Origin of the sequence: Arthrobacter sp. MP_M4, from assembly GCF_035984855.1 — a bacterium.
Taxonomy (GTDB): domain Bacteria; phylum Actinomycetota; class Actinomycetes; order Actinomycetales; family Micrococcaceae; genus Arthrobacter.
This window is the reverse complement of sequence record NZ_JAXCHX010000028.1, coordinates 1-49,591: the sequence shown is the minus strand read 5'-3', so window position 1 is coordinate 49,591 and position 49,591 is coordinate 1. Positions and strand designations below refer to the sequence as shown.

The window sequence follows — 49,591 nt, the reverse complement described above, 5'->3', positions numbered from 1 at the left end:
GGAGGCGGCCAATGCGCGTTCGCTCCTCACCGCCTCGGCTGAGCCCTACACCGCGGCCAAACGCGCGCTGGCCCGGATCTACGGGCAATGGTAATCAACACCTCCAGCCAACTCGCCTCGGTGCCCAAGCTTGAGAACGTCACTATTGGTCCCGAGTCCGATCTGAAAGAAGCACACCTCCCATGACTCCACACAGCACCCTCGTCATCGTTGCACACCCCGTCTAAAAAACTCGCGGATCACCGCCCAGCTTTCCGCCGCCGTCAAGGACTTGGAACACGTCACGGTCCATGAACTCTCCGCCGCCTACCCGGACCGGCGTGTCGACGCAATCCGGGAGCAGGAGCTATTGCGTCGGCATGACACGATCGTGTTGCAGTTCCCCTAGCATTGGTACTCCGTCCCCGGCATGCTGAAGGAATGGATGGACCAGGTCCTCACATATGGTTTCGCTTACGGTGCCGGCGGCGATGCTTTGCAGGGCAAGCGGCTGCATCTGGTCATCTCTACCGGCGTCCCCTGAGCCGTCGTACACGCCCTCGGGGCACAACCGCTTCACCATGGCCGAGCTGCTGCGCCCGCTGGAAGTCACCGCACACCTCTGCGGCCTCGACCTGGCGGAGCCTCTGGTCCTGCACTCGGCGTACCGGGTAACGCCAGATGAACTAGCGGCCCACGCAGCGCGCTACCGCGAGCTACTCTCCGACGTGCCCGCCAACGCCGGACCCTGATCTGCTCGTGGATCAGACGAAAATGCCGCCCAGGACTAGTGGAATGATGTGAGCACCAACGCCTGACCGCCCCGGACATCCGACTTTCCTGCGCCTGGCGGAGGCAGATCGGCCGGTTCCGGGCGGAGGAGTATTGGGCACGGGTCGAGGCGGTGGGCCGGAATCCGGTCGACTACCAACTGGCCGCCGGCGTTGTGTGGGCGCTGCCTGCACGTCGCGCGCACTTGCTCGACGGGACGCTGGAGGAACTTCGCAACACGTGACCACACGGCGCTCTGGCCACATGACAGGAGGCGTGCTGGTGAGGGGAAAATCCCGGTTCGAAGCGCCGTTTCTCCGGGCGGGTCTTAGTACCGGATATCCTTCAGGTCAAAGAACTCTCTGCGGTATTCAGTGGGTGTGATGCCGATCGTCCGCATGAAGTGATGCCGTAGCAGCGGAGCCGCGCCGAAACCAGACTCAGAGGCGACATCTTCCACCGACATGCGAGTCTCCTCGAGCAGTTCCTGGGCCCGTGCAACTCGCTGACGGATAAGCCACAAATGTGGTGCGCAGCCCATCTCCGCCGCGAATCGGCGGCCGAAGGTCCTTTCGGGCATGCCGGCGACGCGCGCCATTTCAGAGACTGTCATGCTGTGCTTGATATTCTCGGTGATCCAGTCAAGCGTGGGCTGCAGGCTTCTTTCGGAACGGGCAATGGCTGGCCTTTCGATGAACTGCTTCTGTCCGCCGTCCCGATGCGGTGATACGACCATGCGTCTGGCGATCCGGTTGGCGACGGCGGTGCCAAGCTCTTTTCGCACCAAGTGCAGGCAGGCATCGATTCCTGCGGCCGTGCCGGCACTGCTGAGTATTGTGCCGTCGTGGGAGTAGAGAATATCGGGATCAACTCGCACATCGGGGTAATCGCTGGCTAGCCGATCGGCGTAACGCCAATGCGTGGCCACAGTGCGGCCGTCAAGAAGACCCGCCGCCGCCAGGGCGAAGGCCCCGGAACAAAGTGACATCACATAGGCGCCGCGACCGGCCGCGTCCCGCAGCACGTTCAGGATGGCCTCACTTGGCGGCGCTATCAGCGAGGACGAGGGAACTGCGACCAGGTCAGCGTCCGCGGCATCGGCCAGCGCGCCGGTCGCGGTGACGAAGGCACCTGCCCCCGCCGACAGAGGCTCCTCCGGTGTTTCGGCACACACCAAGTATTCGAATCTTGGTACGCCATCGGCAGAACGGTCGACGCCAAATACCTCCGCCACAACGCCCAACTCAAACAAAGACACCGGTGGTTGCAGGATGACCGCTATCTTCTTCAGCACCTCACCATCATATGGCCGGATTTTGTCCATAAACAGCGTTTACGCCACTGTCGCTGAAGAGCTTGACGCTGGAGTATTGCTAGCATGACTACTCAACCAGCCGCCAGCCCGACCATGATGTACGGGCACGCCGGCCCCATGACTGCCTGGACCACCCAAGGTGACGGGATCGACAAGATCTCACCACGCCAACTGCCGATACCGACACCCGGCCCTGGGGAAGTGCTCGTGAAGATCGCGGCGCTGTCCCTTAACTATCGGGACCTGTTGGTCATTGGCGGTAAGGGTGGTTGGAAGCCGGCCCACCGTGTGGTGCCAGTTTCCGACGCGGTGGGCACGGTTGTCGAAGTCGGCGAGGGCACAGACCGATTCGCCGTCGGGGACCGAGTCTCGGCGATATTCCTACCCAAGTGGCAGTCCGGACCGCTCACGCGTGAGACGTACGTGACCCCTATAGGCGGCCCGGCTAACCGCGGCATGCTTGCCGAATACGTCACGATCGATCAGGACGAGGCCGTGAGCGCACCACGCACCCTCGACGACGAGCACGCCGCAACGCTGCCGGTCGCTGCCCTTACCGCCTGGCACGCCGTCGTGCGCCGCGGACGCATCCAGCCAGGCCAAACGGTTCTCATTCACGGCACCGGCGGCGTTTCGTTGTTCGCGCTGCAGTTCGCTCTTGCACTTGGAGCGGTCCCCATCATCACCTCCAGCAGCGACGAAAAAATCCGCAAATTGCACGCGCTGGGTTCCCTCAAAGCGATCAACTACCGGAAGACTCCCGATGTGGCCTCGGAAGTCCTCAGACTTACTGGCGGGGAGGGCGTTGACCACGTCATCGAGACGATTGGCGGCGAGAACTTGAACCACTCCCTGGGGGCCGTGAAAATCGGGGGAGCCATCGCCTTCATCGGGCTCATCGCCGGTTTGGCGGCGCTTATCAACACCTACGAGTTCGTCAGCAAAAACGTGACAATTCATGGCGTCGAAACCGGATCGCGTGAAATGTACGAGGAAATGGGTGCGTTCATCGACGAACACTCCATCCGCCCCTTGGTCGACTCGACATACACAGCCGACAAGATCCACGAGGCACTCCAGCACCTGGAAGATGGCCGGCACTTCGGCAAGATCGTGATCTCAATGCCGCCTTCCCCGCTGCCCGGGTGACTCCTGGCCGACGCTCACGCCACGCTCACGCCGCGCTCACCTTCGAGGCAGGGAAACGCCCGGAGGGGTCGCATCGCGGACAGCGACCACAGGCCCGGGAAGAGTCGCGCCCCACGAGGAAGCCGAGGTCGTCACGTGCAAAACGTTCTGCCTCGATCAGATCTGTCCCGTCAGTCGTCAACAGTCTGTGGGCGCCGGTTTCCGGCTCTAATAAGGAGGCTGCGAGTTCACGAGAGCTCTCAGCTGTGACTTTCGGCCCACTGGACCCCCCTGTGGGCGGCACATCCGGTTCTTCAAACGTCTTCGACGAATACACGCGCACGCCGCTGGCGCACATCCCGTGCCGGTCGTTCAAGGCCTCCGACGTCGTCGCAGTGCGGGAGCGCATCATCGCCGAAACCGGCTGCCACATCGGCCTACGTCCGCAGCGACAACGCGCCCGAGTTCACCGCTGAGGGTCTGGTCAGCTGATGCAACACGCCGGCGTGTCCACCACATTCATCGACCCGGAATCGCCCAGGCAGGACGGCGCCGTCAAATCATTCAACGCCCACTTCAGAAGGGATACTCCGGAGAAACCATCGTCCCCATGGTCGAAGCCAAACGGTAGTGGGAAGCCTGGACCCGAGAAAACCAATTAGCTATCGCGTAGACGCCGGATTGGAACGGGGCCCGGCAAGTCCGGGTGAGGGCATCGGCTGATTTTGGCGAGAGGAGGCCGACGGATCGGCTGCTTCTGTGGGGGCGTGCGTCCATCATGGAGTCACGCTGTTGGTTTCTGGATCTTGCCGAGGACTCGCGACAGTAGCAGGAGGTCCTCGTTGGTGAGGTTGGACGCGAACTTACTCTCGATCGCGCTGATGTAAACCGGGGCCGAGGCGCGGAATTCGGCCAATCCGGCCGTCGTGATGACAGCGTACGCCGAGCGGCGGTCGTCAGGGTGGCCCTCTTTGGTGATCAGGCCTCGGGCGACCAAGTCGTCTACGAGCCGGCTGACCCGGGTTCGGCTAAGGACCACTCGTTCTGCGAGGTCGCTCATCCTCAGTCGGCCCTCTGGTTCGGTTGCCAGTTCGAGCAGAACATCGTACCACGACAACGGTAGTCCGGTCTGACTTTGGACTTCCTTGTCCAGGATTGGGACAAGGGCAGCGTGTACTTGGAGCAGTGCGCCCCAAGCATCGGAGGCGAGCTTCTTGCGGGAGGGCATGAGTTAATCCTATTCGATGTTGCGTGCACACGCACACTCCTTTATAGTTGTGTGCACACGCACATAAATATGGAAAGAAGGCATCATGGTCGAACTCATCAGCCGCGACGAACTCCAGTTGGCAATCGACTCGGGAACTGTCACTGTAATCGACGCGCTAGGGGGTATGTACTACGAGCAGCAGCACCTGCCCAAGGCGCTGCCACTCGTGGAAGCCGACGTGGCGGCACGGGCATCGAGCCTGCTCCCGGACAAGAACGCTGCGATCGTTACCTACTGCTCCAATGAGTCCTGCCCGAATAGTCAGAGCGTAGCGAACCGATTGGCGGCAGCTGGGTACACCAATGTGCGCAAGTACCGCGAAGGTATTCAGGACTGGGTAGAAGCGGGCCTGCCGATCGAGTCTGGCGCGTTCGTCAACGCCTAACGATGTCCCCAATCATGCCGGCCTTCGCCGTGACCCCGGCATCTTCCTGACTTCCGTGGAGGCCACCGATGCAACGGGCCTAAGTGGCGGAGCCTGCAGAGACGCCATTTCCTGGAATGGCGAGACAATAAGCAAACCCGGGGCGACTGAGACCAGGAGATGCCGCCCCAAGAAATGATGATCAGCGTCCTGTCGTGGACGTGCCCAGATGCGGGTTCTAGCGGTCGTTGCAACACCCAGACTTTTGGGCGTTGCAACGACCGTGGTCCGTCTGAGCAGGGATCCGTCCGGGCGGGTGCGGTATGGGCAGGATCGGTAGCAGGCGTTTTTCGAGGCCGCTAGGGAGCTCGGATTCGACGCCGCGACATGTGCCGGCTGGGTCCGTAGTGCCGGGTTGAAGAGCCGCGGGAAAACGGGGACCGGGCCGAGACGCCAGCCCAGCCAGGGATCCCTCTGAGGTTTCGGCGACAAGCCGGAGGCAGGGCAGTCTCGAGGTGTTGATCTGTTTTCAGTCTGCCGCTTCTGATTTCGAAGGTGGCGCGGCCGATGGCGGTTCCTTCAGGTAGATTCGTTGGACGGCCGGCCAGTCGTCGTCGCTCATGGGGCGGATCGTGACCGCGGACTGTTTCGGCGCGGTCATAGGATAGCCAGGAGTCCGGCCGTTAGCTCCAGAGCCCCGGGAACCAGGGAGTAATAGGCCCAGGTTCCGCGCTTTTCGCGGTGCAGCAGACCCGCGTCGACCAGGATCTTCAGGTGGTGGGAGACGGTGGGCTGGCCCAGGTCCAGCGGTTCGGTCAGGTCGCACACGCAGGATTCACCGGAGGCTTGTGCCTTGACGATGGAGAGCAGCCGCAGTCGGTTCGGATCGGCCAGCGCCTTGAAGACCATGGCCGCAACATTGACATTCTTCAATATATTGCCGAAGGCCTCGGGTCAGGAGTGGCACCGGCGCTGGCCCGGTTTATGTGTTGGCGACGACCTCGCCGAAGAGATGCCCGGTGGTTGCCCGGTCATCAACGCCGGGATCGCGCTGGCCAACGCCGTCATCATCGTCCGCCGGCGTCGTCGGACCTTGGGCGGGGAGCGCGGTGCCGCCAACAGGCTGGCACCCCGTGCTGGAGGCCTGATCCATCACGCCGACGCTTTATAGCAGTCCGAGGGGCTGCGTCCGTCCGCGCGTCTGCTCGTGACTTAGCGAATTGGGCTGGCAGCCTTCAAGAGCGGACGAGCCGGGCGATGGCGTCGGAGGCTTCCTTGATCTTGATGTCTGCCTGCTCCCCGCCGAGCTTGGCGGCGTCGACGACGCAGTGTTTGAGGTGGTCATCGAGGAGTCCGAGTGCGACGCCTTCCAGTGCCTTGGTGAGGGCCGATATCTGGGTGAGGATGTCGATGCAGTACGTTTCCTCGTCGACCATGCGGTGGATGCCGCGGGCCTGGCCTTCGATGCGTTTGAGGCGGGCGAGGTATTTGCTTTTGTCACCGATGTAGCCGTGCATGGTGTGGCACGACTCTGGGGTGGCCTCGGCGGGAGTGATTGTTTCCATGGCGTTGTCCTTTGTTCTCCGTTCCTTGCTACATGGTTGCAGAGTTAGCGCTTCAGCGCCGCATTTATGCTGGTTTCGGGCCGCAGGTCCAGCCGGCGCAGTAGCTGGGCGTTGAGAGCGACGACGATCGTGGACAGCGACATCAGGATCGCGCCGACCGACATCGGCAGGATGAAGCCGGCCGGGGCGAGGACGCCCGCGGCGAGGGGTACGGAGACGAGGTTGTAGCCGGCCGCCCACCAGAGGTTCTGTTTCATCTTGCGGTACGAGGCGCGGGACAGTTCGATCACGGACAGTACCGAGCGGGGGTCATCGCTGGCGAGGATTACGCCTGCCGAGGCGATGGCGACATCCGTGCCGGCGCCGATGGCGATGCCGACGTCGGCCTGGGCGAGGGCGGGGGCGTCGTTGACGCCGTCGCCGACCATCGCGACCTTCCGTCCCTCGTGTTGGAGTTCTTTGACCTTCTCTGACTTGTCTTCGGGGCGGACCCCGGCGAAGACGCGGTCGATGCCCAGCTCGGCGGCGACCGATTGGGCGACAGCCTCGGCGTCGCCGGTGATCATGACGACCTGCACGTCCAGTGCGTGCAGCGCCTGGACGGCCTGGCGGGACTCCTCGCGGACCTCGTCGGCGAGTCTCAGGGCGCCGATCACCGCACGCTCGGCCAGGACGTGCAGGATGATCGCGCCCTCCCCGCGCCAGGAACGGGCGATGGCCAGCTCGCTGCCGCTTTGCTGCTCCAGCAGGTTGGGTCCGCCGACCTGGATGCGGGTTCCGTCCACTGTGGCGGTGACGCCGACCGCTGGTGACGATACGAAACCGGACGCCTTCGGGATGGCAAGTCCGCGGCTCTTTGCCGCATTGACGATCGCCCGGGCCAGCGGGTGCTCGGAGTCGGCCTCGGCGGCCGCGGCCAGCGCCAGGATCCGGTCCTCGCTGTGGTCGCGGGTAGTTTCGACGGCGGTGACGGTGGGCTCGCCCTTGGTGAGGGTGCCGGTCTTGTCGAACAGGACCGTGTCCACGGTGCGCATGCTCTCCAGCGCGAGCCGGTCCTTGATCAGCACACCGCCGCGGGCGGCGCGTTCGGTGGCGATGGAGACGACGAGCGGGATTGCCAGGCCGAGCGCGTGGGGGCAGGCGATCACCAGGACGGTGATGGTCCGCACGACACCGAGGTCGGGCAGGCCGACCATGGTCCATACGATGGCGGTCATGACGCTGGCACCGAGCGCGAACCAGAACAGCCAGGCCGCGGCAGTGTCGGCCAGACGCTGGGCGCGGGAGCTGGAGTTCTGCGCGTCGGTGACCAGGCGCTGAACTCCAGCCAGGGCGGTGTCCTCGCCGACGGCGGTGATCTCGATCCGGAGCCCGGAGTCGGTGGCGACGGTTCCGGCGACGACGTGGCCCCCTGCACTGCGGCGCACGGTGCGGGACTCGCCGGTGATCATTGACTCGTCCATGCTTGCCGAGCCGGAGACGATCCTGCCGTCCGCGGGCACCCGGCCTCCCGGACGAACGACGACGGTGTCACCGAGCTCCAAATCCGACGGCGGTACCGGCACGGTCGTATCGCCGTCGACGCGTTCGGCAACGTCCGGCAGGAGCGCGGCCAGGGAATCCAGAGCCGAGGTGGTCTGGGCCAAGGAGCGCATCTCGATCCAGTGGCCCAGCAGCATGATCACGACCAGCAGCGAAAGCTCCCACCAGAAGTCGAGCTCGTGGTGCAGCAGGCCAATGCTTGCACCCCAGGAGGAGAGAAAAGCGACGGTGATCGCGAGGGCGATCAGCAGCATCATCCCGGGTTTGCGGGAGCGCAGTTCATCCACGGCGCCGGTGAGGAACGGTTTGCCGCCCCACACATACAGGACCGTGCCCAGGATCGGGGAGATCCACGGTATCCAGGGCACATCGGGAAGCGTGTATCCGAGGATCGTCGAGAACATTCCGGAGAAACCCACCACCGGGACCGCCAGGACCAGCATGATCCAGAACAGCCGCCGGAACTGCCCGACGTGGTCACTATGCCCACCGTGGCCGGCAATGTCATGTCCGGCGTGACCGGAGTCGGCCTCTGCGGAGGGGTGTTCAGGCACGGTTGAGACGGTACCGTCGTGGTGAAGGGCGGGCGCGTCCGGACCTGCAGGGCCGGGGTGCATTCCGTGGCCGCCGTGTTCCTGGTGCTCGTTCATGGTCTTTACCCTCTGGCTGGTCTGGATGGGTCTCTGACAAGAGTGGTCGGGTGGTGCCGGCTCCGCCCGGCACCACCCCGAGACGCTCAGGCGGCCGTGGCGTACTTTGCCGGGTCGCCGTCGAACAGGGGTCCGCAGCCTGCGCAGCAGAACCAGTAGCGGTTGCCCTCGTAGTCGCGGAAGAGGCCTGCGGATTCGGCGTCTGCCTTCACGACCTGGCTTCCGGTCATGACGGGGCACTCGGCGAGGTCGTCGCTGCTGACCCCGAGGAGGTTCTCGGCAGAAGGAGGCATGGCGGCGGCGGGGGCCTTGCCGTTGTCGGTGGCGCTGGTGCTGCAACAGCTGTTGCTCATGGAAGGGTTTCCTTTCGGTGGAACGGGAGTGCTCGGATGAGCTGAGGCGAATAACAATTACAATATACCCCTAGGGGGTATGTTTCAGGCGGGCCTGAAGAGCCCCGTTGGATTGAGCGCCAGGTGGCGCTGTCCGGGTGGGGGCGGCTGCCGGTTAGCCCGCGTTTGTTGTACTTTGCGGGGCCGGTGTCGAGGGGGTCCGGAAGAGGCGCAGCAGAGCTAGTAGTGATTGCTCTCGTAGTCCCGGACGAGGCCGGCTGCCTCGGCTTGGTCTTGACGGCCGTGCTCCCTGGCATACCTGGACACTCGGCGCGGTCCCCCTGTCAGTGACGGGCAGGCTGTGATGCGGGTGCGTGATTTTGGCACATAATTGATCTTTCTTTGGGTGGGGATGGTCAGACGCCCTGCAGTTGCCGCACGGGAGTGTGCGGTGCTGACGTGGCCGCCGTGGTGTTCGCCTTGGACTTGAAGGACCGCAGGCGAAGGCTGTTGCTGACTACGAATACGCTGGAGAACGCCATGGCGGCTCCGGCGAGCATCGGGTTCAGCAGTCCGAACGCGGCCAGCGGAATGGCTGCGACGTTGTAGGCGAAGGCCCAGAACAGGTTTGTCTTGATGGTGCCGAGGGTCCTGCGGGACAGGCGGATGGCATCGACGGCGGAGCGGAGGTCCCCGCGCACCAGTGTGATGTCTGCAGCTTCGATCGCGACGTCCGTCCCGGTTCCCATCGCCAGGCCCAGGTCGGCCTGGGCGAGGGCCGCGGCGTCGTTGACGCCGTCGCCGACCATCGCCACGACCTTCCCTTCGGACTGCAAGCGGGTGACTACGTCGACCTTGTCTTTGGGCATCACTTCGGCAATGACCTCGGTGATTCCGACCTCGGCCGCGACCTGCTCGGCGACCGCCCGGTTGTCTCCGGTCAGGAGCACCGGAGTCAGCCCGAGCGCTTTGAGCTGGGCAATCGCCTCGGCGCTGGTGGCCTTGACCGCGTCGGCGACGACCAGCACTGCGCGGGCCTCACCATCCCAGGCGACCGTGACTGCGGTCTTGCCTTGGGATTCCGCGGTGGCCTTCGCGAGGGCGAGCTTGCCGGGAAGGTGCAGGGACCAGTCCGCCAGCAGGCTCTCGCGCCCGACGAGCACGGCATGGCCCTCGACGGTGCCTTGCACGCCTTTGCCTTCGACGTTCGTAAACGACTCCGGTACCGGAAGTGATCCGATCTGCTGCGTTGCGCCCTTGGCGATGGCTTGGGCGATCGGGTGTTCGGAGGCGTCCTCCAGTGCGCCGGCCAGCCTCAGGACGTCCTCGCGGGTGGTTCCGTCGGCGGTGAACACGTCAAGCAGCGTCATCTTGCCCGTAGTGACCGTTCCAGTCTTGTCGAGCACGATCGTGTCGATCTTGCGGGTGGACTCGAGTACTTCCGGGCCTTTGATCAGGATGCCCAGCTGGGCCCCCCGTCCTGTGCCGACCAGCAGCGCGGTCGGCGTGGCGAGTCCGAGTGCGCAGGGGCAGGCGATGATGAGGACCGCGACGGCGGCCGTGAACGCGGCGCTGAGCGGGAAGCCGGCACCGATCCAGGCTCCGAGCACCACGACGGCCACGGCGATGACGATCGGCACGAAAATCCCGGAGATTTTGTCGGCAAGGCGCTGGACCTCGGCCTTGCCCGACTGGGCGTCTTCAACGAGCCTGGCCATCTGTGCCAGCTGGGTGTCCGAGCCGACCCGGGTGGCGCGCACGACCAGGCGGCCGCCGGCGTTGACGGTCGCGCCGGTCACTGCGTCGCCCTCGCCGACTTCGACAGGGATTGACTCGCCAGTGAGCATGCTCGCATCCACCGCCGAGGTGCCCGCGACAATCACCCCGTCCGTGGCGATCTTTTCACCCGGGCGGATGACGAACTCGTCGCCCACCGACAGTTGCTCGACGGGGATCCGGGTTTCGACCCCGTCCCGGAGCAGCGCGACCTCCTTGGCCCCCAGCCCCAGCAGGGCGCGCAGGGCGGCCCCCGCCTGGCGCTTGGACCGCTTCTCGAAGTAACGCCCGGCCAGGATGAACATGGTCACTCCGGCGGCGACTTCCAGGTAGATGTTCCCGGCACCATCCGAGGGGCTGATGGTGAACGAGAACCCGTGGGTCATGCCCGGCTGTCCGGCGGTTCCGAAGAACAGTGCGAAGAGTGACCACAGCAACGCAGCGGACGTGCCGACCGAGACCAGCGTGTCCATCGTGGCCGCGCCGTGGCGCAGGTTGGTCCACGCGGCCTTGTGGAACGGCCATGCCGCCCACACGATCACGGGAGCGGCGAGCGTCAGGGACGCCCACTGCCAGTAGTTGAACTGCAGCGCCGGGATCATGGCCATCAGGATGACCGGCACCGACAGCACGATTGAAGTGATCAGCCTGTTCCGCAGCGATGTCAGCTCCGTGTCGGGCTGCTCCGCATCGGCGTTCGCCTCCTGGGTCCGTTTCGGCGTGGGGAGTGCCGCCGTGTAACCGGTCTTTTCGACCTCGGCAATCAGCGCCAGCGGGTCCAGGCCGGCGGGCGCGGTGACCTTCGCCTTTTCAGTGGCGTAGTTCACGGTCGCGATCACGCCGTCGAGCTTGTTCAGTTTCTTCTCGATCCGCATCGCGCACGAGGCGCAGGTCATCCCTCCGATCTCAAGCTCGATGATGTTGCCCAGCTTTTGCGCCTGGGCCGATGTTGCAGACATGGGTCCTCCTCGGTGGTGCGCTTCCTGATCACGGGATGGACCAGGCTCGTGGCGTCTATGGTGGTCAGTGGCCGGAATGTCCGGCAGACTCGCCCGGATCCGCCGACTCGGTGGGCCCGGCGGACTTGCCCGGAGCTGCGGGCTGAGCGGCCGCGGTTCCGGTGGCGTTGAGGACAAATTCGGCCGTGTGGACCTGTCCGTCGACCTGAAAGTCCAGGTAGAGCAGGTAGCGTCCCGGGGTCGGGGCCTCGGTCATGAATTTCACGTCCGGGCCGGAGATGGCGCCGGGGCGGGGTTCCTCGCCCTCGGGGTGGACGTGCAGGTAGGCCAGGTCCCCTTCGCGCAGGGCGACAAGGTGTCCGTAGGAACCCAGGTACGGCTGCAGTGTAATGACCGGTTTCCCGTCACGGGAAACCGAGACAGTGAGCATGGCATGTTCACTGGCGCTCAGCGTGCCGGTGAGGTCCACGTTGTAGCCGTCGACCGTTTCCGCGGCGGACGCCGGAGCCGGCGTGGCGGGGGTGAATTCGCCGGCCGCCTGGACCGTGCGGGTCAGAGTGATGTTCTGTCCCGTTGCTGCCGGGACGATGTCCGCATAGACCCGGTAGCTGCCGGCGGCGTTCCACTTCCAGGGCAGTGACCATACGCCATGGGCGTCCATGGTGGGATGCACATGGCGGAACTGGGTTCCGTCCGTGCGCACCACGATCAGGTGGAGTTTCTTGTCGTGGGAGGCCTCGAAGTCGGTGACCGGCTTTCCTTTGGCGTCGGAGATCGTGAACGAGAGGGTTCCCTCCTGACCTGCCGTGCCGGGGGAGGAGACATTCCCCAAGAGGAACCCGTCCTGCTCCATCGACAGGCCTTTCACTGAGGCGGCCGGCTGTGTGTCGTTGCTGTCCATGACATGTCCTTCCGTCGACTGTGTCCAGGCCGCCGCGGTCTGGGCGGGGACCACTGCGCCTGCGGTAGCAAATGAAGCTGTGAATAGGGCCGCCAGTCCCACTCCAAAGAGTCCGAGCTTTACGGGGACCTTCACGGGACACGCACCGCCCCGTAGCCGGCTTCCCTGACCGCTGCGAGGACTGCTGCGTCGTCCAGTTCGGCCTGGCTGGTCACGACAAGCTTGCCGGTCTTGGCGCTCACATCAATCGACTGGATGCCTGCTATCTGGCCGATCTCTTCCCGGATCGACGTCTCGCAATGACCGCAGGTCATTCCGGTCACCTGATATTCGCTCGTTGTCATCCGAATTCTCCTCTGCTGGTTCGAAATATACCCCTAGGGGGTACTGGTATGCTCAACCATATACCCATGAGGGGTATTCTAGATACCATACCCCCGTAGGGTATTAATTAGAGTTGTGAAATCGCCAACAACGGCGCAATCGAAGGGAATCTGGAATGTCTCAATCAACACCGGGGCCGGGGAAGAAGAGGCTAGCGCTCTTCCTCATCGCACTCGCGCAGTTCGTCGTGATCATGGACACCTCAATCGTGGGCGTAGCGTTGCCGCGAATCCAGGAGGAACTGGGCTTCAGCCCCGAGAACCTGTCCTGGGTTTTCAACGCCTACGTCATCACATTCGGTGGGCTCCTACTGCTCGGCGGGCGTCTAGGGGATGCCTTCGGCGCCCGACGGATGTTCACCACTGGCTGGATCGTACTGCTCGCCGGTTCCGCCGTCGCGGGGCTTGCCGGGAACGTCGCGTTCGAGTTGATCGGACGCGGCGTACAGGGAGCCGGTGCGGCACTCATCGCACCCGCGGCACTCACGCTGCTGATGAAGACGTTCGGGTCGAGCCCGAAGGAGCTCGGTGGTGCATTGGCCCTCTATGGTGCGGCCGCACCGGCAGGGGGAACAGCGGGTGTGTTCCTCGGCGGGGTCATCACCGAGTACATGTCGTGGCCGTGGGTCTTCTTCATTAACATCCCGCTCGCCCTCGTGGTTGTGGCCCTCGTCGCCAAGGCACTCCCGGCAGACGGACCGCGCATTCGCGGCTCCATCGACATCGCCGGCGCCCTTCTCGTCACCACCGGACTCGCCCTCGGTGTCTTCGCGATTGTCCGAGCGCCCGAGGCCGGATGGGCCAGTGTAGAAACGTGGGGAACTCTCGCCGGAGCCGCAGCCTTGCTCGCACTGTTCGTGCTCGTTCAGGCCCGCCGGAAGGAGCCACTGATGCGACTGTCGATCTTCCGTATCCCAAATCTGGCAGCGGCCAACCTAGCCCAGCTGCTGCTCGCCGCCGCCTGGATCCCGATGTGGTTCTTCCTGAATCTCTACCTGCAACAAGTCCTGGGCTACTCGGCGTTCCCCAGCGGTGCCGCGCTCCTGCCAATGACCGCATTCATCATGATCACCATGATCGTGCTTGCACCGCGACTCACCGCGCGATTCGGGCCGAAAGCGATGAGCGTGAGCGGTCTCATCGCCCTCGCAGGCGCCCTGATGTGGTTGTCCTTCGCCCGCGTGGACGGGAACTTCTGGGTGGATGTCCTCCCGGCGTCGCTCCTGGCCGCACTCGGGATGTCCCTGGCGTTCATCCCTACCCTCGGCACGGCGATCTCCAGCGCCCCGCCGCAGGAGGGCGGTCTCGCTTCCGGCCTCGTCAGCACAAGCTATCAGGTCGGATCCGCACTCGGCCTGGCGGCGATGACAGCAATTGCAGCCGCGAACGGTGCGACGGAAAGTGGGAACCTTCCGGCGCTGACCACTGGATTCTCTTCAGCATTCATCGGCGCAGCCGTGATTGCCCTCGCCGGCGCCCTGCTGGCTGCGATTACGCTGCATGCGCCCACCCGCGCGCCGGTGATCGAAAAAGAAACCATCGCCACTCGCCAATGAAAGCGGTCGGGTGCGGTCACCCTGTCGGTGACCGCACCCGACAGCCCCCATGGATACCACTGTGGCGATTGACGAACTCGAGGCCGGACGCATGCACGCTCTCGCGGCCGGCCTCGCAAACGCTCACAATCGGCTGGTCTAGAGGCCAGGTTCCGCTCGTTCAAACCGCCGTCGTGGCGAAATCCGTAAGCAGTTCGTCGCAAGCCGCGAACGGACGCAAACTGTGAGCACCGGTATCCTCGAGTCGGTGACCCACCGAGCTAGACGATCAAACCCGGCGCATAAAGGCCACTACGGCGCACAGCAAGACCCTAGAGATGATTCACTTTTTCACAATCCACCCCTATATTGACGGGGTCGAAGGGCCTCCAGCAATGCCCGCACCAGACTATGCCGCTGCCCTCACGACCCTGAAAGGGCTCGTACGCGAAGCTCAACAGCGCGCGCAGCGCGTGGTGAATCAGCCATGATCGAGCTTTACTGGAGCATTGGGCGGACGATCCTGGACAGGCAGATGAGCGAGCCATGGGGGAGTAAGGTTCTGGACCGGCTGGTACGCGACCTTAGGACGGAGTTTTCCCACCTGAAAGGATTCTCCAGAAGCAATCTCTACAACGTGCGTGCGCTCGCTGCGGCAGGGAACGGCCCGGGACTCAATTGTCCAGACACCGTCTGGACAATTGAGCTGGAGCCACAACGTCGCGCTCCTGAGCTAGCTGGACGACCATGAGCTGCGCCGGTGGTACGCGGCCAGAGCTGCCGGGCATGGCTGTTCGGTGGCCGCGCTGGAACATCAGATCCTCACCCGCCTCCACACGCGGAGCGGTGCGGCCCCGAACAACCTCGAGGCAGGACTGGCCCGGGCAAGGTAACGACCTGGCGCGGGAGGTTGCCAAGGACCGCCTGGTACTCGACTTCCTTGGTCTCACCGAGGACGCCCAGGAACATGCCATCGAGGAGGCCATGACGCTGCGCATGGCGCAGACGCTGGCCGAGTTCGGGCCCGGCTTCGCTTTCATCGGCCGGCAATACCACCTCGACGTCGATGGAGATGACTTCTTCATCGACCTCCTGCTTTACCACGTCCCTTCTGACCGTTACGTGTCGTAGAACTGAAAGCTGGCAAGTTCAAACCCGAGCAAGGTGTCCGTTGCAATCCCACCAGCTAAGAACGCCAGAAAAGAGAATGACCTAAGTGGCAACCGATTACGACGAAGTACGTTCCGACGTCAAGGAATCCCAGGACCGCTCCCTTGAGGCGCTGCAGTCCGCCAACGCACCGAACGCCCAGAGCATCGTCCGGGAGCTGGACGAATCCGACGCACTGGATGAGGCCCAACTCCCGGCGGGGAGTTTGTCTCCGAGGAACTCATTGTTCAGGTCATTCCCCAGGCCGAGGACGAGTTCACCTGCTATTCCTGTTTCCTGGTCCGGCACCGGTCCCAGCTCGCGCGCGAAAAGGACGGCCCCTCGTACTGCATCGAGTCCGAGGGTTAGGACTACCCCGCTCGGGAGGCCCAGCTATGGGGCGAACCATCAGCCAAGGCAATGACTGGTCGCTGAAGTCGCTTAGAAGCTCGTGACGCGCCGTCATGCCCTTCACGAATTCACGGCCACAACTATGCCACGGCGTTCCATCGGGCTAGCCAGGTTGAGAATGAGGTCCTGCGACTCCAGCTTGAGCGCTGTTGGAATCTGGGTCGCAATGGTTTCGATATAGTCGCCATCAATGTCGTCCTCCGCTTGAGGTAAGGGCGGAAACCGGTACCCAATGGGTTCGCACAACTCTGCGGCCACGCGTTCAAGGTCTTCAAAGCGAGCGATGGCTGAGTCTCGATTTACAGCGGATGATCCGGCTAATTTCGTAAAGACAGAGTCCCCGAACTCGGCGGTACCGACTTCCGAGGGTTGGGTGCTATCAACGGGCCGGTTCCGAGTCTGAACGAGGCCGACTGGCCAGGACTCTGCAATCTTCCCTGTTCTTCCCAAGACCAAGGAAGCCGCAGGCGAAGTTTACGGCCCCTTACCGGCCCCCGCCCCGGCGCGATCTCGTAGATCAGCTCAGATTTCGCAGCAACAAAGCTTCCGTCAGCAACCCTGAACCCCCTCTCCAAGAACTCGTTGTCAAAAAGATCAACAGTCCGGGTGACTCTGACGACAAAGCTTCTGCCGTGAGATATATGTGCGCTGGCACGCAAATTTGATCGATCACGGGTAGTGTGTTGGCCATGACTTCATCCATCGCGGGGAACCCGCAGACCACCACCATCGATGCCGTAGCGGTCCGTCAGGCCGTCGCCGAATCGTTCGATCAAACGATCAGCCAGCTGAAGGACCTTGTGGCCATCCCGGGCATCGCCGGGCCAGGCTTCGACCCGGCCCCGCTGAACCGCAGCGCCGATGCAGTCGCGGCCCTGGTGCGGGCCAGCGGATTCGACGACGTCCGGATTCTCCGCTGCGACAAGGAGGACGGTACGCCAGGCGGGCCAGCCGTCATCGCCCGTCGCCCGGCCGCCGAGGGAAAACCCACCGTGCTGCTGTACGCCCACCACGACGTCCAGCCCACGGGCAGCCTCGCACTCTGGGAAACTGAACCCTTCACCGCAGTCGAACGCGACGGGCGGCTCTTCGGCCGCGGTGCCGCGGACGACAAGGCCGGCATCCTCGCTCATATTGCTGCCTACTCGGCCCTGACACGTTTGCTCGGGGATGAACTGGGCCTGGGCGTGACATTCTTCTTTGAGGGCGAAGAGGAGGCGGGATCGCCTACGTTCCGGTCGTTCCTCGAGGCGCACCGCGAGTTGCTGCGCGCGGAGGTGATCGTCGTGGCCGACTCCAGTAACTGGAAGGTGGGCATTCCTGCCCTGACCACCAGCTTGCGCGGCATGGTGGACGGCACCATCGAAGTCCAAGTCCTGGACCACGCGGTGCATTCGGGCATGTTCGGCGGCCCGGTACTCGACGCTCCGACCCTGCTGGCCCGCCTGATCGCGACCCTCCACGACGACCACGGCAGCGTCGCGATCGAGGGCCTGGTGAGCCGGGACGACGTCGCCGTGGACCTCTCTGAGGAGGAGTACCGCGCCGACGCCTCCGTGCTCGAGGGCGTGAAGCTCGCCGGGACCGGGAGCATTGCCTCACGCATGTGGACCAAACCGGCACTGTCCATCATCGGCTTTGACGCCCCGGCCGTGGACGTCGCCTCTAACACCCTACTGCCGCGCGCACGGGCCAAGTTCAGCCTCCGCCTTGCCCCCGGACAGGATCCGGCGGCAGCAATGGAGATGGTCCGCAGGCACGTAGAAGACAACGCGCCGTTCGGCGCGCAGGTCGTGTTCACACCGGGGGGGAGCGGCAACTCCTTCCTGACGGACACCAGCTCGAAGGCCGCGTCCGTTGCCATGTGGGCTCTGGGGGAGGCTTGGGGCGTACCCGCGGTGGAAATGGGGATCGGCGGATCCATCCCGTTCATCGCGGACCTGACCGAGGTCTACCCGGATGCGCAGATCCTGGTTACTGGCGTCGAGGATCCCGATTCCCGCGCCCACAGCGCTAATGAATCGCTGCACCTGGGCGATTTCCGGAACGCGATCGTCGCCGAGGCCCTGCTGCTGGCCCGTCTGAACGAGGAAGGCGCGGGCTAGCCGTTCTAACCCGGCTAGTTGGTGAAACGGCTGGCGGATGATGCAACTCGTAACAGGTCTGGCGTTCGGGTTTTGAGCTGAAGGTCTCGCGTAAGGCCGTTCGTCCGGAAGGATGGGTTTGAGAGCAGACCTGCATGTTGGCGGCGACGGGAGTCCCGTGCGCCGTCGATGTCCTAGGCGCGGCTGGGTTTGTAGTCGAAGTGCCGCGGACAGTCGAAGGCGGGGCCGGCTGTCGGGTCCGCCGTTTTCACGCAGGTCCACCAGGGAGAATGCGTTCTGCAGGTCGCAGTGGTCGAACACCAGGTCCTGGTCTAAATTGATGCTGCGCTGGCCGTTGAGTTCGGTGTGGAAAAGCTTGCCCTGATAGAGCGCCTGGGCCATCCCGTGGCTAAAAGTTTCAGACTTGCCATCTGCTCGTGCCCGGTTCCGGATTGATGCCGACCGCTTCCGGGCGTTCGAGCGTTTGGATGATCGCCAGAGCGTGGCGCGACTTCAGGTTCTGAACTTCAGACATTTACCGTGGATGCGGGCTTTGCGCGTGCCGCAGCCGGGTCTGCCTGTTGGTAGCCGCGGACCCAGTCAACCAGAAACTTCTTTGGATACGGAGAGGGGGGTGCGCCCTCGAACTCGTAGACATTGAGCATGAGCTGCATCGGGTAGTTCGGCGACTGCTCGACTTTGGCAACGAACTGGTCGTCGAAGTAGAAGTTGACGCAGTCCGGGGTCCAATCAGCACTGTAAGTGTGAAAATCGGTTACGTCAGCATCCAACTGGATTTTCAGGAACTCATCGTGCAGGAGGGGGTCGCCGAACGGATGTATTCCGAGTCCTGCTATTGCGGTGTCAGAGCCAATGTCGGAGCCGAAGATCTCGAAGATACATATTTCTGCCGATTGTTCCGAGACGTCTTCAAAGCCGATCATCCACAACGCCACCATGCAGGCGGGATCGGCGATGGCAGCAACGCGGGCTTCAATGAGTCCGTAGTGAGGGGTGTACAGCCGCTGCTCAGTCTGGGCCTCGCAGACTATTAGCCCCTCTGTGAACTTGTGCTGGCCTGCGGTGCTTCCCAGTGGCCCTGAGAACACCCCGGTTTGAAGGTTGGAAACGCGGAGGCCGCCATTGTGTTCCGGGGACCAAGGGGGCTGGTCCTCTTCAATCATTAAGGCCAGCACCCCGGAATCGAGGCGGTACCTGGCCCGTGCTCGTTCGGTATTGCTCCATTGCGGGAGGTAGCTCGGAATCCATTTGGTGCTCTGCAGATCGGGTCCCTCAAAAGTGTCACAGAACTCCAGAATATATTGACTGCGGTCGAGGCGCCGGCCTGTGGTGCTTTCATTGTCGGCCATGTGGTCAATGTCGTTGCTCATCTGTGGTCTTCCTCTTTTAGACGTTTGCGTGGACCCGCCCCTCCAACTGGCGCATCGGCCAAAAGCCGGGCGCAGAAACCGGCCCTCCTGATGTCGCAACTCAGATTGACGATCTCACCCCATCCTAAAGGCGTGGGTTCCTCGCCAATAGAGGGCAGCTGATGCGTACTGGACTCGCGGTCAGGCATGGAAGCCTGTTCCCGTAACGAGGAGCACAGCAAGAATCGTTGCGGCGACGAAGTCGACAGTGGCGCAGAAAGGTGGCCACCACCGGGTGTTGCGTACGAACTTCGTACGATGCTGCCACAGGTCCTTCAGCCCGTGTGTTGCCAACCACGCGAACAAAATCCAGGCAGGGCCCGTGACCGCCGATGCAGCGCCCACAATAAAGACGGCGGCAACGCCGGTTTCCACCACGAGCACTTTGGTACGCCCGTCCGCTACAGCAAAACCGATGTAAACCGAGGCGATAACCGCAAGACCGAAGGCATAGACAGTGGACGGTGTGAGCCACCATACCGCCAGCGGTGAAGCGACCTGCCCTGTTCCGATGATCACCCCCCACACCACGGCGGCCGTCGGCACGTGTGCCGACGAGCGGGCCGTTCGCGGGATTGCTCCAGCTTCACGGGGTGACATTTGGCTCCTACCTGGGTGGTGGTGTTGCGGTGTGGGAATCAGTAGCCACTCCGGCCAGGGTCCTAGCGTGCTGAAGTCCCTCATGAGCCAATGTTTGCCACGGCTAAACACCGCAGTCAGTAGCGGCTTGCCGTCGCACGTGGGAGATCAGATTTCTGCATAGGCTCGGACTGGGAACGTTCCGAAATTCTCGATTTTTGGAGGTGCGGCCGTGAAGCGTGCCCCTTGCTCGGGTACGTTTCCGAGGTTGGTGAGGTGCTCGACTATGTGAATACCAGCAGCCAGCAAAAGTGTATGGGCCGGTCTTTCGCCGCTGGAATCCTTGTCGTCGATGTTCAGTGAATCGATCCCGACGAGTGCAGCCCCCGCCTGGACCAGATGCCTGGCACCGTCTTCTGTCAGAAAAGGCGCGCCAACTCCATACTCCGGTGTGCCGAAATAGCGATCCCAGCCGGTGTAGAAGAGGACTGCCGCGCCCTTCAGGTCCCTGTTCTGAAGCAAGGCAGGAGTTATGCCCCTTCCGGACTTGATTGGAACATGGATTACCTCAGCTCGAAGGCCTACCAGGGTCTCCAAGTTCAAGGAGGCCAAGTCTGCTCCAGTTGCGAAGCAATGGAACGGGCTATCCAAATAGGTGCCCGTGTTGCCGATCAGAGAGATCGTATCCAACGTGAATTCCGTTCCAGGGGCGAAACGGGAGGGTGAATCGGCTCGGGAAAGGTAGGACTCAAACGTTGGGGCAGGGAGGCCAGGATAGGTGATGACGCCTTCTGCAATGGTGTGGCTCAGGTCAACGACGCGTCGGGTGTTACTCGGAGCTGTAAGAGGGAAAATTTCCATACGTACGACCCTGTCAGCCGGGTTCTGGAAAAAGAATGGGCAGAATTGCCGCGTATCGAAACTATTCTGCCGACCGCCTCTTTCACCTGTACAGTGATGGCCATGCACAACGTCGTGGCTCTGGCATTGCCGGGCGTAGTGGCATTCGATCTCGCTATACCCGCCCAGGTATTCGGCCACCTAGACGAGCGAGAGCGGTATTCATTCAAGGTGTGCGCCGCAGAGCCTGGTCTCGTTTCCACGACGACGGGCTACGCCATCCAAGTAACCCATGGACTCAACCTACTTCGCGCTGCTGACACTGTGGTTGTTCCGGGTTTCAGTCCGTTGGACGACCCTCCGGAGAAGGTGAGTAATGCGCTGCGCCAGGCCAGTCGTCGTGGAGCGCGAATCATTTCCGTTTGCACGGGTGCGTTCGCTCTGGCAGCCGCGGGACTCCTGGATGGGAAGCGGGCCACAACTCACTGGCGGAATGCTGAACGGCTCGCCGCGATGTATCCGTCGACGACCGTCGAGGCCGGCGTGCTCTACGTAGATGAGGGAGGAGTTAGTACCAGTGCCGGTGTTGCCGCTGGCATAGATCTTTGCCTCCATCTGGTCAGAAACGATTTCGGAACCGAGGCTGCCAACAGAATTGCCCGCCGCATGGTAGTTGCGCCCCACAGGGAAGGCGGACAGGCTCAGTTCATCGAGAATCCTGTCGCTGCCCCGATTGGACTATTCGGAGCGACTTGTGTGTGGGCTCGGAAGAACCTCTCCGAGCCTTTATCGGTTCGAGATTTGGCTGGCCATGCCGGATGGGCACCCAGCACGTTTGCCCGCCGGTTTGTGGCGGAAGTGGGCGTGACACCGCTGAGGTGGCTAACGGGGCAACGGATGGCCGAGGCCCGAAGGCTCCTAGAACATAGTGATCTGACCGTGGAAGCCATTGCCCACCGCTGTGGCCTCGGGACTTCGACAAACATGCGGCTGCATTTCATGCGCGAGCTTTCAATGACGCCCACCAGCTACCGGCGACTGTACCGTCCGAATCCGGACCGCGGCAGTCCTTAGTCCCGCCGGTGCCGTCCCTACAATGTTGCCGTAGTCGGTTCGTGGCCATCACCGACTCTTCCTCGGCCTCGAGAAAACTTCGACTGTCCTCGGCCCTGATCGCCGAAAGGACTGCCCCGGGTGAGTCCGGCCCGATTGCCTAAGCTGATGCCTTTGAGCACCGCCACTGTCGATTTCGTTGCTGGTGCAACGTTGGCATACGTCGCTTTTAGTTGCCTGTCCTAACGGGATGCCGGTGGTGACATCGCATCCACGCCGTGCAACAACCTGGCGGCCACCGGCATTCGTAAGCCGGCGGAGCCGAAATGGCACACGGGTAGTACCCCGGTACCACATGCACTTGCTGGGAAGTATCCCTTGGACCGATGTTTGGGAAACGGGCAATCCGTAGCGTGATGAGCAACGCAGGGCGCACGCACGGTGGCAGCTCGCGTCTACAGAATCGAGACCCCGCTCATGGCCTCCCGCTCACGACGCCTTTTCTACACCGCTCTCTCGGTGGCATTATCCCTGGCCGCTGTGGCTGCGCTGGCCTTCGCCGGCGTAGCGGTGGCTGATGCGCAAAGCCATGTGGCGCCGCCACAGCAGAGCCTGCAGGGATTCCCGGTGAACCTGCCGTCCTCCTCGGGCGCGATCGTTGTCGCCGTTGTCCTGGGCTCGTCGGGCACCGTGGGGAGCGACGTTCTTGCGCCCTACGAGGTGTTTGCCAGCTCCCCCGAATTCTCCGTCTACACAATTGCGGCGCAGTCGGCTCCTGCAGCGATTGACGGAGGCCCCGCGATAGTGCCCACGTACACGTTCGAGGACGTTCGATCGGGCAAGGCCCGGAAGCCGGACGTCGTCGTTGTCCCCGCCGTCGGCGCTCCGGAGGGGCCGGAGGAAACCGCGATGCGGGAGTGGATCGTGGAGCAGTCAGGCCGCGGGGCCCGCATCCTGGGCGTCTGCAACGGATCGAACGTTCTGGCAGGGAGCGGTGTCCTCGACGGCCATAAGGCGACAGGCCACTGGTCACGTCTGGGTTCTCTGAAGAAGAGCCATCCCCAGGTTCATTGGTCGGAAGGCCTGCGATACGTTCAGGACGGCATGATCACCACCACAGCCGGTGTCACGTCCGGAATTCCGGGCGCGCTGAAAGTCATGGAGGACCTGGCCGGCCCTGACGAAGCCGAACGCGTAGGCCGCCTGATGAATTACCCGGGCTGGTCGCTCATGGCATCTGCATCAATATCCGTCCAGTCCTTCACCACCGCTGACCTCCCCGTCGGACTCAACGCCCTCGTCCCGTGGTTCCGGCCGACGATCGCAGTCGGGCTCTTCAACGGAGTAGGAGAAGCCGACGTCGCCAGCGCGTTCGAGGTCTATAACATGTCCTTCGCAGCCCGCGCCGTGCCGGTTGCCGCCACGGAGGCCGTCACCACCAGACACGGTATGGTCCTCCTCACCGTACCGGAAACCCAGGCACCCCAGGTGGACAGGGTCATCGCCCCCGGCGCGGCGCGGGACCAGGACATCGACCCCCAGTTGAGGGACTGGGCCGCGTCCCGCAATGTTCCCGCCGACGCCTTTGCCGGCGCCGACGGAGCTCTCGGATTCGACGGCGCCCTCGAATATCTGGCGCAACATACCGACCGCGCCACCGCCGTGTCGGCGGCCAAGATGATCGACTATCCCACTGCCCATCTGAACCTGCCGGCCGGTGAAACCTATGTACGCGTTCCGGTCCTGATCGTGCTCGGCCTGCTGCTTGCCACCCTCATCGGCGCCCTGCCGGTGGTTACTCGCACCGCCATCCGCCGTCGCGCAGAGGGACAGATGAAATGACCCGGTACATCCACGAACTCGATCAGCGTCCGGCCGCCTCCCTGGACGGGGCCCAGCAGGCCGTCCCGAAGAACCGGACGGGATACGTCTACTTCGCCAAGCACCTCGGTGTGATGGTTGCGTTGATGTACGGGGGAATGTTCGTGCTTGACCCCGTCTACGAGATGACGGTGGCCCTTGCCGGAGTCGACGACCCGTGGGTCCGGCTGCCCGTCCTCTCGAATATCATCATGGCGTTCAACATGAGCGTGCCGATGGTCCTGTACATGCGCCATCGGCGCCACACCTGGCAGGCTATCGCTGAAATGTCGGCAGCGATGCTTCTTCCCGCAGCCCTGACCACGGTCCCCTACCTCCTGGGGGTTATGACAGCCGGGACAATGATCTCTCTCAGCCATGCGACAATGATCCCGCTGATGGCGGTCGCCATGATGCTCCGCTTTCGCGAATATGCCGGACACAAGCCGGGGTATCGATTGCCCGCCACTGCACAAGAGAGTGGTTTGTAATGCCGTTGGATCAGCTTTCCGCAATACTCGCCTGCGCGCTTCTGGCAGGCCTGACCGTCTTCCAGGGAGCTCTAATTAACGGGGCCCCGCTCGGGAGGATGGCATGGGGCGGACAACACCGTGTCCTCCCGGCCAACCTCAGAATCGGAAGTGCGGTCTCCATAGGCTTGTACGTCCTCTTCGCATATGCCGCGCTGGCCAAGGCCAACCTGGCCCCGCCGTTGATAGGCGAATCCTTTACGTCCGTGACCATATGGGTGATGACGGCATACTTCGCGCTCGGCGTCCTGATGAACGCCATCTCGCGCAGCAAGCCCGAACGCTTGGTCATGACCCCCGTTTCAGCTGCCCTCGCAGCCCTGTACCTGGTCCTTGCACTCCAATGATTTTCCACGCTGGAACTACCCGTACCCACCGACTGAGGACAGGAGGCCATTTATGCACGTCACGACGGGTAGAGTCCGGGGCATGACCGGGACGGGTGACAGGGAGCGCAAGGAGGAACTGGCTCTGCCGACGGCGGGTCCCCCGGACGAACCGATCCGGCAACGCGGATGGCGCTCCCGCCCGCGAATCACAGACCTTCTGATCGCTGCCTTGTATGCAGGGCCGGCCCTGGCCGTGACCGCTATCGTTCACGAGACGAATGGCCTGGGGTTCATTCTTCAGTTGCTCGCGGTGGTGGTTTCCGGAGCTGCCCTGCTTTTCCGCCGGCGGGCTCCGATGTTTTCGTTGGCCGCCGCCGCGGGCATCATGCTCATCACGTTCCCGGCGCCGACAAGCTTCGCAGCGGTGGCGACAGCCATGGCACTGTACGCCGTCGCCGTTTACAGGTCGACCCGGCACGCAGCCTGTGCTCTGCTGGGGACCAGCGGCGTCCTCCTTCTGGCCGCGGTCCTGCCCGGGTCAATAGTTGACCCGGGCCAGGCCGGCCAGGCAATCGCAGTGCTCGTGATCGCGGCATTGGTCGGCTTCAACGTCCGCTCGCGCCGCAGCTACGTGGCCGCTCTCGTGGACCGCGCGGACCGGCTGGTGCGGGAACGGCAGCACCTGGCCAGTATCGCCGCGGCCGCGGAGCGGAACGCGATCGCCCGCGAGATGCACGATATCGTCTCGCACGGGTTGGCGGTGATGATTTCCCTCGCCCATGGTTCTGCAGAGATTGCCCCCTCTGATCCTGCCCGCGCCGCCGCGGCCATGCGTCAAGTGGCCGAGACGGGCCGCACCGCGGTGTCGGACATGCGCCGGATGCTCGGAGTGCTGAACGTAGGCACCACCGGGGAACCCCCCGGCACGGTGGTGCCAGCGCCCGGGGTCGGGGACGTGCCGGCCCTGGTGGAGCCTTTCCGTTCCACGGGCCTTCCAGTGGTCCTGCGATCAGCCGGTGTTCCTCCGGCCGACCCCGGGATCCAGCTGGCAATCTACCGCGTCGTCCAGGAGGGGCTCACCAATGCGCTTAAGTACGCGAGGGAAGCATCGGCGGTGGTTGTTGGCTTGCAGTTCAGCGCCGACGAGATTACGGTCTCGGTGACCGATGACGGCCAACACGAGGTCATTCCCGCAGGCCACCTCGGACGTGGCCTCGTGGGAATGCGTGAGCGCGTCGCACTGTATGGCGGCACGATGGAGGCAGGCCCAATGGTAGGCCGTGGATGGTCCGTGACCGCGCGGTTCGTGCCGCAGGAGGGAGCCTCATGGAACCGGTAACTGCCTCACCCCGGCGACCGATCCGGGTGCTGCTTGTCGATGACCAGATTCTCATCCGCATGGGATTCCGCATGGTCCTCGACGCCCAGGACGGAATCGAGGTCGTTGGTGAAGCCGCCGACGGCAGGATGGGAATCGAAATGTGTCGCACCTTTGCGCCGGATGTGGTGCTGATGGATGTGCGGATGCCTGGCATGGATGGCATCGGGGCCACCAGCACGATTGTTGAGGAGTGTCCGCGGTCCAGGGTTATTGTCTTCACGACGTTCGATCTCGACGAATATGCCTTCGCGGCACTCCGGGCCGGTGCCAGCGGCTTTCTGCTCAAGGATGTGGGACCAGCCGAGTTGCTTGCGTCCATCAGGGCTGTCGCCGGAGGAGACGCCGCCATTTCCTCCAGGGTCAGCCGCCGGATGCTGGACCTCTTCAGCCAACGGCTTCCCGCCGGTCCACCCGCCGGAGGCGATGAAGCTGTCGCGTCCCTGACCCCGAGGGAACGCGAAATCCTCTCGGCCATCGCCGGAGGACTGACAAACACGGAGATCGGGGAACGCATGTTCGTGGCCGAATCCACGGTGAAGACCCATGTGGGCCGTATCCTGATGAAACTCGGGCTGCGCGACCGCGTGCACGCCGTCATCTTCGCCTACGAACACGGCCTGAACGGCCGGCGCCCGCATCACGACTGGGGTAAGCGGGCGGGAGCCTAGTTTCGCAATTGAAACGCCCTGCGATATCCAAGCGGCGCCACACCCGTGACCGCCCGGAATCGCTGGCGAAAAAGTCACTGGTGTCGCGAACCCGACGGTCAAGGCAATCTCCGCTACGGATGCGTCATTTTCTTCCAGCAGCTGGCTGGCGTCGTCGATTCGCCAGGCGAAAGCCACCCCACGGATCGAGGTCGCCCAGGCCCGAAGGGATGCACCCCGGGAACATAAAGCCTCCGCCAGCTAACCGCGAAACTTTGACAGTTATGGCTGGAGGCCTGTGTGTGCGCGAAATCGCCAGTCGGTTGGCTACACGGGAGGACGTTCGGTCTTTCGCGCCAAGACAGCCGAAATTAGGGCCCGGATCTCTCAAATCACCGCAGCTTCGATCCCAGGGAAATGATCCAGTGGGACCTATTGTCTCCCACCGAGCGAATCATTCCCACCGGGGCACGGTGCCATGCATTCACCTCGTGTGCTCACCGTGACCTCCGGCTATTCGCGCTGGCTCATGGCCCATGTGCTGCCTTCCCGCACCACGGGAGACCTGGTGGCGGACATGTCCCTGCTGCTGGAAACAAAGGAGGAATCGTGCTGCGGTGAATTGCCTCTAGCCTGTAGCTGTCATCGTGAACCTCGCTGTCACGTTGGTATGTTGAGTGCGGGCGTTAGAGTGGTCCGATTTGCCAGGCAACAGCCCGTTTTTGTTGTGGCCCGAGTCAAGCAAACCCGGGGCGATTCAAAAGTTCATGTATCTGGTCACCCGGTCACTCGATCCGGCCGGTGCCGGCAGAACGCGATGGGCCGTGCGTTGGAAGCCCGCTTTGAACGCCTTCGCCATCACCTTCGGCGACCGATTCCCGGCAGCTGAGAACAACTAAAGGAAACTGCCGGATACACCGTTATTGAGAAGGTCTCCCCAGCTCATGGGCATTTCGCCAAAGTCCAGTTCTTCGGCAAGTAGACGTAGTGCGCCGGCCAGCCAGGAGTATTCGATGTGGTTCTAGAGGTTGATCATGTGCCCCGTGAGTCCGTGGAATCCTTCTTGGAGTGCTTCGCCCAGCGTGGGGTGAGCGTGGACATTCCGTGCGAGTTCGGTTGCGGTGAGATCCCATTTCTGGGCGAGGGTGAGTTCAGGGAGGAGTTCCGCGACGTCGGCGCCAATGAGGTGGGCTCCGAGGAGTTCTCCGTGCCTTGTGTCAGCGATGAGTTTGATGAACCCGGTCGGGTCTCCGATACCTTGCGCTTTGCCATTGGCGGTAAAGGGGAACTTGGCGATGATGACGTCATAGCCTTCGTCGCGAGCCTGCTGTTCGGTAAGGCCGAAGGAAGCGACCTGCGGTTGGCTGAAGGTAGTTCGGGGCATCATGCGGTAGTCGCCAATGGGAAAGGTTTCGGCGCCGGCGATTGTTTCGGCGGCTATGACACCCTGAGCTTCGGCCACGTGTGCGAGCTGGAGCTTTTCAGTGACGTCCCCGATGGCGTAGAGGTGGGGGACAGACGTGCGCATGTAGTCGTCGATTGCGATAGCACCGCGCTGAGTGAGTTCTACGCCGGTGTTCTCTAGCCCATATCCGGTGGTGCGGGGTGCGAAGCCCACCGATATGAGGACCTTATCCGTGCGAATGCGCGACCGTTCGCCGGTTGGCGCCGAGAAGGTCACGGTGACCGAGGTTTCATCGTCGGTGACCGACTCGACTCTGGTTGATGTGAGGAGGCTGATGCCGAGTTTCTTGTACTGTCGGGCGATCTCCTTCGACACTTCGATGTCCTCGTTGGGGAGGGCTCGGTCTAAGTATTCGATGATGGTGACCTGCACACCGTAATTTGCCAGGACATAGGCGAATTCCATACCGATGGCGCCGGCACCGATGATCACGATGGAATTTGGTAGTTTTCGGGTGAGGATTTGTGTCTCGTAGTTGACGACGTTCTCGCTGAGCTCGACGCCTGGCACGAGACGGGCAGTGGATCCCGTGGCGATGATGGCGTCGTCGAAGGTGACCTTGCGGGTGCCGCCGGTGGTGAGGGCTACTTCGATGGTGTGGGGATCGGTGAAGGTGCCGTGGCCGTCAATCTCGCTGATCGCGTTCTTCTTCATTAGGAAGTGAACGCCTTTGACCCGGCCGTCTGCAACTTGCCGGCTGCGATCGTAGGCAGCGCCGTAGTCGAAGAAGGCTTGGCCGGAGATGCCGAACTGTCGGGCTTGATGGGTGAAGATGTGCGCCAGTTCCGCGTTACGTAGTAGTGCTTTAGACGGGATGCAGCCGACGTTCAGGCAGACGCCTCCCCAGTACCGCTTTTCGATCACGGCAACACTCTTACCCAGTTGTGCGGCGCGGATTGCAGCGACGTAGCCTCCAGGGCCGGCGCCGAGGACTACAACGTCATAGTGGGTGTTCATGGGGTCTTCTTTCAATGTATCGCTTCCTAGGTATTTGCCGGATTGGGCTGAGTGACTGTGTCAAGTATTTCTGGCCCAAGGAGGGCATGGTGGAAGTGCGTCCTTATTGCAGAAATCGGAAAACGCTCGCCGTAGACGCCACTGCAGGGCAGGTCGGATCATGTTCAGCACAAAACCTGGCAGGCCCGATATTGCGTCCTCGCTGGAGCTCCACAGTTGCTCCGCAACCGAGGCAGACAAGTCCTGCACGCAGCGCACGCCTCGTCGATGAAGGAATCGCACCGAGCTCTACAGCCGTCCATACTTTCGCGTCAACTAAACAACGTGCTACTTTCACAGCCTCGGTTTCCTCCCAGTGTCAGCACGCCGGACAGCACCGCCTATGTACGCGCCGTCGACGCCGGGCTTCTCCGTGATCCGGGGCGGGCTGTTCGAGACTCCATTTTCCTGTTGTACAGGGTTTTGGACTCGCGACTCGACTTGCGTTGAAACGAATTCGGTGACGGCGTCCACAACACATCGATCGGCCAGCAGGCGGTTGTGACCGAGTCCTTCGGTGTACATCACCGAAGCGGAATAAGCGTGGCCGTCGGCAATGAGACCAGCCTGATCGATGCCGACTACAGCATCTGAGGAATCGTGCACCACGAGAAGAGGCATCAAGCTGCTGTCATTTTCCGAAGGCGAGTGCACGAATGTCCGAAGTCCTGCTTACCGAGTGTTTTTGTCAACAGTGGTCAGCACGGAAATTCAGGAGACCTCAGCACAATCCGCCGGTCCGTACCCGATAATCCTTGATTTCCTGCCGGTACGGAGAGGATCGTTGGACCTGGCCCGGTGCGTGAGGTCGCGGCGTCGCCCGTAATTAAGTCCGCTGCACGAGTAGGGACTGGCATGGAACCGGAATCAACACCGATCAGTGGGCACGGTTTGCTGACCATGCCGGATGCGGTCTGGGAACTGGCACGCCGGCGGGCTGAAGTCATCGCGCCGTTGGCAGGGTTGAGCATCATCGGTAAACAGGCGGTCGACGAAGCTTCCAGGGAGCTGGGTATCTCCAGGCGGCATGTTTATCTGCTCATCAAACGCTACCGTGAGGGCAGCGGTGTGGTGACGGATGTTGCCCCCGGACACTCCAGCGGAGGCCAGGGCAAAGGCCGGTTGCCTGAACGCGTCGAGGCCGTGATTGACGAGCTGGTCCGTAAGCACTACCTGACGCGGCAAAAGCTTTCCCGGGCGGCGTTCTATCGCGAGGTCGTTCAGGCGTGCCGGACCCGGGAGCTTCCTGTGCCGGCGCTGAATACTGTCACTCGCAGGATCGCCCGGCTGCATCCGGTGGAGGTCAGGCGCAGGCGTGAGGGTAGGGACGCCGTCCGGCCGTTGCAGTCGGCCGGCGGGAACGTGCCGGCCGTCGTGGCGCCGTTGGACCAGGTGCAGATTGACCACACTGTGATTGATCTGATTGTCGTCGATGACCGGGACCGGCAGCCCATCGGCAGGCCCTACCTGACGGTTGCCATCGATGTTTATAGCCGGTGCCTGCTGGGAATGGTCGTGACCCTGGAGGCGCCGTCGTCGGTGTCGGTGGGCTTGTGCATCGCGCATATGGCCTGCGAGAAACGGCCATTGCTGGAAACACTGGGCGTGGACGCGGCCTGGCCGATGAGCGGCAAACCCAGGGCATTGTTCCTGGACAACGCCGCGGAATTTAAGAGCGAAGCGTTGCGCCGTGGCTGCGAACAGCACGGCATCAGACTCAACTACCGGCCGCCGGGCCGCCCGCACTACGGCGGCATCGTGGAGCGCATTATCGGCACGGCCATGCAGCGGGTCCATGAACTGCCGGGCACGACCTTCTCCAATCCCGGACAGCGCGGCGGGTACGATGCCGACAAAATGTCCGCCCTGACCTTGATAGAGCTGGAACGCTGGCTGACATTGGCAGTGGCCGGCTACCACGGCAGCATCCACGAATCCCTGAACCAGACACCGGCCGGGCGCTGGCATGAAGGGGTGAGGGAGTTCGGAGCGCAGCCTGTCGTTGCGCACCCCGCGGCGTTTCTCGTCGATTTCCTGCCGGTCATCCGTCGCAGAATCACCCGGACCGGTTTTGTCATCGACCATGTCCATTACTTCGCGAACGTGCTCAAGCCGTGGATTGCGCGGCGGGACCGGGAGGAAAAATTCATCATCCGGCGGGACCCGCGGGACATCAGCAGGGTCTGGGTGCTGGAACCGGAGGGAACGGCCTATGTGGAAGTGCCGTACCGTACGGTTTCCCATCCGGCGGTGACGTTGTGGGAACACCGGCAGGCGCTGGCGCGGCTGCGCCAGCAGGGACACGACCAGGTCAACGAGGAAGCACTGTTCCGCATGATCGATCAGATGCGTGAGATCACCGCCACGGCGCAACGGGCAACCCGCAGATCACGCCGGGATCTGCAGCGGCGGCGCCACCTCCCTGTCTCCGGGACCGCGAAGACCCCGGCGGCGCCCCCGGATGAGATGCTTCCTCCCACGAATGACACCGCAGCAGCCCGTCCTTTTGAAGAGGTCGAGCAGTGGTGAGCATCGATGACTACCCTCCGCCGGATCTCTCCCACCTCCAGCCCTGGGCCCAGGCCATGGCCCGCCTGCCGGCGGAGGAACGGATCCGGCACATCCGGGCGGACCGCTGGATCGGCTACCCACGGGCCGTCCAGACCCTCACCCGGCTCGAAACACTCTATGACTGGCCCGGCAAACAACGCATGCCCAACCTCCTGCTGATCGGACCGACCAACAACGGCAAGTCAATGATCATCGAACGGTTCCGACGCCAGCACCCGCCACACTCCGCCGCGGACCAGGAACACATCCCCGTGCTGTGCGTCCAGATGCCCTCCGAACCGTCCATCCCGCGGTTCTACACGACCGTGCTGGCCGCGCTCGGTGCGCCCACGGGACCGCGCCGGCGCGTAGCTGACCTCGAACAGCTGACCCTCGCCGTGCTGCGCCGCGTCGGCGTGCGGGTCCTGGTGATTGACGAACTGCATAATGTGCTGGCCGGCCGGGCCGATGTCCGGCGCGAATTCCTGAACCTGCTGCGCTTCCTGGGAAACGAGCTGCGTATCCCGCTGGTGGGGGTCGGCACCCGCGAGGCCTATCTGGCCATCCGTTCCGATGACCAGCTCGAAAACCGGTTTGAGCCCATGACGCTGCCCTTGTGGGAGACCAATGCAGACCTCTCGTCCCTACTGGCCAGCTTCTCCTCCTCCTTCCCGTTGCGCATGCACTCGAATCTGGCGGCCGAGGACATGGCCCGCTACCTCCTCACCCGCAGTGAGGGAACCATCGGGGAGCTCGCATCGCTCCTGACGGAAGCGGCAGTTGCGGCGGTGGACAGCGGCGAGGAATCCATCAACCACCGGACGCTGACCCTCGCCGGCTACGACGGTCCCAGCGTCCGGCGCCGGAAGTTCGAACGCGAACTCAGATGAGACCCCCGGAACGCTGGCCCCTGCACCCGGCACCTGCAGAAACGGAATCGCTGTCCTCCTGGCTGCGGCGGATCGCCGCCGGGTACGGCCTGCACTCGTACGAGCTGCTCGAACACGGACTCGGCCACCGGGAACTCAGCGACCCCGAGCTGGATCTGGACCCGGCGACGCACCTGCTCGAAGAGCTCGCCAGGCGCACCGGTCTTGACCAACACCGCGTAGACGCTATGACCATGGCCGGATGGGTGCCTTGGCTCTTCGACAGCCTCATCCCTGCCCCCGGCGCCTACGAAACCTATGTGCACCAGCTCTCGGTGCTCCTGCCGCCCAAGCGGCGCAATATCTACGCCCCGCGGAAGTGGCTGCCGTGGCTCCCGGGCACCGGTGCGCGGCGGGGATGCCCGGACTGCCTGGAATCCAGCCCGACGGTACTGCTCTTCTGGCAACTGCCGGTCATGGCCAGCTGCCCGGTACACGGGCGCCGGCTCGAAACCTACGAAGGGCGTCCGGCGGACTACATTCTCTGGACCACCCCCGCCCACGACCAGCGGGCGCTTCCGGAGTCGTTGTCCCTCATGGACCGGCGCACCTGGCAGGCGATAACGACCGGTTCCGTTGACCTGCCCCGCTATCCGGTTCACGCCGGCATCTGGTTCCGGCTGCTGCGTACCCTCCTGGACGAACTCACCACAGCCCAAGGACGATATGGCCGGCAACTGGACGACGTGCGTCGTGTCTGGGAACACTGCGGGCACCCGTTCCGGGCCGGCCTCTTTTCGTGGCAACCGTTCGAGACCCTAAACTGGACCGCCCAGCAGCAGCTGCTCGAAGCAGCAGCCGCCGCAATGGAACTGATCGAAGCCGGCTCACTGACAGCCCTGGGAACCGCCGCCCACCTCCTGCGCCCCGAACCAAACCCCCCGATCAGCGACGGAACCCGGCCTGGCCGACCGACAGCCACCGCCGACGCGCAGAACAGGCCGACTCTGGAGGAGCTCTGGAAGCAGACAGTGGATTCACTGGACGCCGCCATTGCGGCAGCCAAAGCAGACCCGGTCGTCGCGAAGCAGCTCTTCGACGTCGCGCGATACGGGTGCCGAAGTGAAGAATCCGTGCGCGGTGTCCGGGAAACCTTCGCCGAGCTTCAGATACCCCTCGACTTCCTGTCACAAACAAAAGATCAGCAATCCTTTACATGACTTAGAATAAATAACGGGTTAAGTGACATCTTCAGATTCCTGCGACACTTGGAATCACGTTGTCACTTAAACGAACGTATAAATGACAGAGGAGAACTGCCGTGCTCGTCGGCTACATGCGTGTCTCGAAAGCGGACGGTGTCATTTTCAGAAGTGGTCTGCACTGAATGTCCGAAGTCCTCTGCACTGCGTGACTGCCAGCGCTGGCTCCTGTGTCGAGGGCAGCTACCTCCGGAGGCCGTTATGCCAGGAGCATGCTCCCTGTTTGCCCTTGCTCTGCGTTGTCGCACCGTCTGCGCAGTAACCAAAGTTTCCACCGGCTGTGCCGGGAATATCGAGGAGGTCGGCATTGACGGCAACATAGTTCGCTTGACCCCATTTGATCAGGGCCTGATTGAAGTCTCCGACGCGTTTTATGTCGTCAATGTCTCGCTGATGGAGAAGCTGTTTTAGGAGCAAGGACCATGTGAATCCGGCGGCCGAACTCATCTCGACACCGTTGGTGCAGCCATCTAGGGCCGCTCCTGCCCTGCCCCAGTCTGCCAAAGATTGCTGGTTCTTAGGATCCAGTCCATTGGCCTGCGTTGGTACCAGCAATCCTTCGGCTGTGATGGCGAAGTCCTTGCAAATTGCATCGTGTAGGCGATCCCACTCAGGCCTCGTGAGCGTAGTTCCGTTCACCCTGTATTGCCCGGAGATAGTTGTATATATATGTTCGGCGTCCGGAGTCGCAGGGCGGAGCGTAGGCCGTGGTGGCAGCTGTTTTGGTGAATAGGTCGACTGCACCGCGGAAGCAGCCGGCGTCGCCGAAAGATTTGGGCTGCAGGCTGCAATGCTCGCGGTGGCGAGAAGACACAGCACGGACGCCAGAACGCCCCTCGTATTCATAAATGCAGCGTACGACATGACCGGGATAACCACACGAAACGGCTCCTCGGGTTGCACGCCGTATCGTTTTGCCGCAGCCTCAGCCTCAGACCTCGGCCACCCCGTCTTGTTTGATTCCTACAACATCGCAAACGCCTTCCACAACCAAGGAAGTGGAACGACCTTGGGAGGCCATACAAAATTTGCGACGCGCCACGAAAATTCGTTCCACAACTATGTTCACTTCGGCGTCCCGGGCCGAGCGTGCAGGATAAGTATCGGTACAGTTGTCCCATGGATATTGGGTACGCCCGCGTCTCGACCGCGAAACAGGACCTCGACCGGCAGATCGACGCGCTGCGCGGCGAGGGGATCCCCGCCAAACATATCTACGTGGACAAGAAATCCGGATCCACCACGAACCGGCCCGGACTGCATGAAGCCCTCGACCAGGCCCGCGACGGGGACGTAATCGTGGTGCACACCCTGGACCGGTTGGGCCGTACCGTCCGGGACACGCTGAACCTCATCCACGACCTGGCAGGCCGCGGCGTCGGCGTCCGGAACCTGGCCGACCCGATCCGGGTCGATTCCGCCAATCCGGAGGATCCCATGTCGCAGCTGGCAGTGGTGATGCTCGCGCTCTTCGGCCAAATGGAACGAACCTATGCAATCGAACGCGCAGCTCACGCGCGTGCCGTTGCTGCTGCCAAGGGTAAAAAGATCGGTCGGCCCAGCGTGATCGATCCAGCGAAACTGGCCTACGCCGCACACCTTCGCGATCAGGAAAATCAGTCCATCTCCGAGATCGTCGAGGCCACCGGTATTACCCGCTCCAGCCTCTACCGCTACCTGCCGCCCCGTCCACCGGAAACGCTGACCGCCGAGACCCAGCCGAGCGCCTAAAATCCCGGACGGCGGTGGAGTTTCGTGCAGGCGACTTCGGACAGAATGACGGTTGGTGCACACGACTTCAGACAAAACGACGGTTGGTGCAGACGGCTTCGAACGCCTCGATGTCAGGAGTCCTCTGCACTCGCCCTATACTTCCGCGGGATCCGGTGCAGACGACTTCTGAAACTGACAGACGGCTCACAATCGACCGATCTGCAGCGTGATGCGCTCCTGGCCGCCGGCGTGGACGCGGACTGCCTGTATGAGGATCAAGCCTCCGGCAGGAAGGATGACCGGCCGCACCTGACCTCCTGCCTGAAGGCCCTGCGCCACGGCGACACCCTGGTGGTCTGGAAACTGGACCGGCTGGGCCGGGATCTGCGGCATCTGGTCAATATCGTCCACGAGCTCACCGAACGCGGCATCGGGCTCAAAGTCCTCACCGGCCAGGGCGCCGCCATCGACACCACCACGGCTTCCGGCAAACTGGTCTTTGGCATCTTCGCCGCCCTAGCCGAATTCGAACGTGAGCTCATCTCAGAACGCACCCTCGCCGGGCTCGCCTCAGCACGGGCACGTGGACGGAACGGCGGGCGTCCTTACAAGATGACTCCCGCGAAACTCCGGCTCGCTGTGGCGTCCATGGGAAAACCCGAAACCAAAATAAGCGATCTTTGTGCCGAACTTGGCATCACCCGCCAAACTCTGTACCGGCACGTGTCGCCCAGCGGGGAGTTGCGACCCGACGGCCAAAAACTACTTGCGCGGTAGACGCACAGGGGAGTTGCCCGTGTGGCAACGTCATTGAAAGGATCGACAACATACCGAGGCTAAGGGTGATGGTGCGTAATGGTCGCAGGCCCAATCAGGAGGCAGAAGCTTTGAAAAGGTTCTATGTTGCGTCGAGCTTCAGGAATATCGTCAACGTCCGGTACATCGCGCAAACCTTGGAAAGCAAGGGCTACGTCAACACGTACGACTGGACCCAGAACGCGTCGGCGCGCGATGCGGGTACAGCCACCCTCGGTGACCTGCGCTCCATCGGGCAGCATGAGAGAGATGCAGTGATAGGTGCCGACGTCGTCGTAATCCTGCTTCCAGGAGGGAAGGGCACGCATGTTGAGCTTGGCATCGCGATCGCTCAAGGCAGAAGGACAATCCTGTATTCGCCGGACGAAGTCATCAACAACCTTGAGGCCACCAGCACGTTCTACCACCTACCTGAGTTGGAGAAGTGCCACGGAACTCTAGATGACCTCTTAGCTATGATCGTCGGCCGAGAAGTGACCGTTGCCGCTGTCTGACTCGATTCGTGTCGCAGTGAAGGATCGGCATACGTCCACGACAGCGTTGTGCAGAGGACTTCTGACATCCTGTGCAGTCGGCTTCTGAAAATGACAAAATTTTCCCTGTCTTCCTGGGGTCGGATCCGGTGTCTTGAAAATCTATCCCTTATTGAGACCTCCAGACGGCCGTATAAGGCCCCCTCACCGGGCAATTTGGCGGGCGGGTCTTACGGGAATCTAGCAGCCCGGCATCGCGGATATTTCGACGAGTGCTGAGAAAGGCGGTGGGGCGGCCCGGTGGAAGACCGGCTTACGGGACGTCTTCCAAAGAGAGGCATGTATCGCGCTTCACCCGGTGTCACGAGAGATAGATTGACAATAGCCATAAAGCTAAGTAGATTAGCTACATGACTTCGACAATGCACACCAGATACCTCGACCGGCCCGCCCAAGGGAGAATCGCCTACGACGTGCACGGCACTGGGCCGCTCATCTTGCTCGTCCCCGGCATGGGAGAGTTGCGGTCGACCTACCGCTTCCTTGCGCCCGCCCTCGTTGCCGCCGGCTACACCGTCGCGATGACCGACCTCCGCGGCCACGGCGACAGTGACGCCGGCTTCAGCAGCTTCGGCGACGTGGACACCGCCGGCGACGTCACCGCTTTGCTGCGCGAGCTCGGGGAGCCCGCGGTTATCGTCGGTAACTCAATGGCCGCGGGCTCGGCCGTCATCGTCGCCGCGGAGCATCCCGAGCTCGTCTCGGGGCTAGTGCTCGTCGGACCATTCGTCCGCAACCCAGCCGTCAGCGCCATCAGGGCGCTGCTCTTCCGCGTCATAATGGCCCGCCCTTGGGCGGTCGCCGCATGGAAGGCCTACCTGCCCACGCTCAACTCCGGCACGAAGCCTGCCGATTTCACCGAGTACCGCGACCAGGCCGTCGCCAGCATGAAACGCCCCGGCTACGCCCGCGCCTTCAGCCTCACCACCCGCACGGACCACGCGCTGGCCGAGGCGAGCCTGCCCGCGGTCCACACGCCAACCCTCGTGGTGATGGGAGAAAAGGACCCCGACTTCAAGGACCCGCAGGACGAGGCCGAGTGGATCGCTGAGGCCCTGCGCGGCAACGTCGTCTTGGTGCCCGATGCCGGCCATTACCCGCACTCCCAACAGCCCGATCTCACCTCGGCTGCCGTTCTGCGCTTCCTCGCCGGCCTCAGCAACCGTGCCTAGAGCCGGCCTCGACTCGGCGATCGTGATCGAGCGCGCCGCCCAACTGCTTGACGCGCGACCGAACGACGCACTCAGCCTCGCTGCCCTCGCCGAAAGTCTCAACGTCAGGACGCCCTCTCTCTACAAACATGTCGATGGGCTCACGGGCCTACAGCACGGCATCATGCTCCGTGCCAAGACTGACCTCGGCCACGTCATGGGGCAGGCCGCTATCGGGCGCTCCCGAGACAGTGCCATCACTGGGATGTCATTGGCATACCGTGACTGGGCTCTAAAACATCCTGGGCAATACCCACTCACCGTGCGTGCCCCTGAGCCTGGTGACGATGATGATCAAGACGCATCCTCCGCTATCACCGACGTCGTATTCGCAGTTCTCGCGGGATACGACCTCCACAGCGATGACGCAGTCCACGCAACCAGATTCCTGCGATCCGCACTCCACGGCTTCGTTGCCCTGGAAACAAACGGCGCGTTCGGACTACCCGTTGACCTCGAACGTAGCTTCACCCGTCTCGTCGATAACGTCGTGACCGCCCTATCTGCCTGGACACGTTCTTGACCGCCGTCATGAGCGCTGCTCCAGGGCAGCAGATATCCCCGCCCTGCTGGCGCGCTGGCGAGAAACCGGCCGCCCCATCGTTTCCGTCCGCCACGACTCCGCCGCACCTCCTCACCCCTGCACCCGGACAACCCCGGCAACGAGTTCAAGGACATCATCACCGGCACCCCGGATCTCCTGGTGCGCTGACGAACCCGAATTCCGTTCGATGCACGATCTCTCGGCGGCGTGCCCCGCGCGAGGTTTCACATCGAGGCTCTGGCCCGCCACGTAATCTTCCTCCACAGTGACCTCCCATTCAGGAAAGCGGTCATGCTGTACCGCGGAGAGCCGAGTCTGTGCCCGCTGAAGGATCCCCATGCGGGACATGGGGATCGGCCGTGCAGACGACTTTGGACATTTCGTGCAGATGACTTCGGAAAATGACAGCTGCTGTCTGAATCAAGCTGGGACACAATCTGCCCCCACTCGAAGGCGCTGTCGACAAACACCAGCTGATTGATCCGGGCTCGGAAGCGCTCACGGGCCCGCGTCGGCAACCGGATCACTTGGGTAAAGGACGTCACGAGGTGCTCAAGACTATGCACACCAGCGATTGTTACCATTCGGCCCGTGGTGACCCCCATCCGCACGGCGTGGAAAGCGGCAAGAACGCCGAATGAATGCCCGACAACCGCGTCGAAATGACCATAGCGTGCTTCCAGTTCCCGGATGATGCCTGCCCATTCGACTACGTTGGAAGGTCCCTTCCCGGACGCCCCGTGGCCGGGAGCGTCAAACGAAACGAGCATGTGACCGTCCCTCACCAGTGCCTTCACAAGATGACTGAACCGGGACGCCCGGCTCCGCCAACCGTGCACAAGCAGAATAACCGAGTTACCGGTGCCCCAGGTGTACACCGTCACTGCCGTGCGGCCGAACACCACCTGCTCCACGGCGGCGGACTCGTGGACCTCTCGTTCTACGGCTCGGACGGAAGATGGCCTGCCAAGATGCCAAAACAGCACTGCCGCTAGGCGGGCAGCGATGTAAGGGCTTACTGCGTCCAACAACCGCATCGCTACGGGAACCATCCAGCCAGGCACGCTCATAACACCTCTCCTACTACATATGCGAACGTTCGTACAGTAACGTGTTCTCTGCCTGCTCCGCAATGCCGAAGAAAGGGAAGATTGCCGCGCCTGGGGCAGACGTACTACCTCGGCTGCAGGTCGACGAGTGATTCGAGCCGGTCCGGCAAGATCGGGGCCGCCCGAGAAGTAGTGGAGCGGTCTGTCGATGTTCTACCGGTGCTGCCGATCATGGTGACCGCGTCGAGCGAAAAATCCGATCCGGAGGAAAACCTACTTTGTGATTCCTCTCGCAGAGATAGGAGCTGGGCATCCATCGCCTGCGCTTCCAACGCCAACTTCAGCGGGTGGGGCCAGGCCTTCACCGATCCCCGCCTCGCGGCGGCCATCGTGGACAGGCTGACGTCCCGCGGCCACTCCATCAACACCGGAACCGATGCCTACCGCCTCAAAACCACCCGCCAAGTACGGAAAGGATAACCCCGGCCGCCCCGGCGGCCAGGCAGTAAAACCCTACCCGGGGTGGGGCCAAAACAAGCGACTAACCCGGGGCCAAATCAACTTGCTATTCCCAGCGAGCCTGACCCGCCAGGACCGCACCGTCGCCGGCTCACCTCGACAACCCGGGCGATCCACCCACTCGAAGGCCCCTCGTAAGACATCGGCACTCCACCTCCCGGTGAGACGCCGTCCGGGAGGTGGAGAGCGCCTCCAGCCGCGCGCGCTGAGAACCAGAGACCACCGAAGAAAGAGCAACATTCGTAATATGGTGGTTCTCATCTGCGGGTAGGTGGTTCGCGGGTTAGTGGGGGAGGAACGCCCTGCAACGCCGAGGCGGAATCAACGCCCGAGCACCGGGTGCAGATGCTCACTCTCAATCGCGATGCGGGCCTGCGCCGCAGCTGCCCGGAGGGCACGAGCAACCGGCGCGCCGCGCAGGGTCGCAGCCAGGAAACCGGCCATGAACGCATCGCCGGCACCGTTCGTGTCCACCACTTTGGCGGGAACTGCGTCAACCTCATGCTGCGTCCCGTCCTCTTCGAGCGCGATCGCCCCTGCCGCCCCGCGTGTGCACACTGCCAAGCGAGGGCCCCGCTCTAGGCAGGAGCGCATGAGCTCCCAGGGATCGTCCGTCCGGTCGTCATTCATGAACACGGCGTCGGCCGCACGCAGGAATGGCTCATGGAACGCCGACGATCCGTCGTAGTCGTGAAGATCCACCCACAGCGGTGACTGTCGGACTTTTTCGCGTTCCAGCAGGAGAACACCGAGTTCGCTCAGGTCAATCACGGTTAGATCCGCTGCCGCCATCACCGCCGCAGCAGCTTCGAGCTCATCTTCCGGTGGCGTGGAAGGGGTCGAAACATAAAGGGATACTCGGCCGCTCTCGGCCATGAGGTTGACGTGGCGCTCGGTGCGGTCAGATGCAATCGTTTCGACGGTAACGCCGGCCGCGATGAGGGCGCGGCGGACCCGCTCGCCATCGCCGTCCGTCCCAAGAGGCGAGCATAAGCGCACTCCGATGCCGAGATCCGCAAGGTGCAGAGCCTTGCCCGCCGAGGTGCCCCCGACAGTCTGCCAGGAGCGGCGCGCGAACTGCATGTGCGGGACAGGCTCCGGGAGGTGGTCAAGGACGATGAGGTGGTTCCACGAAGCGGGGCCGCAGACAGCGACCGTCGGAGAAACAGACATGGTCCTATCCAAGCATGGTCAGGGACCTGGTTGGCCAGAGACACCTCCCTGACGAGCGCAATTTCCGCGCGGTACCAGCCGAAGCGTTTCCTGCTGAGGCATGCTGGCCGGCGATCTTTCCGCGACGAATCTCACGCGGGCGTCAGCAGCAGGCCTGATTTTCGGTTGTTGACGAGGTGCGCCAGAATTCCCGGAGGGTTAGAAAGCGCCAAGTCCTCAGAACCCTCAGGCCATCCCGGATGTCCCAGCCTGCCCCGGAGCTGGCGGCCCGCTCCCCGCGTAGCTGCTTGACGAGATGTTCACGCTCTTGGTGCTGCAGCTTCAGCCATTCCTCGGGCGGAATATAGTTCACGGAAATGTCCTTTCAAAAGGCCCCGAGGGCACTAAATATCGATATGCATCAATATTTAGAGTTTCGCAGATATATCGAAGTTCGTCAATGTGCCCTTCGTCCGGCATGAACATGCGGAGCACTAGAAGGCCTTCACGCGTCGAAGTGGCCACCAGGGCGCTCGGGAGCTTGCTCGATGGATAGCTCAGTCGTTTCGCCGTTGGAGAACGAGAAGGCGAAGGCGGTGCGCAGTGGCCCCGGTTCCGGCAGATCGCCAACATTGGATACATATCCCAGGAGAAGGGAACGCGCGGAATGGCAGTATATGGTTAATATATGTCATTTCTGCCATTTTGATTCAGGCGGCCAATCGTTAGCGTAGGGGACATGACATCTTCAATCGACCTGCCGTCCACCCCGGTCGCCCGCGCGGCATTCGCTGTAGTACAGGCTTCGGAGAGTCCCTCGGTAGCCAATCACAGCATTCGGAGCTTCCTGTTTGCTGAACTTCTCGCGAAGCACGAGGGCGCACAGAACGATGCGGCATATGACCGGGGCCTTCTCTTCGCGGCCTGCATCATGCATGACCTGGGTACCGGCACCAAGGCACCCGGCGAGGAACGGTTTGAGGTGGAGGGCGCCGATCTGGCTGCCGAAATCCTAACCCGGCATGGTGTGGCGGCGGGGGACGTTGACCGGGTCTGGGAAGCGATCGCCTTGCACAGTTCACCGGGCATCGCCGAGCGTCGAGGACTTCTCGCCTACCTGACAACGGAGGGGATCGGGATCGACTTTGGCCACAAGGCCGACGTCGTCATGTCACAGGAGCAACGCATCCACGCAGAGTACCCGCGGCTGGACATGGTCAAGTCGCTCACTGACTCGATCGTCACTCACGCCGCCCGTTCGGCCGCCGCCGCGCCGCGCTACTCGCTGCCGGGCGAGCTTGCCCGCGAAAGAAAAGAACAAGGTGTCAGCGCCATGGAACTGGCCGCGTCTTCCTCCGTGTGGGGATGCTGACCGCCAGCAGCGAACGTACGCGGGGCGAACTTACGGCTATTAGAATCCACTTCTACTTCGGCCGACGATAAGGCGGGCCGGCAGCGTTTCACTGTGTCCGGTGGCACGCCACCGGACACAGTGAAACGCTAACGGCTTATCACGGCTGAACTTTCGATTGAGTGGATGACGAGGATAACTTTTCGCCCGGGATTCAGTGAGGCCGTCAGATGGGGCGCTCCCAGAGGACGACGACGCCGCTAAGTTTGTCGGATCGGTAAGGCTTCCGTTCGTCCGCGGCGCGCGTCCAAGTGACGAAAATTCTGCCCAGGGAGCAACCGCTGTGGCCCAGCCGGAACCCACTGCAACCTCTGACCCACCGAGCTAGGGCTTCTCGTTCGGCACCCTGTTGGATGACGGTGCAGCAGTCTATGTTCGGCACCCGGGTCAATATGGTCAAGAACTCCCTAATCGGGCACGGAACCACCGAGGTCGTCATCACCGACCTGTATGTGATTGCCACGAGCGGCAAGAACGTATACCTCGGCCTGGTGTTATCCGTCGCGTTATTTGACGGTGTGGCCGTCTTGTCCGGTGACGATGGGCCGGGTATGGAAATGCCCCGCCGGTGGTTTCCGGCGGGGCGTTGATCGTTATGGTGACGTGGCGGTCGTGATCGGTGACGTCGGCGTCAGAGGGGGTTACTCGCTGTTTTCGGTGATCGCGGATTGGGCTGCGCCGAGGTCCACGATGGACTTGTTGCTGGCGTAGGTAGCGATCAGGGAGGCCACGGCGAGGTTGTTCACGGCCCGCGGGTATCCCCTTGATGCCTGGTGGATCGCGGTGGTCGCGTCGTCGGAGAACAGCGGGTCGGAGCGGCCGGCGTATTTGAGGTGCTGACGGATGTAGTCGGTGGTGTCGGCTGGTCCCATTCCGGTGATCGTGTAGCGGGTGGAGATCCTTTGGTCCAGGGCTGCCAGGACGGCGAGTTTGAGTCGGCGGCGCAGGGTGGGCTGGCCGATGAGCAGCAGCGCGAAGTGCGATCCGGTATCCATTTCGGTGTTTGTGAGCATCCGCAGGGCTTCCAGGTCGGTGTTGCTGAGCAGGTGTGCTTCGTCGATGACGACCACGGGCGGGCGGGAGCGTTCGTCGAGTTCCCCGGCGAGCAGGGACGCGGTCTGGGATGCCAGGACACCGGAGTAGAACACGGGTTGGCCGCCGAGTGCGGTGACGATCGCGGTGTGGATCCCGCGCATGGTGATCGTTGGGTCCGCGATGTAGATGACCTGGTGCCGGGAGGGTTCGAGTTGGTGCAGTGCGGCCCGGACGGCGACGGTTTTCCCGGCGCCGACTTCCCCGGTGATGACTCCGAGCTGGCGTTGGGAGACGCACCAGTTGATCCGGGCGATCGCTTCGCGGTGGGAGGGGTGGGCGTGCAGGGCCTGGGGCGGGACGTCCCGGCCGAAGGGCATTTTCGTGAAACCGTAATGCGTCTGCAGGGTTGCAATACTCATCGGCTCAGTTCCTTCTCTGTTCCGGCGGTCCGGGCGGTGTAGGTATTGGTGGTGTTGGCGGCGATTTTGTCGAAGCTGATCGGCGCCCCGGCCATGGTGTCTTTATGTCGGTCCGCGACCAGGCGCAGGTAGTCGATCCCGGAGGAGGCGTTGACGGCGCCGGTATCGGCGTCGGCGGCGGCTTTGGCCGCTTTGTGGTGGACGTGGCGTCGGATCTGCAGCAGGACCGCTTCCCCGGCCGGGACTCCGCCGGCGGCTGTGACGGTGATGGGCCCGGTCAGGTCGAACGGGTCATAGATCAGCTCGACGCGTTTGCCGGCCAGCAGCGGGTCGACCTGGTAGGTGTTGGATTGCAGGGACACGGTCGCGGATTTCGTCACGGTCCGGTGCGCTGACCAGCGGAACGCTTCGGCGATGACGTCAGGGTCCCTCCGGTCCGGGCAGCGGTTGGCCCAGCCTGCTTCCCAGCGTGCCAGCGGTGTTTGCCCGGTCGTGGAGTGGACACTTTGGTGGTAGACCATCTCCACCCAGGAGATGAACAGCGCGTTCAGCTCCTCCAGCGAGGAGATAGCGGTCCCGGCCGTATCCGCCCCGGCGGTGCCGGCACCGCCGGTGGTGGCGGCGGGCGTGATGTTCTCTGTTTTGTTGGCGCCGGCGGGGGTGATTTCGGTGAGGAACTGCGAGGTCACGGTGTTGGTGGGGTCGGCCACGCGGCGAGGTGCCCTTGGTGGGGTCCTTTTCCGCGTGGCCTCCCTCCGAACCGGACGTGCCAGTTTCCCGGCATCCGGCTCTCCAATGATGTTGACGTGACGCTGATCCCGGTGTGTTACCGGTGGGCGAGTTCGTAACAGCTGCCGCAGACGATGAGTGTTTTTCGTCGTCGTGCGGCCATGATCTGTGCCCATTGCGGTGCGGTGTCGGACCGGTCGAGGTCGGCGAGGGCCTTGACGTGGTGCACCCGCACCCCGTCGCGGCTGCCGCAAATCTCACATACACCGTGCCGGAGCCTATCGATCAACTCCTTGTGCGGGTATGCCGTCCTGTAATCAGGCGGTCATTGATGACCGCCGTTTTCTGCCGTGCGAGTGGAAAACCGCCAAACCGTGCCACTAGTGGCTTCATGCCCTTGCGCTCGAGTGTGGCCTCGAAACAGGTCCGCAGGCCCTGGGATGTGGAGATTTTGGCTTTGTAGCGTGCCGCCATCTTCGATACCGAGGAGCCGTGTTTACCTGCCAGGGTTTTGAGCATGGAAGTTTCCATGACCCACCGCAGCCGGTGCATCTTGCGGATGTCACCGGCAAGCATGTAGTACTGGGCGATACCCCGATATTTGGCACCATAGTTGGCCACGATGCTGTAGTCATCGTGCCCGATCCATGCGGCCCGGCGTCCGGGTTTCCCCTTGGCCATATACGGGGCGGCAGCCGATTTGATCGCCTCGTCGGGGACGCCCAGCTGGATCTCACCGTTGACCGCACGGCGGCCATTGCGGTGGTACCGCTGATTGTGCCCGATTCGAATGTCATAGCCAAGGAATCGCGCCGCGCCCGTGCGGGCGTGGGTGACCAGTGTCTTTTCAGGGGAGAGTTCAAGCCTGAGTTCCTCACGCAGGAACACCCCCAGACGCTCCTTGATGGCCTCGGCTTCGGCCTTGGGCCCGGCGAACCCGAGAAGGTGGTCATCCGCATAACGGATATAGCGCAGACGCCGGTAGTCGGGATCTTGCGGATCCTGGCTGGGCAGGGCGTATTGACGGCGGCGAAGCTCCCGCACTGCGGAAGTCTCACCGCGCCGCCGCGCCCTAAGGATCTGTGCTTCCACCGACCGGTATGCGGGATTTCGTTTCCGCAACCGGCCCCGGGTGTAGTCCGGAATGAGTGTGTCCTCAACAAACTCGTCCAACTTATGCAGGTAGATATTTGATAGCACCGGCGAGGCGATACCGCCCTGGGGTGCGCCCGAAACCGTGGCACCCCACTTCCAGTCCTCCAAGTACCCGGCGGTCAGCATGCCGGATATGAGGGCCAGGAAACGCCCGTCATGAATCTTTTCCGACAAGATGCCGATCAGAACTTGATGATCGAGCGATCCAAAGCAGTCGGCAATATCTCCTTCGATGAACCACGTGGTCCCCTTCCACACATTGGCGACCTCCCGCAACGCGGTATGGCAGCCCCTGCGTGGCCGGAACCCGTGAGAGCGGTCGGAAAACGTCGGCTCGTAGTACGCCTCAAGGAGCAGGCGCACCACCTCGCCAACGAGTTTGTCCGACCACGTCGGCAGGCCCAGAGGGCGGGTCTTCCCATTCTTTTTGGGAATGAGAATCCGCCGTGAAGGCTTGAACCGGTAGCGTTCGTGACGCATGGCCTCAATGATGGCCCCGATCTTGCCCATAGACATGCCATCCACCGTTTCCGCTGTGACCCCCGGGGTCATCGCCCCCTTATTGGAGTAGATCCGCCCATAGGCCAACAGATAGAACTGCGGGTTGAACAATTGTCGATATAGCTCATTGCACGGCAAACCGCGTTTGCCGCGTTCACGCAAGATGCCCAGAACTGCTTCGGCGCTTTGCATTTCGCATACCTCATTTCTGCTGGTCACCTTTCACCATCTGGCCCCCTTCGCCCTGTGGACGGCTTTCCCGTCCCCCGTGGCCGGTCGTGACACCGGCGACTAATACGAGGCCTCCGTCACCATGGGGCTCGCGCCCGGTAGGTGATCCCACGTTCGTCGCTGCTATACGTATCGAGCATGATTTAGGCGCCCCATTCATCTCCTTAAAATGCCTTCATTGGGCATCGCTCCTGGTCCCGAAGGTTGCCGCAGTGTTTTTCCTCCCCTTGGCAGGACCGGCACCGGCAACGGGTGTCATTTCCGGTGGATGTGAACTTTCATCTTCTGGAGATTGGGATTCAAGCAATCAAGCCTTCGCCATGTCACGCGGGTCTTCCCGGCGCACCGTCCCTAACACCTGGGCACGGTCACCGGTTTTCTGGCATGCTCTGGTCCCCATCACCTTTCGGTATCCGGGTAAGCCATCAGACCCACAAACCTCCCTTCGAGTTTGTCCCGGCTGCACCGGGGATATAGCAGCGCGCCTCGTGGCGCACAAGAACCGCTCGATTTTGCCGCGGCCCTGGGGCCGGTAGGGCCTGGAATGCGTGAGCCGGATACCGAGACGGGCGCAGGTGCGGGCCAGGGATGCATCGACGAAGGCTGAGCCGTTGTCGACATAACAAATTCCCGGGATTCCGCGGGATTGCAGGGCCGGGCGCAGCGCGGCGGAGAGCCTGACGGAGTCCTCGGCGAACGCCCACCGGGCAGCTACGACGAGGCGGGAATGGTCATCCAGGAACGCGAACAAATACGTTCTCCGTCCGCCGATCCGGGGCCCGTGCAGTCCGTCGCCGACCCAGAGCTCGTTGGGGTAGTCCGCTTCGAACCTTCCGAAGACCTCCCTGACCCCGGTGGGGATATCCAGGGACCTGAAGTGGCGCAGCAGCGTTGATTCCGAGGGTGCGTCGCCGAGGGTATCGATCATGATCCGGCGCACCTGCGCGGCGGTGCGTGCCGGTTTTTCACGTTTGAGTGTCGCGGCCAGGGACAGGATCTGTTCCGGGGTGGCCATGCCCTGGGCGCGGGGTTTGGGGATGAGCCCGTCGAACCCGCCGGCACGCCAGGCGCGGATCCACCGGTCGATGGTGTCCTTGGATATCCGGATGGTCCCGCCGAACGGGCCCGGATGCTCCCGGGTGGCCAGGGCCCGCACCAGCGGGCCCCGCTGGCGGGTCGTGACGGACGCGTCGGCTGCTTCGCGGATGAGCTGGTAGCGGAACATCGCGATCTTCTCCGCCCGCTCTTTGCGGGCAAGTCCGTCACGGGAAGTGGTGTTTTGGGAGCCGGCCATACGGGGCTCTCCTCTCAACTGGGCAGTGGTTACACCTGCCCCGGATCAGGGCAGGTGTTCCCCACAGCGTGCCGGGCCGGCTCCTCCGGGCATAAGGGCGGGTTGGTGTTGGGCCTCTTTTCCCACCACGGCCGGCAGAACAGCCACCCGTTGCAGGCCGCGATCCCGGCCTGGACCCACGCCACCGTGACGAGCGCACCGAAACGCCCGCCCAGGACCCCGGCATAGGCCAGCAGGGCCGAGAGCGCCCGGCCGGCGTCACCGGCCGCGGGTCTGGGCCAGACCCCGGCGGCATCCGGAGCATCACGGAGGACCAGGGCCGTGAACATCCCGGTGATTTTCGGCGCGCACCGGCTGAAGTCCCGCAACCAGTCACGCACCGTCGAGGCCGGCCGGTCCAGCCAGGCGGCGATCACCCGGTGCCCCTGGCCTTTGGCCGTCTTGGCTTCGATAGCGGAGGCGATCACTTCGGCACCATCGGCCCGCCGGGCAGCCAAAGATACGGCCAGCAGCACATGCGTGGCCGCGCATCCGGCGCACCGGGCCCGGCGGGGATGATACCCAACCAGGTCCTGCCCGGCGCCGGTGCCATGGCGGATCTTACGGAATCTGGCCCAACCCCACGGCCGCAGTCCGCCGGCACACTTGGGACAGGCCAGCTGCCCGCCAAATAACTCCGACTCGACAACCTCAAGATCTTGTTTTACCGTGAGCATCAGCGCGGCCTTCCGCGTTAGAACGGTCCGGCGTGGAGCTTCGAAATTCTGACGCCGGACCGTTCGTTTAACCGGTCATCGTCACTCTGACGCCGCCGACCAGCTCAAATCAAGACTCTGCGGGGAAAACGGGTATCGTCACCGGCCACGACCGCGCCACCGTCAAACAATGCGACGCTCAACACCTGGTCCGCCGTGAAGGTGACACAGTATCCGGCGGCCGCTGGCTCTAACGCCCGACGAGTTGGCCGCAGCCGACGCATACGAGGTCGAAGCCTACGCCCGCCGCCGTGTGCCCACAGGAGCCCTCGGACAAGCCTGGTGCTACGTCTCCGCTGACCCTCTGGACGTGGCCGAACGCATGGCCCTGATCGACGACAGTATCGCCACGGGCGCTGCACCCTGGACGGCGACTGGGCCGCCCGGGTCGCCTCGAGACACATCGCCCGCGACGAGGAGAACAACCGGTTCTTCAACCTGTCCTGGCCCGGCGCCACCATGCTCGAGGTCCTGGACTCCGCCGAGGCCGAGGTGTCCGCCCGCCGCGCCGACACGGTCCTAGTTGTACTCAGCCAGCAGGTTGGTTACATCTGCTGATGGGTGGTCGTCCTCCGAGGGCTGCGTGGTTTCTGCGGTGGTTGTAGAAGTCTAGCCAGCC

The 49,591-nt window shown here is 63.0% G+C and carries 46 protein-coding genes and 7 pseudogenes; 29 read left to right on the top strand and 24 right to left on the bottom strand.

Features of this window, described 5'->3' with window-relative positions:
* Positions 1 to 271 precede the first annotated feature (271 nt).
* Positions 272 to 523: pseudogene (locus RCH15_RS19135) on the top strand (NAD(P)H-dependent oxidoreductase).
* Positions 444 to 731: an NAD(P)H-dependent oxidoreductase gene (locus RCH15_RS16610; protein WP_442784533.1), complete on the top strand. Its 288-nt coding sequence runs from the start codon at positions 444 to 446 to the stop codon at positions 729 to 731. The pseudogene RCH15_RS19135 and the gene RCH15_RS16610 overlap by 80 nt, the downstream one beginning before the upstream one ends.
* 347 nt (positions 732 to 1,078) lie before the next feature.
* On the opposite strand, the gene RCH15_RS16605 is transcribed toward RCH15_RS16610, so the two are convergent.
* Complete coding sequence (locus tag RCH15_RS16605) at positions 1,079 to 2,044, bottom strand: helix-turn-helix domain-containing protein (protein ID WP_326961759.1); 966 nt, start codon at positions 2,042 to 2,044, stop codon at positions 1,079 to 1,081.
* An 84-nt stretch (positions 2,045 to 2,128) separates the two neighbouring features.
* Here RCH15_RS16605 and RCH15_RS16600 point away from each other — a divergent pair, with 84 nt between their 5' ends.
* Both RCH15_RS16600 and RCH15_RS16595 read left to right on the top strand, forming a co-directional pair.
* Positions 2,129 to 3,214, top strand: coding sequence for a zinc-dependent alcohol dehydrogenase family protein (locus RCH15_RS16600; protein WP_326961758.1), 1,086 nt, complete (start codon positions 2,129 to 2,131; stop codon positions 3,212 to 3,214).
* A gap of 238 nt (positions 3,215 to 3,452) precedes the next feature.
* Positions 3,453 to 3,824 (top strand): annotated as a pseudogene (locus RCH15_RS16595) (DDE-type integrase/transposase/recombinase); the annotation flags it as partial.
* A 153-nt stretch (positions 3,825 to 3,977) separates the two neighbouring features.
* On the opposite strand, the gene RCH15_RS16590 reads toward RCH15_RS16595, so the two are convergent.
* Positions 3,978 to 4,421: a MarR family winged helix-turn-helix transcriptional regulator gene (locus RCH15_RS16590; RefSeq protein WP_326961757.1), complete on the bottom strand. Its 444-nt coding sequence runs from the start codon at positions 4,419 to 4,421 to the stop codon at positions 3,978 to 3,980.
* Positions 4,422 to 4,506: 85 nt separating this feature from the next.
* On the opposite strand from RCH15_RS16590, the gene RCH15_RS16585 reads away from it, so the two are divergent.
* On the top strand, positions 4,507 to 4,848 hold the full coding sequence (locus RCH15_RS16585; RefSeq protein WP_232085219.1) for a rhodanese-like domain-containing protein: 342 nt from the start codon (positions 4,507 to 4,509) through the stop codon (positions 4,846 to 4,848).
* A gap of 636 nt (positions 4,849 to 5,484) precedes the next feature.
* Here RCH15_RS16585 and RCH15_RS16580 read toward each other — a convergent pair.
* Positions 5,485 to 5,739, bottom strand: a pseudogene (locus RCH15_RS16580) (ArsR/SmtB family transcription factor); the annotation flags it as partial.
* Between RCH15_RS16580 and RCH15_RS16575 the strand changes: the two are divergent.
* On the top strand, positions 5,735 to 5,998 hold the full coding sequence (locus RCH15_RS16575) for a hypothetical protein (RefSeq protein ID WP_326961765.1): 264 nt from the start codon (positions 5,735 to 5,737) through the stop codon (positions 5,996 to 5,998). The pseudogene RCH15_RS16580 and the gene RCH15_RS16575 sit on opposite strands and share 5 nt — an antisense overlap.
* 64 nt (positions 5,999 to 6,062) lie before the next feature.
* Here the strand turns inward: RCH15_RS16575 and RCH15_RS16570 are convergent, their stop codons facing one another.
* The 6 genes from RCH15_RS16570 to RCH15_RS16545 form a co-directional block, all read right to left on the bottom strand.
* Positions 6,063 to 6,392 carry a metal-sensitive transcriptional regulator gene (locus tag RCH15_RS16570; protein WP_269462136.1) on the bottom strand — a complete coding sequence of 110 codons (330 nt, stop codon included), beginning with the start codon at positions 6,390 to 6,392 and terminating at the stop codon, positions 6,063 to 6,065.
* 44 nt (positions 6,393 to 6,436) lie between these two features.
* On the bottom strand, positions 6,437 to 8,584 hold the full coding sequence (locus RCH15_RS16565) for a heavy metal translocating P-type ATPase (RefSeq protein ID WP_326961756.1): 2,148 nt from the start codon (positions 8,582 to 8,584) through the stop codon (positions 6,437 to 6,439).
* Positions 8,585 to 8,670: 86 nt separating this feature from the next.
* The gene (locus tag RCH15_RS16560) at positions 8,671 to 8,937 is read right to left on the bottom strand and encodes a YHS domain-containing protein (RefSeq protein WP_442784532.1); all 267 of its coding nucleotides are present in this window, start codon (positions 8,935 to 8,937) and stop codon (positions 8,671 to 8,673) included.
* 395 nt (positions 8,938 to 9,332) lie between these two features.
* Complete coding sequence (locus tag RCH15_RS16555) at positions 9,333 to 11,651, bottom strand: heavy metal translocating P-type ATPase (RefSeq protein ID WP_326961755.1); 2,319 nt, start codon at positions 11,649 to 11,651, stop codon at positions 9,333 to 9,335.
* A gap of 64 nt (positions 11,652 to 11,715) precedes the next feature.
* Positions 11,716 to 12,552 carry a heavy-metal-associated domain-containing protein gene (locus RCH15_RS16550; protein ID WP_326961754.1) on the bottom strand — a complete coding sequence of 279 codons (837 nt, stop codon included), beginning with the start codon at positions 12,550 to 12,552 and terminating at the stop codon, positions 11,716 to 11,718.
* A 131-nt stretch (positions 12,553 to 12,683) separates the two neighbouring features.
* Entirely contained in the window at positions 12,684 to 12,896 is a 213-nt protein-coding gene (locus RCH15_RS16545; RefSeq protein WP_326961753.1) for a heavy-metal-associated domain-containing protein, read from the bottom strand.
* A gap of 155 nt (positions 12,897 to 13,051) precedes the next feature.
* On the opposite strand from RCH15_RS16545, the gene RCH15_RS16540 reads away from it, so the two are divergent.
* The 4 genes and pseudogenes from RCH15_RS16540 to RCH15_RS16525 all read left to right on the top strand — a co-directional run bounded on the left by RCH15_RS16540 (position 13,052) and on the right by RCH15_RS16525 (position 15,988).
* On the top strand, positions 13,052 to 14,491 hold the full coding sequence (locus RCH15_RS16540; protein WP_326961752.1) for an MFS transporter: 1,440 nt from the start codon (positions 13,052 to 13,054) through the stop codon (positions 14,489 to 14,491).
* Positions 14,492 to 14,957: 466 nt separating this feature from the next.
* Positions 14,958 to 15,221, top strand: a complete 264-nt coding sequence (locus tag RCH15_RS16535; RefSeq protein WP_326961751.1) for a DUF1016 N-terminal domain-containing protein — start codon at positions 14,958 to 14,960, stop codon at positions 15,219 to 15,221.
* A gap of 95 nt (positions 15,222 to 15,316) precedes the next feature.
* The gene (locus tag RCH15_RS16530; RefSeq protein ID WP_326961750.1) at positions 15,317 to 15,601 is read left to right on the top strand and encodes a PDDEXK nuclease domain-containing protein; all 285 of its coding nucleotides are present in this window, start codon (positions 15,317 to 15,319) and stop codon (positions 15,599 to 15,601) included.
* An 85-nt stretch (positions 15,602 to 15,686) separates the two neighbouring features.
* Positions 15,687 to 15,988 (top strand): annotated as a pseudogene (locus tag RCH15_RS16525) (DUF4193 family protein).
* A 102-nt stretch (positions 15,989 to 16,090) separates the two neighbouring features.
* Here the strand turns inward: RCH15_RS16525 and RCH15_RS16520 are convergent.
* Positions 16,091 to 16,288 carry a hypothetical protein gene (locus tag RCH15_RS16520; RefSeq protein ID WP_326961749.1) on the bottom strand — a complete coding sequence of 66 codons (198 nt, stop codon included), beginning with the start codon at positions 16,286 to 16,288 and terminating at the stop codon, positions 16,091 to 16,093.
* 431 nt (positions 16,289 to 16,719) lie between these two features.
* Here RCH15_RS16520 and RCH15_RS16515 point away from each other — a divergent pair, with 431 nt between their 5' ends.
* Entirely contained in the window at positions 16,720 to 18,135 is a 1,416-nt protein-coding gene (locus RCH15_RS16515; protein WP_326961748.1) for a dipeptidase, read from the top strand.
* Positions 18,136 to 18,314: 179 nt separating this feature from the next.
* On the opposite strand, the pseudogene RCH15_RS16510 reads toward RCH15_RS16515, so the two are convergent.
* The 4 genes and pseudogenes from RCH15_RS16510 to RCH15_RS16495 form a co-directional block, all read right to left on the bottom strand.
* A pseudogene (locus RCH15_RS16510) lies at positions 18,315 to 18,619 on the bottom strand (xylose isomerase); the annotation flags it as partial.
* Between the two features lie 22 nt (positions 18,620 to 18,641).
* Positions 18,642 to 19,505, bottom strand: coding sequence for a glycoside hydrolase family 16 protein (locus RCH15_RS16505; RefSeq protein ID WP_326961747.1), 864 nt, complete (start codon positions 19,503 to 19,505; stop codon positions 18,642 to 18,644).
* A 180-nt stretch (positions 19,506 to 19,685) separates the two neighbouring features.
* Positions 19,686 to 20,063 carry a hypothetical protein gene (locus RCH15_RS16500; protein WP_326961746.1) on the bottom strand — a complete coding sequence of 126 codons (378 nt, stop codon included), beginning with the start codon at positions 20,061 to 20,063 and terminating at the stop codon, positions 19,686 to 19,688.
* Between the two features lie 228 nt (positions 20,064 to 20,291).
* A complete protein-coding gene (locus tag RCH15_RS16495) occupies positions 20,292 to 20,984 on the bottom strand; it encodes a cyclase family protein (protein ID WP_326961745.1) in 693 nt (230 codons plus the stop codon).
* Positions 20,985 to 21,086: 102 nt separating this feature from the next.
* Between RCH15_RS16495 and RCH15_RS16490 the strand changes: the two genes are divergently transcribed.
* The 7 genes and pseudogenes from RCH15_RS16490 to RCH15_RS16460 form a co-directional block, all read left to right on the top strand.
* Positions 21,087 to 22,037: a helix-turn-helix domain-containing protein gene (locus RCH15_RS16490; RefSeq protein WP_326961744.1), complete on the top strand. Its 951-nt coding sequence runs from the start codon at positions 21,087 to 21,089 to the stop codon at positions 22,035 to 22,037.
* A 456-nt stretch (positions 22,038 to 22,493) separates the two neighbouring features.
* Positions 22,494 to 23,858 carry a DJ-1/PfpI family protein gene (locus RCH15_RS16485; RefSeq protein WP_326961743.1) on the top strand — a complete coding sequence of 455 codons (1,365 nt, stop codon included), beginning with the start codon at positions 22,494 to 22,496 and terminating at the stop codon, positions 23,856 to 23,858.
* On the top strand, positions 23,855 to 24,367 hold the full coding sequence (locus tag RCH15_RS16480; protein ID WP_326961742.1) for a hypothetical protein: 513 nt from the start codon (positions 23,855 to 23,857) through the stop codon (positions 24,365 to 24,367). Before RCH15_RS16485 ends, RCH15_RS16480 begins: the two co-directional genes overlap by 4 nt.
* Positions 24,367 to 24,753: a hypothetical protein gene (locus RCH15_RS16475; protein ID WP_326961741.1), complete on the top strand. Its 387-nt coding sequence runs from the start codon at positions 24,367 to 24,369 to the stop codon at positions 24,751 to 24,753. Before RCH15_RS16480 ends, RCH15_RS16475 begins: the two co-directional genes overlap by 1 nt.
* Positions 24,754 to 24,835: 82 nt before the next feature.
* Positions 24,836 to 26,074, top strand: a complete 1,239-nt coding sequence (locus RCH15_RS16470; protein ID WP_326961740.1) for a sensor histidine kinase — start codon at positions 24,836 to 24,838, stop codon at positions 26,072 to 26,074.
* Complete coding sequence (locus RCH15_RS16465) at positions 26,062 to 26,784, top strand: response regulator transcription factor (protein ID WP_326961739.1); 723 nt, start codon at positions 26,062 to 26,064, stop codon at positions 26,782 to 26,784. The genes RCH15_RS16470 and RCH15_RS16465 overlap by 13 nt, the downstream gene beginning before the upstream one ends.
* Positions 26,785 to 27,515: 731 nt before the next feature.
* A pseudogene (locus RCH15_RS16460) lies at positions 27,516 to 27,662 on the top strand (IS256 family transposase); the annotation flags it as partial.
* A 122-nt stretch (positions 27,663 to 27,784) separates the two neighbouring features.
* Here RCH15_RS16460 and lpdA read toward each other — a convergent pair.
* Positions 27,785 to 29,185 carry a dihydrolipoyl dehydrogenase gene (gene lpdA, locus RCH15_RS16455; protein WP_326961738.1) on the bottom strand — a complete coding sequence of 467 codons (1,401 nt, stop codon included), beginning with the start codon at positions 29,183 to 29,185 and terminating at the stop codon, positions 27,785 to 27,787.
* A 333-nt stretch (positions 29,186 to 29,518) separates the two neighbouring features.
* Entirely contained in the window at positions 29,519 to 29,878 is a 360-nt protein-coding gene (locus RCH15_RS19130) for an alpha/beta hydrolase (protein ID WP_442784529.1), read from the bottom strand.
* Between the two features lie 201 nt (positions 29,879 to 30,079).
* Between RCH15_RS19130 and RCH15_RS16450 the strand changes: the two genes are divergently transcribed.
* The 8 genes from RCH15_RS16450 (at position 30,080) to RCH15_RS16415 (ending at position 38,701) form a co-directional block, all read left to right on the top strand.
* Positions 30,080 to 31,753: a Mu transposase C-terminal domain-containing protein gene (locus RCH15_RS16450; RefSeq protein ID WP_326961737.1), complete on the top strand. Its 1,674-nt coding sequence runs from the start codon at positions 30,080 to 30,082 to the stop codon at positions 31,751 to 31,753.
* On the top strand, positions 31,747 to 32,664 hold the full coding sequence (locus RCH15_RS16445) for a TniB family NTP-binding protein (RefSeq protein ID WP_442784528.1): 918 nt from the start codon (positions 31,747 to 31,749) through the stop codon (positions 32,662 to 32,664). The genes RCH15_RS16450 and RCH15_RS16445 overlap by 7 nt, the downstream gene beginning before the upstream one ends.
* Positions 32,661 to 33,863, top strand: a complete 1,203-nt coding sequence (locus tag RCH15_RS16440; protein ID WP_326961736.1) for a TniQ family protein — start codon at positions 32,661 to 32,663, stop codon at positions 33,861 to 33,863. The genes RCH15_RS16445 and RCH15_RS16440 overlap by 4 nt, the downstream gene beginning before the upstream one ends.
* A 1,161-nt stretch (positions 33,864 to 35,024) precedes the next feature.
* On the top strand, positions 35,025 to 35,636 hold the full coding sequence (locus RCH15_RS16435; protein WP_326961735.1) for a recombinase family protein: 612 nt from the start codon (positions 35,025 to 35,027) through the stop codon (positions 35,634 to 35,636).
* 150 nt (positions 35,637 to 35,786) lie between these two features.
* Complete coding sequence (locus RCH15_RS16430; protein ID WP_326961762.1) at positions 35,787 to 36,395, top strand: recombinase family protein; 609 nt, start codon at positions 35,787 to 35,789, stop codon at positions 36,393 to 36,395.
* Positions 36,396 to 36,505: 110 nt separating this feature from the next.
* The gene (locus RCH15_RS16425; protein WP_326961734.1) at positions 36,506 to 36,928 is read left to right on the top strand and encodes a nucleoside 2-deoxyribosyltransferase; all 423 of its coding nucleotides are present in this window, start codon (positions 36,506 to 36,508) and stop codon (positions 36,926 to 36,928) included.
* A gap of 389 nt (positions 36,929 to 37,317) precedes the next feature.
* Positions 37,318 to 38,139: an alpha/beta fold hydrolase gene (locus tag RCH15_RS16420; RefSeq protein WP_326961733.1), complete on the top strand. Its 822-nt coding sequence runs from the start codon at positions 37,318 to 37,320 to the stop codon at positions 38,137 to 38,139.
* On the top strand, positions 38,051 to 38,701 hold the full coding sequence (locus RCH15_RS16415; protein ID WP_326961732.1) for a TetR-like C-terminal domain-containing protein: 651 nt from the start codon (positions 38,051 to 38,053) through the stop codon (positions 38,699 to 38,701). Before RCH15_RS16420 ends, RCH15_RS16415 begins: the two co-directional genes overlap by 89 nt.
* A gap of 245 nt (positions 38,702 to 38,946) precedes the next feature.
* Here the strand turns inward: RCH15_RS16415 and RCH15_RS19125 are convergent, their stop codons facing one another.
* Positions 38,947 to 39,759: an alpha/beta fold hydrolase gene (locus RCH15_RS19125; protein WP_442784534.1), complete on the bottom strand. Its 813-nt coding sequence runs from the start codon at positions 39,757 to 39,759 to the stop codon at positions 38,947 to 38,949.
* A gap of 324 nt (positions 39,760 to 40,083) precedes the next feature.
* Here RCH15_RS19125 and RCH15_RS16410 point away from each other — a divergent pair.
* Positions 40,084 to 40,251 (top strand): annotated as a pseudogene (locus tag RCH15_RS16410) (ATP-binding protein); the annotation flags it as partial.
* 360 nt (positions 40,252 to 40,611) lie between these two features.
* Here the strand turns inward: RCH15_RS16410 and RCH15_RS16405 are convergent.
* A complete protein-coding gene (locus RCH15_RS16405) occupies positions 40,612 to 41,463 on the bottom strand; it encodes a carbohydrate kinase family protein (RefSeq protein WP_326961731.1) in 852 nt (283 codons plus the stop codon).
* Between the two features lie 718 nt (positions 41,464 to 42,181).
* Here RCH15_RS16405 and RCH15_RS16400 point away from each other — a divergent pair.
* Positions 42,182 to 42,814, top strand: a complete 633-nt coding sequence (locus RCH15_RS16400; RefSeq protein WP_326961730.1) for an HD domain-containing protein — start codon at positions 42,182 to 42,184, stop codon at positions 42,812 to 42,814.
* Positions 42,815 to 43,206: 392 nt separating this feature from the next.
* A complete protein-coding gene (locus RCH15_RS16395; RefSeq protein WP_326961729.1) occupies positions 43,207 to 43,443 on the top strand; it encodes a hypothetical protein in 237 nt (78 codons plus the stop codon).
* 51 nt (positions 43,444 to 43,494) lie between these two features.
* Here the strand turns inward: RCH15_RS16395 and RCH15_RS16390 are convergent, their stop codons facing one another.
* The 6 genes from RCH15_RS16390 to RCH15_RS16365 all read right to left on the bottom strand — a co-directional run bounded on the left by RCH15_RS16390 (position 43,495) and on the right by RCH15_RS16365 (position 48,684).
* Entirely contained in the window at positions 43,495 to 44,307 is an 813-nt protein-coding gene (locus RCH15_RS16390; protein WP_326961728.1) for an ExeA family protein, read from the bottom strand.
* Positions 44,304 to 45,017: a Mu transposase C-terminal domain-containing protein gene (locus tag RCH15_RS16385; protein ID WP_326961727.1), complete on the bottom strand. Its 714-nt coding sequence runs from the start codon at positions 45,015 to 45,017 to the stop codon at positions 44,304 to 44,306. Before RCH15_RS16385 ends, RCH15_RS16390 begins: the two co-directional genes overlap by 4 nt.
* A gap of 116 nt (positions 45,018 to 45,133) precedes the next feature.
* Complete coding sequence (locus RCH15_RS16380) at positions 45,134 to 45,325, bottom strand: HNH endonuclease (protein WP_326961726.1); 192 nt, start codon at positions 45,323 to 45,325, stop codon at positions 45,134 to 45,136.
* Positions 45,322 to 46,884 (bottom strand): reverse transcriptase domain-containing protein, encoded by a 1,563-nt coding sequence (locus RCH15_RS16375; RefSeq protein WP_326961725.1) that lies wholly within the window; start codon positions 46,882 to 46,884, stop codon positions 45,322 to 45,324. Before RCH15_RS16375 ends, RCH15_RS16380 begins: the two co-directional genes overlap by 4 nt.
* 346 nt (positions 46,885 to 47,230) lie before the next feature.
* Positions 47,231 to 48,217 carry a DDE-type integrase/transposase/recombinase gene (locus RCH15_RS16370; protein WP_326961724.1) on the bottom strand — a complete coding sequence of 329 codons (987 nt, stop codon included), beginning with the start codon at positions 48,215 to 48,217 and terminating at the stop codon, positions 47,231 to 47,233.
* A gap of 29 nt (positions 48,218 to 48,246) precedes the next feature.
* The gene (locus tag RCH15_RS16365) at positions 48,247 to 48,684 is read right to left on the bottom strand and encodes a hypothetical protein (protein ID WP_326961723.1); all 438 of its coding nucleotides are present in this window, start codon (positions 48,682 to 48,684) and stop codon (positions 48,247 to 48,249) included.
* Positions 48,685 to 49,591: the final 907 nt, after the last annotated feature.

Coding starts and splice junctions, on each gene's coding strand:
- RCH15_RS16610 (WP_442784533.1), top strand. CDS start 444: ATGGTTTCGCTTACGGTGCCGGCGGCGATGCTTTGCAGGGCAAGCGGC.
- RCH15_RS16600 (WP_326961758.1), top strand. CDS start 2,129: ATGACTACTCAACCAGCCGCCAGCCCGACCATGATGTACGGGCACGCC.
- RCH15_RS16590 (WP_326961757.1), bottom strand. CDS start 4,421: ATGCCCTCCCGCAAGAAGCTCGCCTCCGATGCTTGGGGCGCACTGCTC.
- RCH15_RS16585 (WP_232085219.1), top strand. CDS start 4,507: ATGGTCGAACTCATCAGCCGCGACGAACTCCAGTTGGCAATCGACTCG.
- RCH15_RS16575 (WP_326961765.1), top strand. CDS start 5,735: ATGGCCGCAACATTGACATTCTTCAATATATTGCCGAAGGCCTCGGGT.
- RCH15_RS16570 (WP_269462136.1), bottom strand. CDS start 6,392: ATGGAAACAATCACTCCCGCCGAGGCCACCCCAGAGTCGTGCCACACC.
- RCH15_RS16565 (WP_326961756.1), bottom strand. CDS start 8,584: ATGAACGAGCACCAGGAACACGGCGGCCACGGAATGCACCCCGGCCCT.
- RCH15_RS16560 (WP_442784532.1), bottom strand. CDS start 8,937: ATGAGCAACAGCTGTTGCAGCACCAGCGCCACCGACAACGGCAAGGCC.
- RCH15_RS16555 (WP_326961755.1), bottom strand. CDS start 11,651: ATGTCTGCAACATCGGCCCAGGCGCAAAAGCTGGGCAACATCATCGAG.
- RCH15_RS16550 (WP_326961754.1), bottom strand. CDS start 12,552: ATGGACAGCAACGACACACAGCCGGCCGCCTCAGTGAAAGGCCTGTCG.
- RCH15_RS16545 (WP_326961753.1), bottom strand. CDS start 12,896: ATGACAACGAGCGAATATCAGGTGACCGGAATGACCTGCGGTCATTGC.
- RCH15_RS16540 (WP_326961752.1), top strand. CDS start 13,052: ATGTCTCAATCAACACCGGGGCCGGGGAAGAAGAGGCTAGCGCTCTTC.
- RCH15_RS16535 (WP_326961751.1), top strand. CDS start 14,958: ATGATCGAGCTTTACTGGAGCATTGGGCGGACGATCCTGGACAGGCAG.
- RCH15_RS16515 (WP_326961748.1), top strand. CDS start 16,720: ATGACTTCATCCATCGCGGGGAACCCGCAGACCACCACCATCGATGCC.
- RCH15_RS16505 (WP_326961747.1), bottom strand. CDS start 19,505: ATGAGCAACGACATTGACCACATGGCCGACAATGAAAGCACCACAGGC.
- RCH15_RS16495 (WP_326961745.1), bottom strand. CDS start 20,984: ATGGAAATTTTCCCTCTTACAGCTCCGAGTAACACCCGACGCGTCGTT.
- RCH15_RS16490 (WP_326961744.1), top strand. CDS start 21,087: ATGCACAACGTCGTGGCTCTGGCATTGCCGGGCGTAGTGGCATTCGAT.
- RCH15_RS16485 (WP_326961743.1), top strand. CDS start 22,494: ATGGCCTCCCGCTCACGACGCCTTTTCTACACCGCTCTCTCGGTGGCA.
- RCH15_RS16480 (WP_326961742.1), top strand. CDS start 23,855: ATGACCCGGTACATCCACGAACTCGATCAGCGTCCGGCCGCCTCCCTG.
- RCH15_RS16475 (WP_326961741.1), top strand. CDS start 24,367: ATGCCGTTGGATCAGCTTTCCGCAATACTCGCCTGCGCGCTTCTGGCA.
- RCH15_RS16470 (WP_326961740.1), top strand. CDS start 24,836: ATGACCGGGACGGGTGACAGGGAGCGCAAGGAGGAACTGGCTCTGCCG.
- RCH15_RS16465 (WP_326961739.1), top strand. CDS start 26,062: ATGGAACCGGTAACTGCCTCACCCCGGCGACCGATCCGGGTGCTGCTT.
- lpdA (WP_326961738.1), bottom strand. CDS start 29,185: ATGAACACCCACTATGACGTTGTAGTCCTCGGCGCCGGCCCTGGAGGC.
- RCH15_RS16450 (WP_326961737.1), top strand. CDS start 30,080: ATGGAACCGGAATCAACACCGATCAGTGGGCACGGTTTGCTGACCATG.
- RCH15_RS16440 (WP_326961736.1), top strand. CDS start 32,661: ATGAGACCCCCGGAACGCTGGCCCCTGCACCCGGCACCTGCAGAAACG.
- RCH15_RS16435 (WP_326961735.1), top strand. CDS start 35,025: ATGGATATTGGGTACGCCCGCGTCTCGACCGCGAAACAGGACCTCGAC.
- RCH15_RS16420 (WP_326961733.1), top strand. CDS start 37,318: ATGACTTCGACAATGCACACCAGATACCTCGACCGGCCCGCCCAAGGG.
- RCH15_RS16415 (WP_326961732.1), top strand. CDS start 38,051: ATGCCGGCCATTACCCGCACTCCCAACAGCCCGATCTCACCTCGGCTG.
- RCH15_RS19125 (WP_442784534.1), bottom strand. CDS start 39,759: ATGCGGTTGTTGGACGCAGTAAGCCCTTACATCGCTGCCCGCCTAGCG.
- RCH15_RS16405 (WP_326961731.1), bottom strand. CDS start 41,463: ATGTCTGTTTCTCCGACGGTCGCTGTCTGCGGCCCCGCTTCGTGGAAC.
- RCH15_RS16400 (WP_326961730.1), top strand. CDS start 42,182: ATGACATCTTCAATCGACCTGCCGTCCACCCCGGTCGCCCGCGCGGCA.
- RCH15_RS16395 (WP_326961729.1), top strand. CDS start 43,207: ATGACGGTGCAGCAGTCTATGTTCGGCACCCGGGTCAATATGGTCAAG.
- RCH15_RS16390 (WP_326961728.1), bottom strand. CDS start 44,307: ATGAGTATTGCAACCCTGCAGACGCATTACGGTTTCACGAAAATGCCC.
- RCH15_RS16375 (WP_326961725.1), bottom strand. CDS start 46,884: ATGCAAAGCGCCGAAGCAGTTCTGGGCATCTTGCGTGAACGCGGCAAA.
- RCH15_RS16370 (WP_326961724.1), bottom strand. CDS start 48,217: ATGGCCGGCTCCCAAAACACCACTTCCCGTGACGGACTTGCCCGCAAA.